The 57,671-nt window shown below is 32.2% G+C and carries 51 protein-coding genes and 2 riboswitches (2 of these 53 cut by a window edge); of the genes, 5 read left to right on the top strand and 46 right to left on the bottom strand.

What is annotated here, in order from left to right; all coding sequences use genetic code 11:
* Window positions 1–912, top strand: the 3' portion of a protein-coding gene (locus tag ACREV6_RS12500) for a L,D-transpeptidase family protein (RefSeq protein WP_431578362.1). The gene continues 510 nt to the left of window position 1, outside the view; 912 of the gene's 1,422 nt are visible here — the last part of the coding sequence; the start codon falls outside the window, past its left edge; it ends in the stop codon at window positions 910–912.
* A 136-nt stretch (window positions 913–1,048) separates the two neighbouring features.
* Here ACREV6_RS12500 and thiT read toward each other — a convergent pair whose 3' ends face one another.
* Window positions 1,049–1,693 (bottom strand): energy-coupled thiamine transporter ThiT, encoded by a 645-nt coding sequence (gene thiT, locus ACREV6_RS12495; RefSeq protein WP_431578361.1) that lies wholly within the window; start codon window positions 1,691–1,693, stop codon window positions 1,049–1,051.
* A gap of 87 nt (window positions 1,694–1,780) precedes the next feature.
* Window positions 1,781–1,885: riboswitch (TPP riboswitch) on the bottom strand.
* Window positions 1,886–2,023: 138 nt separating this feature from the next.
* Here thiT and ACREV6_RS12490 point away from each other — a divergent pair.
* Both ACREV6_RS12490 and ACREV6_RS12485 read left to right on the top strand, forming a co-directional pair.
* Window positions 2,024–2,653 (top strand): ABC transporter ATP-binding protein, encoded by a 630-nt coding sequence (locus ACREV6_RS12490; protein ID WP_431578360.1) that lies wholly within the window; start codon window positions 2,024–2,026, stop codon window positions 2,651–2,653.
* 2 nt (window positions 2,654–2,655) lie between these two features.
* Window positions 2,656–3,426 carry an ABC transporter permease gene (locus tag ACREV6_RS12485; RefSeq protein ID WP_431578359.1) on the top strand — a complete coding sequence of 257 codons (771 nt, stop codon included), beginning with the start codon at window positions 2,656–2,658 and terminating at the stop codon, window positions 3,424–3,426.
* A 108-nt stretch (window positions 3,427–3,534) separates the two neighbouring features.
* Here ACREV6_RS12485 and ACREV6_RS12480 read toward each other — a convergent pair whose 3' ends face one another.
* The 33 genes from ACREV6_RS12480 to ACREV6_RS12320 all read right to left on the bottom strand — a co-directional run bounded on the left by ACREV6_RS12480 (window position 3,535) and on the right by ACREV6_RS12320 (window position 43,923).
* The gene (locus ACREV6_RS12480) at window positions 3,535–4,617 is read right to left on the bottom strand and encodes a DUF871 domain-containing protein (RefSeq protein ID WP_431578358.1); all 1,083 of its coding nucleotides are present in this window, start codon (window positions 4,615–4,617) and stop codon (window positions 3,535–3,537) included.
* Between the two features lie 51 nt (window positions 4,618–4,668).
* Window positions 4,669–6,006 carry a PTS cellobiose transporter subunit IIC gene (gene celB / locus ACREV6_RS12475; RefSeq protein ID WP_431578357.1) on the bottom strand — a complete coding sequence of 446 codons (1,338 nt, stop codon included), beginning with the start codon at window positions 6,004–6,006 and terminating at the stop codon, window positions 4,669–4,671.
* A 21-nt stretch (window positions 6,007–6,027) separates the two neighbouring features.
* Entirely contained in the window at window positions 6,028–6,333 is a 306-nt protein-coding gene (locus ACREV6_RS12470) for a PTS sugar transporter subunit IIB (RefSeq protein ID WP_431578356.1), read from the bottom strand.
* Between the two features lie 48 nt (window positions 6,334–6,381).
* Entirely contained in the window at window positions 6,382–6,912 is a 531-nt protein-coding gene (locus tag ACREV6_RS12465) for a glycine/betaine/sarcosine/D-proline family reductase selenoprotein B (protein WP_431578355.1), read from the bottom strand.
* A gap of 17 nt (window positions 6,913–6,929) precedes the next feature.
* Window positions 6,930–7,280, bottom strand: a complete 351-nt coding sequence (locus tag ACREV6_RS12460; protein ID WP_431578354.1) for a PTS lactose/cellobiose transporter subunit IIA — start codon at window positions 7,278–7,280, stop codon at window positions 6,930–6,932.
* A gap of 297 nt (window positions 7,281–7,577) precedes the next feature.
* Window positions 7,578–10,301, bottom strand: coding sequence for a sigma-54-dependent transcriptional regulator (locus tag ACREV6_RS12455; RefSeq protein ID WP_431578353.1), 2,724 nt, complete (start codon window positions 10,299–10,301; stop codon window positions 7,578–7,580).
* Window positions 10,302–10,615: 314 nt separating this feature from the next.
* The gene (locus tag ACREV6_RS12450; RefSeq protein ID WP_431578352.1) at window positions 10,616–11,008 is read right to left on the bottom strand and encodes a nucleotidyltransferase substrate binding protein; all 393 of its coding nucleotides are present in this window, start codon (window positions 11,006–11,008) and stop codon (window positions 10,616–10,618) included.
* Entirely contained in the window at window positions 11,001–11,294 is a 294-nt protein-coding gene (locus ACREV6_RS12445) for a nucleotidyltransferase domain-containing protein (RefSeq protein WP_431578351.1), read from the bottom strand. The genes ACREV6_RS12450 and ACREV6_RS12445 overlap by 8 nt, the downstream gene beginning before the upstream one ends.
* 142 nt (window positions 11,295–11,436) lie before the next feature.
* Complete coding sequence (locus tag ACREV6_RS12440) at window positions 11,437–12,807, bottom strand: DUF6179 domain-containing protein (RefSeq protein ID WP_431578350.1); 1,371 nt, start codon at window positions 12,805–12,807, stop codon at window positions 11,437–11,439.
* Window positions 12,797–13,324 (bottom strand): DUF6323 family protein, encoded by a 528-nt coding sequence (locus tag ACREV6_RS12435; protein WP_431578349.1) that lies wholly within the window; start codon window positions 13,322–13,324, stop codon window positions 12,797–12,799. Before ACREV6_RS12435 ends, ACREV6_RS12440 begins: the two co-directional genes overlap by 11 nt.
* A 297-nt stretch (window positions 13,325–13,621) precedes the next feature.
* The gene (gene gnd, locus ACREV6_RS12430; protein WP_431578348.1) at window positions 13,622–15,037 is read right to left on the bottom strand and encodes an NADP-dependent phosphogluconate dehydrogenase; all 1,416 of its coding nucleotides are present in this window, start codon (window positions 15,035–15,037) and stop codon (window positions 13,622–13,624) included.
* 64 nt (window positions 15,038–15,101) lie between these two features.
* The gene (locus tag ACREV6_RS12425) at window positions 15,102–16,421 is read right to left on the bottom strand and encodes a gluconate:H+ symporter (RefSeq protein WP_431578347.1); all 1,320 of its coding nucleotides are present in this window, start codon (window positions 16,419–16,421) and stop codon (window positions 15,102–15,104) included.
* A 15-nt stretch (window positions 16,422–16,436) separates the two neighbouring features.
* Window positions 16,437–17,960 carry a gluconokinase gene (gntK, locus tag ACREV6_RS12420; protein ID WP_431578346.1) on the bottom strand — a complete coding sequence of 508 codons (1,524 nt, stop codon included), beginning with the start codon at window positions 17,958–17,960 and terminating at the stop codon, window positions 16,437–16,439.
* A 185-nt stretch (window positions 17,961–18,145) separates the two neighbouring features.
* The gene (locus ACREV6_RS12415) at window positions 18,146–18,994 is read right to left on the bottom strand and encodes a MurR/RpiR family transcriptional regulator (protein WP_431578345.1); all 849 of its coding nucleotides are present in this window, start codon (window positions 18,992–18,994) and stop codon (window positions 18,146–18,148) included.
* A gap of 150 nt (window positions 18,995–19,144) precedes the next feature.
* Window positions 19,145–19,804 (bottom strand): phosphoribosyltransferase, encoded by a 660-nt coding sequence (locus tag ACREV6_RS12410; RefSeq protein ID WP_431578344.1) that lies wholly within the window; start codon window positions 19,802–19,804, stop codon window positions 19,145–19,147.
* Window positions 19,805–19,929: 125 nt separating this feature from the next.
* Complete coding sequence (locus ACREV6_RS12405) at window positions 19,930–23,103, bottom strand: ABC transporter permease (protein WP_431578343.1); 3,174 nt, start codon at window positions 23,101–23,103, stop codon at window positions 19,930–19,932.
* Between the two features lie 2 nt (window positions 23,104–23,105).
* Complete coding sequence (locus ACREV6_RS12400) at window positions 23,106–23,810, bottom strand: ABC transporter ATP-binding protein (protein ID WP_431578342.1); 705 nt, start codon at window positions 23,808–23,810, stop codon at window positions 23,106–23,108.
* An 11-nt stretch (window positions 23,811–23,821) separates the two neighbouring features.
* Complete coding sequence (locus ACREV6_RS12395; RefSeq protein ID WP_431578341.1) at window positions 23,822–24,505, bottom strand: TetR/AcrR family transcriptional regulator; 684 nt, start codon at window positions 24,503–24,505, stop codon at window positions 23,822–23,824.
* A 54-nt stretch (window positions 24,506–24,559) separates the two neighbouring features.
* Window positions 24,560–25,975, bottom strand: coding sequence for a [FeFe] hydrogenase H-cluster radical SAM maturase HydG (gene hydG, locus ACREV6_RS12390; protein ID WP_431578340.1), 1,416 nt, complete (start codon window positions 25,973–25,975; stop codon window positions 24,560–24,562).
* 372 nt (window positions 25,976–26,347) lie between these two features.
* A complete protein-coding gene (locus ACREV6_RS12385; protein ID WP_431578339.1) occupies window positions 26,348–27,460 on the bottom strand; it encodes an ABC transporter permease subunit in 1,113 nt (370 codons plus the stop codon).
* A 3-nt stretch (window positions 27,461–27,463) separates the two neighbouring features.
* Window positions 27,464–28,498 carry an ABC transporter permease subunit gene (locus tag ACREV6_RS12380; protein WP_431578338.1) on the bottom strand — a complete coding sequence of 345 codons (1,035 nt, stop codon included), beginning with the start codon at window positions 28,496–28,498 and terminating at the stop codon, window positions 27,464–27,466.
* A complete protein-coding gene (locus ACREV6_RS12375) occupies window positions 28,486–30,111 on the bottom strand; it encodes a sugar ABC transporter ATP-binding protein (RefSeq protein ID WP_431578337.1) in 1,626 nt (541 codons plus the stop codon). The genes ACREV6_RS12380 and ACREV6_RS12375 overlap by 13 nt, the downstream gene beginning before the upstream one ends.
* A gap of 141 nt (window positions 30,112–30,252) precedes the next feature.
* Window positions 30,253–31,452 (bottom strand): DUF3798 domain-containing protein, encoded by a 1,200-nt coding sequence (locus tag ACREV6_RS12370; protein WP_431578336.1) that lies wholly within the window; start codon window positions 31,450–31,452, stop codon window positions 30,253–30,255.
* Window positions 31,453–32,111: 659 nt separating this feature from the next.
* A complete protein-coding gene (gene bioA / locus ACREV6_RS12365; protein ID WP_431578335.1) occupies window positions 32,112–33,479 on the bottom strand; it encodes an adenosylmethionine--8-amino-7-oxononanoate transaminase in 1,368 nt (455 codons plus the stop codon).
* Between the two features lie 21 nt (window positions 33,480–33,500).
* Entirely contained in the window at window positions 33,501–34,226 is a 726-nt protein-coding gene (gene bioD / locus ACREV6_RS12360; RefSeq protein WP_431578334.1) for a dethiobiotin synthase, read from the bottom strand.
* Window positions 34,219–35,202, bottom strand: a complete 984-nt coding sequence (gene bioB, locus ACREV6_RS12355; RefSeq protein WP_431578333.1) for a biotin synthase BioB — start codon at window positions 35,200–35,202, stop codon at window positions 34,219–34,221. The genes bioD and bioB overlap by 8 nt, the downstream gene beginning before the upstream one ends.
* Before the next feature lie 23 nt (window positions 35,203–35,225).
* On the bottom strand, window positions 35,226–35,780 hold the full coding sequence (locus ACREV6_RS12350) for a biotin transporter BioY (RefSeq protein WP_431578332.1): 555 nt from the start codon (window positions 35,778–35,780) through the stop codon (window positions 35,226–35,228).
* 250 nt (window positions 35,781–36,030) lie between these two features.
* Window positions 36,031–37,365, bottom strand: a complete 1,335-nt coding sequence (locus ACREV6_RS12345; protein WP_431578331.1) for a ferredoxin reductase family protein — start codon at window positions 37,363–37,365, stop codon at window positions 36,031–36,033.
* Window positions 37,366–37,546: 181 nt separating this feature from the next.
* On the bottom strand, window positions 37,547–38,347 hold the full coding sequence (locus ACREV6_RS12340) for a metalloprotease family protein (RefSeq protein ID WP_431578330.1): 801 nt from the start codon (window positions 38,345–38,347) through the stop codon (window positions 37,547–37,549).
* A gap of 153 nt (window positions 38,348–38,500) precedes the next feature.
* A complete protein-coding gene (locus tag ACREV6_RS12335) occupies window positions 38,501–39,493 on the bottom strand; it encodes an NADH:flavin oxidoreductase (protein WP_431578329.1) in 993 nt (330 codons plus the stop codon).
* A gap of 199 nt (window positions 39,494–39,692) precedes the next feature.
* Window positions 39,693–42,293: an ATP-dependent chaperone ClpB gene (clpB, locus tag ACREV6_RS12330; RefSeq protein ID WP_431578328.1), complete on the bottom strand. Its 2,601-nt coding sequence runs from the start codon at window positions 42,291–42,293 to the stop codon at window positions 39,693–39,695.
* A 587-nt stretch (window positions 42,294–42,880) separates the two neighbouring features.
* Complete coding sequence (locus ACREV6_RS12325; protein WP_124999787.1) at window positions 42,881–43,183, bottom strand: hypothetical protein; 303 nt, start codon at window positions 43,181–43,183, stop codon at window positions 42,881–42,883.
* A gap of 263 nt (window positions 43,184–43,446) precedes the next feature.
* A complete protein-coding gene (locus ACREV6_RS12320; RefSeq protein ID WP_431578327.1) occupies window positions 43,447–43,923 on the bottom strand; it encodes a YbaK/EbsC family protein in 477 nt (158 codons plus the stop codon).
* Window positions 43,924–44,199: 276 nt separating this feature from the next.
* Between ACREV6_RS12320 and ACREV6_RS12315 the strand changes: the two genes are divergently transcribed.
* Entirely contained in the window at window positions 44,200–44,550 is a 351-nt protein-coding gene (locus tag ACREV6_RS12315) for a helix-turn-helix domain-containing protein (RefSeq protein ID WP_431578326.1), read from the top strand.
* Between the two features lie 33 nt (window positions 44,551–44,583).
* The gene (locus ACREV6_RS12310; RefSeq protein ID WP_431578325.1) at window positions 44,584–46,092 is read left to right on the top strand and encodes a DUF1538 domain-containing protein; all 1,509 of its coding nucleotides are present in this window, start codon (window positions 44,584–44,586) and stop codon (window positions 46,090–46,092) included.
* Window positions 46,093–46,170: 78 nt separating this feature from the next.
* Here the strand turns inward: ACREV6_RS12310 and ACREV6_RS12305 are convergent, their stop codons facing one another.
* The 12 genes from ACREV6_RS12305 to ACREV6_RS12250 form a co-directional block, all read right to left on the bottom strand.
* Complete coding sequence (locus ACREV6_RS12305) at window positions 46,171–47,202, bottom strand: aldose 1-epimerase (RefSeq protein ID WP_431578324.1); 1,032 nt, start codon at window positions 47,200–47,202, stop codon at window positions 46,171–46,173.
* Between the two features lie 41 nt (window positions 47,203–47,243).
* Window positions 47,244–47,810, bottom strand: a complete 567-nt coding sequence (locus ACREV6_RS12300) for an HD domain-containing protein (protein WP_431578323.1) — start codon at window positions 47,808–47,810, stop codon at window positions 47,244–47,246.
* Window positions 47,811–48,015: 205 nt separating this feature from the next.
* Window positions 48,016–48,720, bottom strand: coding sequence for an MIP/aquaporin family protein (locus tag ACREV6_RS12295; RefSeq protein WP_431578322.1), 705 nt, complete (start codon window positions 48,718–48,720; stop codon window positions 48,016–48,018).
* A gap of 45 nt (window positions 48,721–48,765) precedes the next feature.
* Entirely contained in the window at window positions 48,766–50,256 is a 1,491-nt protein-coding gene (gene glpK, locus ACREV6_RS12290) for a glycerol kinase GlpK (RefSeq protein WP_431578321.1), read from the bottom strand.
* A 360-nt stretch (window positions 50,257–50,616) separates the two neighbouring features.
* Window positions 50,617–51,177, bottom strand: coding sequence for a rhomboid family intramembrane serine protease (locus tag ACREV6_RS12285; protein ID WP_431578320.1), 561 nt, complete (start codon window positions 51,175–51,177; stop codon window positions 50,617–50,619).
* A 225-nt stretch (window positions 51,178–51,402) separates the two neighbouring features.
* The gene (locus ACREV6_RS12280; RefSeq protein ID WP_431578319.1) at window positions 51,403–51,570 is read right to left on the bottom strand and encodes a hypothetical protein; all 168 of its coding nucleotides are present in this window, start codon (window positions 51,568–51,570) and stop codon (window positions 51,403–51,405) included.
* A 95-nt stretch (window positions 51,571–51,665) separates the two neighbouring features.
* The gene (locus ACREV6_RS12275) at window positions 51,666–52,250 is read right to left on the bottom strand and encodes a CDP-alcohol phosphatidyltransferase family protein (protein ID WP_431578404.1); all 585 of its coding nucleotides are present in this window, start codon (window positions 52,248–52,250) and stop codon (window positions 51,666–51,668) included.
* Between the two features lie 94 nt (window positions 52,251–52,344).
* Window positions 52,345–53,481, bottom strand: a complete 1,137-nt coding sequence (locus tag ACREV6_RS12270) for a (Fe-S)-binding protein (protein WP_431578318.1) — start codon at window positions 53,479–53,481, stop codon at window positions 52,345–52,347.
* Window positions 53,482–53,598: 117 nt separating this feature from the next.
* Window positions 53,599–54,267, bottom strand: coding sequence for a TVP38/TMEM64 family protein (locus ACREV6_RS12265; RefSeq protein ID WP_431578317.1), 669 nt, complete (start codon window positions 54,265–54,267; stop codon window positions 53,599–53,601).
* Between the two features lie 30 nt (window positions 54,268–54,297).
* Complete coding sequence (locus tag ACREV6_RS12260; RefSeq protein WP_431578316.1) at window positions 54,298–55,266, bottom strand: sulfurtransferase; 969 nt, start codon at window positions 55,264–55,266, stop codon at window positions 54,298–54,300.
* A gap of 209 nt (window positions 55,267–55,475) precedes the next feature.
* The gene (gene add, locus ACREV6_RS12255) at window positions 55,476–56,468 is read right to left on the bottom strand and encodes an adenosine deaminase (protein ID WP_431578315.1); all 993 of its coding nucleotides are present in this window, start codon (window positions 56,466–56,468) and stop codon (window positions 55,476–55,478) included.
* A gap of 77 nt (window positions 56,469–56,545) precedes the next feature.
* Window positions 56,546–56,645: riboswitch (purine riboswitch) on the bottom strand.
* Between the two features lie 179 nt (window positions 56,646–56,824).
* Window positions 56,825–57,671: the 3' portion of a CPBP family intramembrane glutamic endopeptidase gene (locus ACREV6_RS12250; RefSeq protein ID WP_431578314.1), read on the bottom strand. Its footprint extends 185 nt past the window's final position; the window shows 847 of its 1,032 coding nt (coding positions 186–1,032); the start codon falls outside the window, past its right edge; its stop codon occupies window positions 56,825–56,827.

Raw genomic sequence — 57,671 nt, 5'->3', positions numbered from 1 at the left:
AAGAACTATGTGATTGTAAATGAAGTCATGGGTAATAAAGTAGATAGCAAGACTTTATATTCAAATATAGCAGATGCAATTCTCAAAGGAGATGCAATAGTAAATTTGGAGAGGTCAAATAACTACGTTAATCCCAAATATACTTTAAGTTCCAAAGAAATTATAGCCACTAAATCTTTGCTAAATAAATATTTAGCTTCAAAAATCACTTATACCTTTAATGGTGGCAATGAAGTTTTAGATGGTTCTACAATACATAAATGGCTTACAGTAAACGAAAACCTTGAAATTTTATTTGCTGAAAATGAAATGAAAGATTATCTAAATAAACTAGACAATAATTATGAAACATTTGGTAAGCAAAGAGAATTTGTTACATCGCTGAGAACAACCATAAAAGTCAATGGTGGAAATTATGGATGGTTAGTTGACCGTAAAGGGGAAGTTAAAGATTTAATTATGGCTATAAAAGGGGGACGATCCATAGCAAAGGAACCACGCTATCTCCAAACCGCTATATCTCATAATATTAATGATATTGGGAATACCTATGTGGAAATTAATATGACAAAACAGCATTTATGGTTTTATAAGAACAGTTCTCTTATTATTGAAGGAGATGTGGTTACTGGTGATGTAAGCAAAAAAAATTCTACACCAACAGGTGTTTATAAACTAAAATACAAAGAAAAAAATTACATGTTAAATGGAGAAGGATACAGTGTGCCTGTAAATGTTTTTATGCCCTTTAATAATGGAATCGGAATACATGATTCAGGGAGAACTGCGTTTGGCGGAAGTATATATTTGACAAATGGTTCTCATGGTTGTATAAATGCACCTAGCAAATTAGCAACTACGATATTTAATAATATTGATGTGGGCACTCCAATTATTTGTTATTTGCAGTGATTTAATCATGCCGTTTGAATCTCGTAGCGCTTTACCCCTATTTTTAATTTTTGTTGCTGATTATCAAAATACGTAAAAAATTGGCTTGTGGATTTACCACAGGCCAATTTCACTTTCTACAATTAAATTATATTTATTACATTTCATAGCTGTTATTTAGCACCAACTTTGACAAACGTTTCAAAGGTAGAATTCCAATAATCACACAGGTAATAATGGTTTCTACACTCATGTATGAAGCGTTATATCCAAAGGAGTATACATAAGCAGAAACTCCTTCCGGAGCATAACTTCCGAAAAACACCATCCCAGATATAAAATGGCATGCAAATCTTGCAAACATTGCTATTACTACTCCACCAAGTATTCCTTTAATATTAAATTCTTTAAAATATCCAACTATTCCAATAGCCATAAACGGAAGTGGATAGTCAAATAGTACTTGCACAGGATGGACTGCAATGGGGCTAACCATAAAGTTAATGATTCCAAATAAAAATCCTGTTAAAAATCCAACTTCAGGACCATAAAAAAAAGCTATAAGTATTATAGGAATCATACTTCCTGCGGTAACGCTACCTCCTTGAGGCATTTTTAAAATGGTGATAAATTGTAATACAGTAGCTAGCGCAATAGACATACCAATTAAAGTTATCACTCTTGTAGTTAATTTAATTTTTCTAATTTTAAGTAGTGCAATAATTAATAAAAGCACCCCTAATAGTGCAAAAATAGCAGTAGGACTTTTGGTAAGTTCAGTAATTATTTTGTTGAAATTCATTTAAATAGCCTCCTCAGTTTGTGCTACAGAGGTATTAAGGCAAAAACAAAAAAACTATATTCACAAAAGGAATATAGTTAATGTAATTACACATCATAACCGCTTTCCTCCGCTGGTATTATCCAGATCAGGTATAAGGGTTAATGAATTAAATATTCATATCTCAGCCATAAGGCACCCCTAGCACATATTTTATTATTTCTCTTTGATTATATACCTTAATATTACATTTTACAACTATTTTCATTAATTCGCGGTTTTAGGTACAGGGCAATATTCGTTATATTGAGTTTCATGTTATACTTAATATAAAGGTCAGGTGAAAATAAAATGAATGAACTATTATTTAAAGCCAGTAATCTCATTTACAAAGCCAATTTAACTTATGATAACATAAAAATTAAGCAAGGCGTAATTAATTTTATTGTTGGGGAAAGTGGGTGTGGTAAAAGCACTTTTTTAAAGTTATTAAATGCATCCATAAATCCCATTTCCGGTGATTTATTATATAAAGGAATAAGTCTTAACGAATATGAACCTATTGCTCTAAGACGTGAGGTCAGCCTAGTTTCTGCGGAACCTTTCCTCTTTGATGAGAGCATAATGGACAATTTCAAAACTTTTTATTCACTAAGACAGTTACCTATGCCAAAGAGTGATTATATAAATTACATAATGGAGCTTTGCTCTGTAAATGTTCCATTAGACCAAAATGCATCTACTCTTTCTAGTGGAGAGCGCCAGAGAGTTTACATATCCATTTTTTTATCACTATGCCCCAAAGTTATACTACTAGATGAGCCTACTTCAGCCTTAGATGAAAAAAACAGCCACCAGGTAATGGAAAATATAATTAATTTCTGCAAGAAAAAAAATATTGACATTGTAATTGTAAGCCACGATAAAAGTATTGTTGAAGAGTTTTGTGAAAATAAAATTGAAATAATTAAGGAGTTTTAGATATGCAAGGAGCAGTTACACTGAATATTTTCAAGTTTTCACTTATTTATTTATTACTAATTATAGTTTTGCTAATAATGAAAAAATCAAAGGTTAATGGAACAAAGCTTCTTTTAGTTGCAAGTATAAGAATGACAGTTCAACTTGTGACTGTTGGTTATATCCTTCAATATGTCTTTAGTAATCCAAAACCAATATATACTGTGATTTTTTTAATTATTATGATAATATTTTCTGTACATAGGGTAATTACAAGTAGAAAAGATTTAAACTCCAATTTTAAAATTGCAATAGGAGCTTCTTTGTCATTTTCAGGACTATTTGTTCTAATTTTCTTTGTAACTGTGGTTGTGAATAAGTCCATATTCAACCCTCAATACACTATACCCTTAGCCGGTATGATTGTGGGGAACGCTATGACTGGTGTAAATATTGCAATAAAAACCTTTATGGATGATATAAGTAAAGAACAAATTAAAATTAATACACTACTTAATTTAGGAGTAGACCCTAAATATATTTTAAAACCTTTTGCTAATAATGCACTAGAAACAGCTTTAATTCCTACCATGAATTCCATGCTGGGAATGGGCATAATTTTTTTACCAGGAATGATGACCGGACAAATTTTATCAGGTACACTTCCTACTACAGCTATTATGTACCAAATAGCTATTATGATTGCAGTTTGTACTTCTGTTTGTATTACAGTTTTCTTATCCCTAAACTTAGGTTATAAATCACTATATAATGATAAAAAACAATTCCTATAAATCTTTTTTTTCAATTTCAATCTATTGTTTTAATTATAAAAGCTGTGAAATTAATTTCACAGCTTTTATAATTAAGTCTTTGTTTTTTACACTAGTTATAGCTTATGGCTACTCCTTAAGCATAAATTTTTGCAATGATTTTACACCATCTAGCAAGAAAATTTCATCTTCATCTATTCTTCCTACTACATTTGTATTTCCAGCATTTTTCATATCCTTTAATGCTATTTGCAATTCACCTGTATAATTTTTATAATTCACATTGTCTACCGTAATATCTCCTCTTTTAATATCTTTTGTGTTAAATGGTTTAAATGCATCTCCACCATTTTTCACTCTAGTTTTGGAAGACCTTATCATGTATTCAGATAGATCACCCCTATTAAAATGTAAGGGTTTAAGAATTATATCTCTCTGCGCATCTGATATCCCTTCTTCAATGTTCACTTTAAAAGTTAAAATATTAGGCTCTACTTCACTTAGTGCTTTAAGATCTTCTTCAGATGCAAATGCATTAGCAATTATTACATCATCAATTAAATTTGAAGCGAACAAATGCTTAGCTTGAACCTGTATTGGAAGATATCTATGCTCTTCTAATGTACATAGTCCTTCACTTACAGGCCAAGGACCATATTTCGCAGTGCTTGAAGAAACAAAGGCAGCAGTTCTAATATTATATTTTTTGTATTGCTCATTGCATTTAGTAAAATGCTCATATCCTATTCCAGAATATTTGTGTGGATAAAAATTATGACACCCTAAAAGATTTTCTGCATTAGGCTTATAACTAAATATGTTGTCTATGTATTTAGTTCCAGCACTCATATTAAATTCAATTTTTAAGTCATATTTATTAAAACTCATTATAGATTCTTCACTACCTGAAAACCCATTGTCGAGTCTTATTCCGTAAAGTCCCATGTCCTTGAAAATTCCAAGATCATCAAAACTTACCTCAAGATATTCAAACACTTCTGGATTAATATCTGCAATTACCTTCATTCCATAGTTATTAGCATGTGCTATAGTTTTTTTAAATTCATCTATTATTTTTTCTTTATCTCCTTCTACAGATAAAAGACATGTAAATACTCTTTTGTACCCATATTTATTAGCAAGATCAATATATTTTAGGTTATCTGCGAGTTTTACGTGCCCTGGATAAATTGAAAATCCTATGTTTCTCATAGTAAATTCCTCCGTTCTTATTAGCTATATTTAAAGTTCCATATAATGCTTTTATTCCTTTAAAGTTTCACCTAAATCTGCCTCTGCATAAGTTTTTTCTTGCTCACAGTATGTTCTATCTACAACAGTTATAAATGGAAGATAAATAAATACTGATATTACAATCTCTACGAGTTGTAGCATTGCACCTCTAATACCTGAGACTAGGTACCCACCTATTATAGGAGGTATAGTCCATGGAATTATCGCTCCATTAGGTCTTGGTACAATTCCTGTTGCCATAGATATATAAGTTAAAACTGCAAGGACTAATGGGACTATTATAAATGGTACAATCATAATAGGATTTAAAACTATAGGTAATCCAAATATTATAGGTTCATTTATACCAAATATTCCTGGAAGTATAGCAAGTTTACCAATCTTTTTACATTGCTGTGATTTGCATTTAAATAGCATTAAAAGACATAATCCTAGTGTTGCACCTCCACCACCAATCCATAAATATATTGAATTAAACTGCTGAGTAATGATATGAGGAAGCGCAAGTCCAGCTTGAAAGGCAGTAGCATTTGCACCAGACAAAGCGACCCATATCGGAGTCATAACAGATTGTACAACGTCTCCACCAGATATACCAAAGGACCAAAATAATCCTATAAAAAAATTAGAAATTAAAGTAGCACCTAGGCTATCTCCAAGAGACGTAAGTGGTAGTTGTAATATAGTAAAAATAAATTTATGAATAGTTTCGAAGTTTGTAAATGTAAACCCTAATCTTACAATATTAAATATAATCAAAGTAATAGCTGCCGGTATCAATGATGAAAATGACTTTGCAACAGTAGGTGGAACCCCTTCAGGCATTTTGATTACCCAGCCCTTATTTACAACGAACCTTACTATTTCGGTAGCAAATATAGCTGAAAGCATTCCAACAAATAATCCCTTAGAACCTAACCATTCCGTTGGAATAACTTCTCCAACTTTAAAAGCTAATTTTGCTCCTTCTGGTGTAAACATAGTAAAAAACGGTGTTAATATAAGGAATGCTGCAAGAGAAATAACAGCCGTGCTCATTCCTTCTATTTTGTAATGCTTTGATAAACTATTGGACATGCCCATTATTACAAATATCGTCATTAGGGTCATAGTTGCATGATAGGGTACCGTGAAAAACTCAGTCCAATTACTTCCAAATAACTTAGCCATAAAAGGTTCATACCCTTTTATAGGTAAATTCGCAAATAATAAAGACATTGCACCAATGATAATTAGTGGCATAGCTAACATAAAACCATCACGTATAGCAAGCAAATATCTATTAGTAGCTAATTTCTCTGCTACTGGCATCAGTTTTTCTTCAATTGTATCCATCATTTTACTCATAATAATACCCCCTTATTTATATTACTCCATCATCTTTAAAGCTTGATTTAATACCTTTTCGCCATCCATCATTCCATAATCCATAGTATTTATTACACCTATTGGCACACCTTTTTCGTCACATATTTTCTTAAGTTTTTTAAGTAAATATTTAATTTGTGGTCCTATAAGTACTGCATCAATATTATCCAATTGTTTTTCCATAGTAGCTTCAGGATAAGCATCTATAGATACCTCTATCCCTTTAGCCTCTGCTGATTTTTGCATCTTTGTAACTAAAAGACTTGTAGACATTCCAGCGGAACAAAACAGTGCAATTTTTTTCATTTTTTTCCTCCTTGTTTATTTGAAAATTATTTATTGTACTTAGCTTAATTATTCTCTTAAAAAGTATCCTTCTTCTTTTGAAGTACCTATTGCTTCACCTTTAGCTAGTTTAATAGCAAAACCTGAAATTTTTCTTAAAGAACTGTTGAGCCCTACACCACCTCTATTAGGTGTTTCTATAATATGAATTTTCTTTCTAAACATCTCAGTACCTGTACTATCTTTTGACATAGCTGCAAAAGATGGAATCTTAAGTTTATCCTGAATACACAGTGTAAGATGACCACAACATTCTCCATATCTTTTATAATTTAATGCAGGTCCACATATTACTACATCAGCATTGAATTTTTTAATCATATCTATAATCTCTTCTATAGCACTTTCCTTATTTTGCATAAAATAGTTATCTCCACAAGTTACTGTACCAACAATATCTGCACCATTTTTCATAGATATAGTTTTTAGTAACATTCCCATACCTACTGCTCCATTTTGTGATTGTGGTTTTATATCCATTTGCTCATCGCCACCCAGACCCGCTTGTACTTGGTTCAAGAATTGTACTATTCGTATCATAAATCTTCAGATCCTTTCTATTTATTTAATTTTTCTTTCAATTCATTTATTTCCTTTTGCATGTGTATCATATTTTCAATCAAATCTTTTGATAGGAGTGTACTCATTAAATGATCTTGAGCATGAACCATTAAAAGAGTAATATCCGTATGATTTCCTTGCGCTTCTTTTTGAATAAGAGTTGTTTGTACACTATGAGCTTCAAGAATAGTTTTATCTGCTTGTTTTAAAGTTTCCTCAGCTTTTTCATATTCTTTATTCATAACTAACTCAAAAGCTTCATATATATTACTTCTTGCCTCCCCTGAAAAACTTATTAATTTCGATATTACTTGTTCATTCATTTCTTCTGTATTTTTGTCTGTCATAATAATCATTCCTTTCGTTATCTTTAAATTATTAAAATTTATAAGAATACTTTTTCTTCACTTATATTTATAATAAGCAAAACTCATGCCAACTCTCTATAAAAGAACTAATCCTAGCAATATCAATAGTTTAAGTTTATAAAAGCATTACTATATATACAGATCTTATACAGATTATATACACATGCTTAACTTGAACATAACTTTTATACATATGTTTTTTACCCCTTCGCACTATATTTTACAATAATAAAAACGCTATCAACTTAAACATCGATAGCGTCTTTACTAATTTTTTTATAACTTTATTATATTTTGTAGAATAAAAGCTATTTCGTCATCATTAAAAGTAATTCCATAGAATTTTTCAATATTAGAAAGGCCTTCTTTTATATAATTAAATTCACATTTGAATTTTTCTTTTAAAATTTCCTTAGAACTGCATGCTGGAATTCTCTCTTTTGCTATCATTTTACTTATATTGCATATCATATGAACCATCAGACTAATTGAATCTTCATATCCTATATTCACATTCATGTTGTTATTAATTATACAAATAAATTCACTATATATTTCTTCAAATTTTGATAAATCTACATTAGTAATATCCTTTTGAAGAGATTCAATAAATGTACCATAACCTTGATGTCCCTGAATATTTTTAGATTCTTTCATATTAGTATCCAATATGTGTTTAACTTTATTGCAATCCTTATCCATAAACACTTCATAGGTTGATATAAAGGGCACTCCGTAAATTTTAGGATTAATTGTACCTACAATGGCCAGTATATTCTTTTTCTTTGACAGATCCCCTAAGACATTATACACATGTTGTTTGTTATTCCATGCCATAGCAAAAACTTCAACTTTATAATCACTTGTATTTATCTTACTTTCTATAAAGTTCTTTAATTTTATAGCACTTCCTTCACCGGTTGTACATAGTGTTACAATTATATTATTATCCTTTGGTATAAAACTCTCCGAAACTTTTAATTCAGAAGAGGAGTACTTGAAAATATCATGTTTTACTGCTTTATAAATTACATCTATATCTGCTTCTATTACTGCTCTCCTTGAACATTCAATTGCCACAAGAGTAGATGCCATATCTAAAGTTCTTATACCAATACCCGTATCTTTATTAATAAGTTCCCCATATATATTAAGTGATCCCATATCAACAAGAAGCATTACACCAGCGCCTTGATTTTCGTTTACAATAATAGCTTTTAATTTTTCATAAGCAACTTCCGAACATATATCCAAGGCCATATCATAAGCATAAACATTATTTGCTTTTACTAATTTATTAACCACATCAGCCATAGAAGATGCTGTAGACTTTCCATGCATGGCTATAACTACTATAGGTTTATCATCTAGGCTTTCGTTTTCCATCTCATCTACCGTAAGAAACATAGTTATAAACCCAACTTCATCTTCAGGTATTTTTATATCGTACTTTTTCTCTATGATGCTTGCAATCTCTTTTGATATTTCAAATTCTTTAGAGTAATCTTTTTTTATATTTGCAAGATTATAGTTAATAATTGTTTTATTATTTTTAATTCTAGATATACTGCTATTTAAGTGTAGACATAACCCATAGAAAATTTTTACACGGAATATTTTCTGAAGAACTTTTTCAGCTTTTTTCAAGAATTTTTCTACTAAACTTATAATTTCCTTATCTACTATCTTAGAAAGTTCATCTTTATTTATTTCTTGTTCAAAATTCCGAATATAGTTTTTGAAATAATTTTCTATTTCCATTCCCATAATAGTTTTTATTTCACTATCTTCGGTGCCTCGGCGTTGAAGTTCTTGCACTCTTTGTTCTATGTTTTTATAAAAATTATAATTAACAGAATAATCGTCATTACTTCTAAAATTCTCCTTACCTTTTGAAGTAAAACAGAGTACCTCTCCTTCTTTTATAAGCTTATCTATTTTTTTAGAATAATCTTTATAAATAAATAAACCTTGATTTACATTAGAGTTAAAGTCTGTACAGTGAACTTCTACATTTTTCATTCCTTTTGACACCGAATTTAAAAAAGCATTTGCGCAGCCTAATTGCACATCACTTTTTAGTTGACCAACATTTGCAGGACATTCGTATAGAAGTAGCTGTCTTATAGTATTTGTAGAAACCGTAATTTCTCTTTTTATTCTAATTGCTTCAATTCTAAAAAATTCACAAACCATTTCAAATCTCTCTTCAAGAGTTCGCTCAGCTAGAGAAGGTATTCTTATATTCATTGGTATTCTTCTCGTAAATGTGCTTAATAGTGTCTCATCAATATTTTCTGTAGTGGCACATATAATAAGAAGTTCACTTTTCTTATTGATTTCTTCACCTAGTGGTGTATACAAATTTTTATCAATTAAATAAAAAAGCATTTCTTGACCATCAGGTGGTAATCTATGAACTTCATCAAGAAAAAGGATTCCTCCATCCGCTTTGGAAACCAGGCCCTGTCTGTCTTTATCTGCTCCTGTAAATGCACCTTTTTTACATCCAAAAAGATGGGCTAACAAAAGTTGAGGATTATTTGCATAATCTGCGCAATTAAAAACTTCGAAAGGAGCACTTGCATCAAATGCTTTGCTTTCTATTGCGAACTTGTACATTAATTCTGCAAACATTGTTTTACCCGCTCCGCTTGGACCTACTATAATAGTGTGCAAACCATTAGGCGGATATAATATAGCAGCTTTTGCTTGCTGAACACATTTTTTTAAAGTTCTACCACTTCCAAAAATAGTATCAAGGCTTGTTTTTTGAACATCTACATCACTATTGTCTCTTCTACCTTCATTTAGCATATATAAAACTGGTTTATGTTTTATTTTAAGCAATATGCCTTCTTTATATAAATCATTTAAAATTAAACTTACGTTACTTCTTTGTATATTTAATTTTTGTGAAATTTCTTCAGTATAAACGCCTTTGGTACTTTTTTGAGTCTTTTGTTTAATTAATTCTAATATTTGTTCTCTATTATTCATATTAATCATCATTCCAACTTTTTTCTAGCGACATATTATCCACCTACTTATAATTTTATTATATCATACAAACCATTATATTGAGAATTCTTACATTTTAAACTCCCTTTAAAAAACCAGTTTAGCTTATTATGCCATGTCTTTGTGAATTTTAATATTGACATCATTTTCATAAGCAACGCTAATCTTGTTAAGGAATTGAATGTATGTGTTACCATTAGTTATCCAGTTATAGTGCAGTTGAGCTAAAAAAGGGTAATAGGCGATGATTTTAAATCATCGCCTATTACCCTGACAAAATTTTTAATTGTTTCTCAAAATCTTGATTGAATTTTTTCTTTTAACTCACTCAAAGCCATAACGTATTTTCCCTTAATATTGTTGCATATTTCTGTAGCTACTTGTTCACTATAAATATGAGAAGTTGAATTTCTGTCATTCAACATTTTAAGCCATAACTCATCATCGCTTATAATTCCTGCTGAATAAGCTTCTCTTAATACTGATTTAGGAGAATTAAGTCCTATAAGCCCTTCATCTTCAAAATAAGCCTTTAGTGTTTTCCATGCAAGTTCAAATGTGAATTCAAACCGTTGTATTAATCCATCTCTTAATAAATCATTTTCTTCATCCAACTTTAAAATTCCTTCTTTTAATCTATTAAGAGCATTTTTAAAATTTTCATATTTTCGTCTAAAATTATTCATATATTACTGCACCGTCCTTTTTGATGTTCTCCATTAGTTCCAAATCAGTTTTTTCATTAATAAATACAATATCTATTTTAAGAAGTGTTTCAAGATCATCAATATCACTTGAAAACCTACCTTGATTTTCAAACTCAGTTAATGTAAATATTGCAAGGTCAATATCACTATTTCTTCTGCTAGTTCCCCTAGCTCTTGAACCAAAAAGGATAATTTTCTCTATTGGATATTTTGCTCCTATTTTCTGTATGTTCTGAATTAACTTTTCACTTAAATCGATACTCATTTAAATCCTCCCAATAATATATTACCGTCCTCTATTCTATTTATAATTTTCTTAGTTAAATTATAGCATCTACACACTATTATTCAAACCCCTTGAAATTATATTCCACAGCTTTTATTCTTTGCACTTAGTTATTTGCATTTTAATTTAAATTTAAGTTGATATTTTCAGATAACTCTCTAATATTTTCACTTCTAGTTAAATCAATTTCTTTTAAAAAGCAATTAAATTTTTTATGCCATTCCTTTTCGTCTTCTACAAAGAGATAGTTGGAACCTATCATATATGATAGTACATCCTTTAAAAGCAGCGCAAGTTCCATATCTCCAAATGATTGAAATACCCCATATAATTCATCATCAAATATACAATCACCCTCTAAAATGTCAATCAAATCAATAATGCTATGAACTTCTCTTTTAATTATTGTTATTTTATCCCTCACAAATCTACATACTCTAATTTCACTGGCAATACTTCTGAATAATTCATCATTCATCTTCACACCATCTTCAAATTGAAGGCTTGGCTGTGTGTAATTTCCTTTTAAGCTAATAAAAATTTTTTCCAATTGGTTATTCTCTAAAGCATTTTTTAATCGCTCTGATAAATCCATTAAAGTATCTGCGACGTATTTTTGTAGTATTCTCTCTGAAATATTAAACTCTTTGCAGAGTTGTATTGAAAGGCTCTGTAGCATTGTGTCCAAATTTTCTTTTGAGACATTCGCTAATTTTTGTTGCAAATATACTCTGTCTGATGGTTCAATATTAAGCTTAAGAGTATTTTTATCTGCTAATAGTGAACCTGCTAAGTTTGTTAACACAAGTCCGAAAATGTTTATAAGTAAGTCTTTATAGTGTTCATCATACCCCAGTAACAAACAATGAATGTCGTGATCTGTAAAGTTTTTACAAAATTCATTTTCAAAAGACAGTTTTTCTAAATAACTATTCATGTACTCTATACCTACCAGCTCCATTTTATCGTTACTTAAAGGATAATCAATGGATGCCGGGGTATCCTGAGCCGCAAATTCAACATCATAGGTGGAGAAGAAAATTTCTATTCCCTTCTTTATTGTATCGTTATAAGCAATATTATCTGTGATGATGATATTATTTTGTATTTCATAAAGCATTTCTTTAGTACTACTTAATGATGCTTCTATTAATCTCTTTCCATGCTGGAAGAATTCAATTAAAGGTTCTTGTTTAAGTACCTCTAAACTCCTGTCTGTATCTTGAAAACTTTTTAGATAAATTCCAATACTATAAAAGATTGATTGCAAAATACTCTCAGCGGTTTCTGCCTTTACGGAACTGCTATCTCCACTTGTATAACGCTCTGTCTGCTTGGCTAAAAGCTTTATGCACTGCATTTGGATATTCTCAAGTTCAGAGTCAGTTAATAGCTTAAGGCTATAGGCTTCCTGCAAAATCGACTGTAAATAGCATTCTTGATTAAGCTTTTCTTTTTTAATTAAATTTTGTTTTTCAATACTATTCATCATAATCCTCCTCAGAATAATAATTTTTCATATCTTCATATTCGTTTTCATATTCATACTCATCTTCATATACATCTTCATAATAATTAATTCCATACCTTATATTGTGTGCCAAAGTTTCTAACTCTCGGTTTTGTAATAGTTCAATGGAGCCCTTACAATTTCCATCAAAATACTTCTTCATCAATAAAACAAGGTCATCATCACTAATTTCATCAAGTGTCTCATTTTTAAAATAATAGAAGGTTTCTATCAACTCATTTAAAGTGGTAGCATAGTTAAATTGAGAAATAAAAGGGGAGTCACAAAACTCCATAATGAGTTTATTTATAATCCCGCCTGAGAATTCAATACGTCCATTGCTACTTAATGATTCTGCTCGGGTTGCAACAAGCTCTTTTGCCTCTAGCCCAGAAAGCACCAGCCCATAACGGGATGTTGTTTCATTACAATTTATGATTTCTGTAATTGCCAGTTTGTTAATCATTCCAGTTGGAATCAGCATAAATTTATTTTTCATTTTTTACTTCCTTTCAATTATTTTAATTATTTTTTAAAACTATTGACAAATAGATTTCGTTGTAGTATGATATAGTTAAGAGTATGATTAAGTAAATGTTATTTTTTATAAGTATGCTAACTTTTAGTATACCATTGACTATTATAAAGGTCAATGGCGTTTTTAATTTATAAACCTTTCAAAACCCTTGTAAAATAGTTTATTGTAATAATAGACTTTAAACCTTTAAATAAATATCCTATTATAAAACAAACCTGCAGTTCAGATATAAACTGCAGGTTTTAATATTGCCTATTTTTATTTAATTTCAGTTACCCATTCGTGATGGAAGACCCCTTCTTTATCCGTTCTTTCAAAAGTATGAGCACCAAAATAATCTCTCTGTGCCTGTAGTAGGTTAGCTGGAAGCTTTGCACTTCTATAACTGTCATAATAGGTTAGTGCACTTGAAAATCCAGGTACTGGAATGCCTAAATTTATAGCTGTAGATACTACCAGGCGTAAGTCCTTTTGATAGTTATTAAGAATATCTTTGAAATATGAATCTAACATCAGATTTTTAATATTAGCATCATTTTCATATGCAACGCTAATCTTGTTAAGAAATTGAGCGCGAATAATACAGCCACCTCTGAATATTTTAGCGATCTTTCCATATTCAAGTTCCCAATTATATTCCACGGCTGCAGCTTTCATAAGAGCAAATCCCTGGGCATATGCACATATTTTGCTTGTATAAAGGGCTCTTCTTATAGATTCTATAAACTTGTTTATATCCCCTTCAAATTTCACCTCTGGTCCTTTTAAAACATCACTTGCCAGAACTCTTTCATCTTTTATGGCAGAAATACAACGAGCGAAAACAGACTCCGTTATGGTAGGTATTGGTACTGCCAAATCCAGCGCACTTTGACTAGTCCATTTCCCTGTTCCCTTTTGGCCTGCGCTATCTAAAATAATATCAACCATATACTCTCCAGTGCCCTTATCCACTTGTGCAAATATTTCACTGGTTATTTCCATTAGATAGCTATCAAGCTCACCACTATTCCACTCTGCAAAAACCTCATGAATCTTATCATTGGATAGCCCTAAAGCTCCCTTTAAAAGTGTATAAGCTTCACAAATAAGTTGCATGTCTGCATACTCAATACCATTATGAACCATCTTTACGTAATGTCCCGCTCCGTTTCCGCCAATATAAGTACAACAAGGTTCTCCATCTACTTTTGCAGCTATGGCTGTAAAAATTGGTTCTGTTATTTTATAAGCCTCAATATCCCCACCAGGCATAAGTGCGGGACCTTTTAAAGCTCCCTCTTCCCCTCCAGAAACACCTGTACCTATGAATTTAAAGCCCAGTTCCTGGAGCTTTTTGCTTCTACGTATCGTATCCATAAAAAATGAATTACCGCCATCAATTAATATGTCACCCTTTGAGATATATGGTACTAATTCCTCTATAACATCATCAACAGATTTTCCTGCCTTAATCATAATAAGTATTTTTCTTGGAGTTTCAAGAGAATTTACAAACTCTTCTATAGTATATGCTCCCTCAATATTTTTTTCTTTTGTCCCTAATAATAGCTCTGCTATGGCAATCTTGTCTCTATCATAAACCGAAACAGATATTCCTCTGCTTTCAACGTTTATCGCAAGATTTTTACCCATTACACCAATGCCTATAACTCCAAATTGTTGTTTATCCATAATACAAATTCCTCCTTTTAAAAAATCTTATACAGGAGAAGCAAAGCTTCGCCTGTATGAAATTTTAATGTACAATCATATTTAGTAATAGAACCATAACCAACCCAACCACAGAAATTATAGTTTCGAGTACTGTCCAGGATTTTAACGTTTCTGGTATTGATAGATTGAAATATTCTTTAAACATCCAAAAACCAGGATCATTAACATGTGAGAATATTAAGCTTCCTGCACCTGTTGCGAGTACCATAAGTTCTGGACTAGCACCTGTCGCTACAATTAATGGTCCTACAATACCTGCTGCTGTAAGGCCCGCCACTGTTGCAGATCCTAATGCTACTCTAAGTATTGCTGCAATTAGCCATGCAAGTACTAATGGTGACATGCTTGATCCTTTCATAATTAGTGCAACATAATCTGCAACTCCGCTATCTACTAAAACCTGTTTGAAGGCTCCGCCTCCACCTATTATTAATAGTATCATAGCTATTGCTGCTATAGACTCAGTTACAGTTTTCATAACTTCAGGCATCTTTTTGCCCCTGTTTAGCCCAAAAGTGAATATAGCTAAAAGTACAGCTAGAAGTAATGCTATTACTGGATCTCCTAAGAAAGTAGTATAATTTAATATGGGAGAAGTTTTTGGTAATACAATAGTAGCAATAGCTCTTACTGCCATAAGTATTACTGGCACTAAAGCCGTAAACACACTTATTCCAAAACCAGGCATTTCTTTATCCGTAAATATCTTAGGGTTAAATAAATCTTTTGGTATATCGTGCTCCATATGCTTTAAGAACTTTGTGAGTACAGGCCCCGCAAGAATTACTGCAGGTATTGCAACTACAATACCATAAAGTAATGTCTTACCTAAATCTGCTTTATAAATAGCAGCTATAGCTGTAGGACCTGGATGTGGTGGTAAGAATCCATGAGTGGCTGAAAGTGCTGCTGCCATTGGAACCCCTATATATAGAAGCGGAATATCGGCTGCTGCTGCTATTGTAAATACTAGTGGTATTAAAAGTACAAATCCTATTTCATAAAATAGTGCCATACCAACTATGAAACCTGTTATTACAACTGCTAATTGTATCCTCTTTTTTCCAAACTTATCAATTAACGTAAGAGCTATTCTTTGTGCCCCACCGCTATCTGCCATGAGCTTACCAAGCATAGCACCAAACCCAAGTACCAATGCAAGTGTACCTAATGTACCACCAACGCCTTTTGTAATAGAAGCTACAACAGTAGGCAATGGCATACCTTCCAGAATACCAACTGATAGTGCCACGATAATTAATGACAAGAAACCATTTAATTTAAAAGCTATCATAAGAACTAATAATAGCACAACTCCTAAAGCAACAATTAATAATGGCATAATAAAATCACCCCTTTATTTTTGTAATAAACTAATACTTACAAACTCATCCTTTAATTTTAAGTACAATCTTTCGTAAATTTCAAAAGTTTTCATATAAACTTCATGGTTTTTTATATTTGGCTTAAAGGTTTGAGAAATAGGAACTAATTTTTCTACTTCTTCAATGTTATCTATAAGTCCTATTGCCTTCATACCCAGCACTACAGCCCCTAAACAGGAACTTTCGTAGCTTTCTGCTATTACTACCTTTTTATTAAATACATCGGCTAGCATTTGAACCCAAAGCTCAGATCTAACAAAACCTCCAGTAGCATAGATTGTATCAATATTACCAGTTGTCTCCTCTAAAGCTTTTCCCACGCTATAAACACCAAATATCACTCCCTCTAACAGTGCTCTTAGGAAATGTTCCCTCTTATGTGTAATATTTATTCCAAAGAAAACGCCCTTGGAGTTTGCATCCCAATGTGGAGCTCGCTCTCCAAGTAGATACGGCAAAAATATCAAACCATTTGATCCTGCGGGTACCTTTGAGGCTTCCTTTGTCAATAATTCATAAGTATCAATACCTAAAGTCTCAGCTCGCGTAAGTTCTAACTGCGAAAAATTATCCCTGAACCATCTAAAAATTATTCCCCCATTATTAACAGGTCCTCCAAGAACAAAATGATCTTCTGTAAGAATATAACTAAAAATCCTTTCACTCTCATCATTTTTTGGTTTATCTGCTATTATTCTTATAGCTCCACTAGTTCCAATTGTAACTGCAGCATCTCCAGGTTTTATAGCATTAGCGCCAAGGTTTGCAAGGCAACCATCGCTTCCTCCAATTATAAAGGGAGTTTCTAGGTCAATTCCCATTAAATCTGCATATTTTTTATCCATGCCTTTAAAAACCTGGGTTGGGGATACTGGTGTAGATAGTTTGTCCTCACTTATTCCTGCAACTTGTAATGAATTTTTATTCCATTGAAGATCATAAATATCAAACAAGCCTGTAGCAGATGCAATTGAATAATCCACAACGTATTTCCCAAACAGTTTAAAGAAAACATATTCTTTAATTGAAATAAATTTATATGTTTTTTTGAATATTAGGTCCATATTATCCTTCATCCATGCAAGCTTGCATAGTGGGGACATTGGATGTATTGGTGTGCCCGTTCTCATATAAATCTCATGACCTATTTTGCTATTTTTTATCCTCTCTGAATATTCCACACTTCTACTATCTGCCCAAATAATACAATCTGTTAATTTATCTCCATTTTCATTTACAGCCATTATACCGTGCATAGCAGAACTGAAACTCACGCCAAGAAGCTTATTTCCTCTTTTATCATTTTCACTTGCTACACTTTTTATAGAATTAACAACTGCCTCAAACATCTCGCCTGGATCTTGCTCACTCCAAGAAGATTTAGGATTTAATATAGGATATCCTATATTGCACTTTGAAATTACATTTCCCAATAAATCAAAGGCAATTGCTTTAGTGCTACTTGTTCCAATATCTAGTCCAATTAAATATTCCATAACTTCCCCCTCTTTGAAATAAATTTTCTTTTCCTTCTTAAATATTAGCATAATTGCTATTTTGTGAAAATTATTCTCTTTTTTATTATTATATTATAGTGTAAAGGTTTAATCAAGGGATTTTTGAAAATAATTTTCATTTCAGCATAAAAAAATACACTCTTACCGAGTGTATGAAAATTATTTTAATATCTCTTATTTGCTATAGCTTCCCTTATTTGTCCTAAAGCCTTATAATAATTCTCTTTATCCTTTAAACAAGTACCTACAAACAAACAGTCTATAAGTGATAATGCACTGATTCTTGCATCCATTGCCTCACTTTTTGATAGATTTTCTTTACCATAGGATAGGAGCACCACATCTGATACATTTGATATAGGAGATTTGTAATTTGAAGTTACGGAAATAATTTTCACTCCTTTTTCCTTGGCAATGCTCAAACTCTCTACTAATTCCTTATTACTTCCAGTATTTGAAATAGCTAGAATGCAGTCATGTTCATCATACATAGAGCTTATCATAGCTTGAAAATGAGAATCCTCATGAAATATGCAGTACTTACCTGTTCTCATAAACTTATGATATGCATCAAGGGCTATTGCGGCCGATCCACCCATACCAAAAAAAGCTGTTCTTTTCGCACTATGAATATAGCCTATAGCCTTATCTAACTCCGCACTGTCGTTTATTCTTAAAGTCTCATTAAGAGAACTTATTGTAGAATTAAATATCTTTTGCATTATAACCAAGGTATCATCATTCTCTTTTATTTCTTCATGAATATTTACAAGAGGCTTTACAATTTCACTAGCTATGCTTATCTTTAAATCTTGATATCCTTTAAACCCTAGTTTTTTACTAAGTCTAAACACCGTGGCTTCACCACATTTACAGTTATCAGCAAGTTCTGTAATAGATGAGTGGATAATATCCTTAGGGTTTTTAAGGATGTATTCCCCAACTCTTTTTTCCGCTCCTTTAAGTTCTGAATATATATTTCTTAATCTTTCTATACCGCCTACGTCATTCATTATTTTATCTCCTAACAGTATTTTGGTCTTTACTTACGATTTTATAGCACAAACTCTTCCATAGTTTCTATTATACTATATATTATTTAATTACATAAGTAAAAAACGCTATTGTGCTATTTAAAGCACAATGCGTTTACAGCTAACTGTTTATTTTAGTATAAATTTTTCTAGAACATGCCTCAATTCCTTCATAATTTTGAATACTTGTTCATCTGTAACTTGCTGAAAATTTTCATAGTATGATCCCACCGCATAAAACTCCTCTGGTATATATAAGCATATCACCTCGTCAACAAGCTCTTTAAATTCCTCAATAATTTCCCTAGGACCTACTGGAATAGCTAGGATAATCTTTTTAGCACCTTGCACTTTAACAGCCTTTATTACGGCCAAGATAGTAAACCCTGTAGCAATACCATCATCAATTATTATAACCGTTTTACCTTTAACATCAGGAAATGTATCCACTCCACGGTACTCTTGCATTCTTCTCTTAATCTCCACTGTTTGCTCCGAAACTTCTTTCTCGATATAATCTTGTGATATACCTAGCATTTTTACATAATCATTGTTTATAAAATAGCTACCATCCACAGATACTGCACCTATTGCAAACTCCTTGTTATGTGGTGCACCTATTTTTCTTGGAATAATCAAATCCCATTTAAACCCAAACCTTTTTACTGTATCATAAGCTATTGAGAGTCCGCCTCTTGGCACCGCAAGTACAATTACATCTTCATCTTTAAATTTGTAAAGACTGCCAGCTAACTTTTCCCCTGCATCCATTCTGTCTAAAAACATCATTTTACCTCACCACTTTTTAAGTTGATTTTTACATATAAGACCCCTGTATCTTTTAGGAATACCTCTATATCTATACTTCCAAAGGATGAGCTAAATTATGCTGTTTTTTTATGTTTGCATTATTATTATTCTGCATTTTTAAGTGATTCGATCATATCTATATTAGCAAATTCTCTGTACATAGCTAAGTTTACAATTATAGAAAAAGAAATTGTAATCAGTACTGAGTACAGAAAATAAATAGGCTGTATTGTTCTTATAAACATCATTACATTAGTTTCTGAAGTATTGATTACAAAATTATTTAAAAGTATCCCTACAGCTATTCCAGTTAAGCTTCCTATAACCGTTAATATGATATTTTCACGATATATATATAATGCCAGTTCATTATCATAAAAACCTAAAAGCTTTATTGTAGACAATTCTCTTTTTCGTTCATTGATATTTATATTTGTAAGATTATATATTACAACAAAAGCAAGAACTCCTGCGGACACTATTAACACTAGCACCACTGAATTTATACTTTTTGTAGTTTCTTTAAAATCAAAGTGTATGTTATTCTTGTAACTTACAGATCCTACATCTTTGATTGAGGTTAATAACTTTGAGGTACTAATTTCAGAACTTTCTGAGGTGGATTTCAAAAGTCCATAAAACCCATTAAATTCAAGGTTCCCAGCAGTTATTTTTTTGTAATAATCAGCACTCATATAAATATAATGTTGCACATAATGCTGTGTTATAGCTGAAATTTTAGCTTTTATCACTTTATCATTTAAAGTTATTTCAAAGGTGTCTCCAATCTTTTTATTCATAAGTTTGGCTAGTTTTTCAGTAATAATTACACCCTCATTACTAAGGCTCAGCTCCTTACCCTTCATTGTAAGATTAATATAATTATTAAGCTGCTCCTTATGGTCTGTAACTACCACGTATGAATCTTCTTTACCAGATTTATCAACATTCACTGTACCATTTTTTGTGTAGGTAAATAAAACTGATTTTACATTGGTATCTTCCATTATTTTATTTTCTGTAGTGGCCTTCTGATTATAATCTATGTTTTTCTTAAGTGTTGACTGCATATCATATCTATATATATTAGTAAATTGGCTTTCTACAGCACCTGTTATTCCTGACTTAAGGCCAAAACCTGTTATCATAAGGCCTGTGCAGGTGGCTATTCCTATTACTGTCATGAAAAGTCTTTGTTTGTATCTAAATATATTTCTTGCAGTAACTTTTTTTGTAAAACTTAATCTTTTCCATATAAAAGTTATTCTTTCCAGTAATATAGTTTTCCCAGCCTTTGGTGGCTTTGGTCTCATTAATGATGCTGGGGCTTCCCTTAATTCTTCAAGAGTTGCCGCAACTGCTGCTACCGTAGTAAACAATATAGCGATTAATGAAGCCTGAAGCGCTAGTTCCATGTTAAAAGGAGTTAATGAATTTGGAATAGAATAAAGTGAACCGTAAGCTTTCATAATAAGTGGCGGAAAAAGCCTAAATCCAAAAGAGACACCTACTATGCTTCCTGTTATGCTGGCGGACAAGGCATATATTAAATAGTGTGAAACTATAGCTCCTCTTGAATATCCTAGGGCTTTAAAAGTTCCTATTTCAATTCTATTTTCTCCAACCATTCTTGTCATAGTTGTAAGACTAACTAAGGCTGCCACAAGGAAAAATATGAGTGGAAACGCCTTGCCTATATTGTCTATTCTGTCACTATCTTGTCTATAGGTTTCATATCCCAGATTAGCAGTTCTTCCAAGAAGATACCACTCTGGAGATTTAATCTCAGCTATTTTATCCTTATTTTTTTTAATTTCTAATGCACCATCATTTATTTTAGAATTGGCTTTTTCTTCTTCAGCCTTCAATTTTTGTGTGTTTGTAGCAATTTCTTTTTCAGCGTCTTCAAGTTTTTTACTTCCTGCTGCTAAATCTTGCTTGCCTTGCTGCAGTAATTTTTCCTGCTGAATTAATCCATCTGTTCCCCTATCAATTTGTGATTGCGATTTATCAAAATTGCTCTTTGTAAGTTCCATATCAAAATAAGGCTTAATCCGCTCTAGTGCACCATTATTTTTTAATGAATTGTACATGCTATCAAAATCTTTTCCCTGGATGTTTTTTGCATAAATCAGATTTGTTGCATTAAACTGAGCAATATATGTGGCATTATTAGGATCCGCATCTAATTGTTTTTTCGCATCAGCAACTTTTAATGCCATAGAGGATGAAATACCATTTGCAGCTTGCTTCTTTCCTAAATTAAGCTCCCTCTGACTTTTAAGAAGTTTCTTTTTACCCTCTGCAATTTGGGTTTCACCTTGTGCTTTTTTTTCATCAAAAACCTTTTCATCTTTTGCAAGTTCTACTTTGCCATGCTCCATTTTAATTTTTGCATCACTTAACTTTTTATAACCTTCTAAAAATTTATTTCCTGCTTCCTTTTTCGAAACATTTAATTTTTCTTCTGCTATATTTATTTTACTTTGTGCAGCCTCTGCTACCTCCGAGTACCTTACTTTACTTCTAACAACTCCCAGTTCTTTAAGATTTTTTTCTATATTACTAGTTGCATTTTTATATTCTTTACTTAATAAAAGACTATCCTTTGACTGGGTCCTATTAGTCTTTACATATATTTCAGTATAAACCGAACTTTTAAACACCTCAGGTTTAATGTAAATAAATCCACGAGTTGAACCATTTCCGATAGAACTTAGCTGTCTTTGAGCTGATAAATATAGAGGTGATAGTGAAGTTCCTACTATTTTAAATTTGCTTAATTTTAAGTCATCCCCTATTAAAGCATCTTTACCGGATTTAAGTTCTATAACGTCCCCTATTTTAAATTTATTTTCACTTAAAAATCTTTCTTCCACTACAGCTTCATTATTATTTTCTGCTAATCTTCCTGAAACGATTCTCATCTTATTTATTCCATCTTTAGAGGTCATTGAATTAACATTAAGCACCAGTGAGTGTTTATCTTTTTCAACTACTGCATCTATTGAGAATGATCCCTCTACCTTTTTTACACCCTCTAGTTTTTGAACCTCAGATAAATCATCCGCTGTAAGTCCAAGTGTAGAAATCAATTTGAAATCCATAAACTCTGTTTCACTCAAATACGAATCTGCTGACTCTTTCATATCTGGACTAGTAGCGCGAACACCAGCATAAAAAGCTACTCCCATTGCAATAATTATCACTATAGATAAAAATCTTGAAAGTGTGTGTAATACATCCCTAAATAAGTTTTTAAAAAAAGTTTTTCCCATCTTTACCACTCCAATTTTTCTATGGACATTGGATTACTATTTTTCTCTACGCTTGCAACTTTCCCATTTCTTAATGTTATTATTTTATCTGCAATAGGCGTTATAGCAGAATTATGTGTAATAACTATAACAGTCATACCCTGTTTTTTTGATGTCTCAGATAATAGTGTGAGTATTGATTTACCCGTTTCATAATCTAATGCCCCTGTAGGCTCATCGCAAAGAAGTAATTTAGGATTCTTTGCAAGAGCTCTTGCTATGGAAACTCTTTGTTGTTCTCCTCCTGAAAGCTGGGAAGGAAAATTCTGCATTCTATTTTCAAGACCAACATTTTTAAGAACTTCTACAGGATTCATTGGGTTTTTACATATTTCAACTGCAAGCTCTACATTTTCAATTGCATTTAAATTTTGTACTAAATTATAAAACTGAAATACAAATCCTATTTCGTCACGTCTGTACTTTGTAAGCATTTTTTTGTTATATTCACTTATCTCATTACCATCCACAAAAATATTTCCGCTAGTAACTTGATCCATACCTCCCAAAAGATTAAGTATTGTAGTTTTTCCTGCACCACTAGCTCCAATAACTACAACAAATTCACCCTTTTCTATGGAAAATGAAACATCATCTACTGCTTTAATTATTACTTCTCCCATGTGATAAGTCTTTTTGACATTTTTGAGTTCTATAAAATTCTTCATTTTTTTATCTCCTAATCTATATTTTCACAATCTAACTTGCCTATAATATCACTATAAAATATATCTATTATAACAAGAATAAGCTTTCTCACTTCTTCCCCGTCCTCTTTTTCTCTCAAAATGATGGAAATACTCTCCACAAGATTATAGGACAAAAGATAAATAATAAAATTATTATTTAGTTTTTTGCCTCCCTGTAATAGTTCATATTTCATTTTTTCAGTGACTATTCTCGTTATAAAATCAACAAAGCTTTTTTTACAATTCTCATACTTAGATCCTTCACTTTTATTAAGTAATATTGTAAGCTCTATGCTACTTACTTTAAATATTTCCATTATCTTTTCCATTAATTCATAAAAGATTTCATCCGCCTTTTCATTTATTTCAACTTTATTAAATTGATTAATATAATCCATTAATTTATCATATACAGGGCCAATTAATTTTTCATACAAATCATCTTTACTTTGAAAATATTTATAAAAATTCCCCACTGATGTTTGAGAATTCTTAGCTATGTTCCTTATTGATGTCCCTTTGTAGCCCAATTGTTTAAACTCCTTTAGGGATTCTTCTACTATGTTTTTTCTAACTTCATATTTCAAATATTGCATTAGAAAACCTCCGTTCTCTTTTGTAGTATACTCTATTCCAAATAAAACTTCAATACCAGTAAGGAAAAAATAAGTCATAGAGCTAGAAGTATACTTCTCACTCTATGACTCATTTAAATCATAACATATTCCTTAAAATCTCAAATCTCTTTCCCCAGCTTCAATTTTCTTAAGTTTTTCTATAGCTGCTTTCCTTGCTACATCCTTCGGAATATCCTTAAGGCCTTGCTCTATAACTTTTTCTCCTATTTCTTTTAGTTCATCATCAGCATAATCTATAAGAAATTCTTTGAAGGTTAAAAGAGCATTAGGTTGACAAGTGTTATGGATTTGTCCAGATTTCGCAAGGGCCATGAACCTATCCCCTGTTCTTCCTTCTCTATAACAAGCTGTACAATAGCTTGGAACATATCCACTCTCACATAACTCTTTTACTACTTCCATAGGTGACCGGTGATCCCCTACCTCAAACTGTGGTTTCTCATCTGATTTATTTACACCATATTCCTGCGCATATCCACCAACTCCAGTACATGAACCAGCACTTATTTGTGAAATTCCAAGTGCAAGTACTTCTTCTCTATATCCAGGTTCTTCTCTAGTTGATAACATCATTCCTGTATATGGCACTGCCATTCTTAAAACTGCAACTAACTTTTTAAATTGTTCATCATTTACAAGGTATGGGAAATTCTTAAAATTCACACCTTCCGCAGGTCTAAGCCTAGGCACTGAAATTGTGTGTGGTCCAACACCGAAAGTCTCTTCTAAATGCTCTGCATGCATGAGCATACCTATAGTTTCGTATTGATAATCATATAGCCCGTACAATACACCTATTCCTACGTCTCCAATACCAGCTTCCATTGCTCTATCCATTGCTGTAGTGTGATAATTATAATTATGTTTTGGCCCCTTTGGATGATATCCTTCATAAATTTCTTTATTATAACTCTCTTGAAATAAAACATATGTGCCGATGTCAGCATCCTTTAATCTTTTATAATTTTCTACTGTTGTAGCTGCAATATTTATATTGATTCTTCTTATACTTCCATTATCAAATTTTACAGAATAAATCTTCTTTAGAACTTCAATTATATAATCTAGAGAGCAATTAACTATATCTTCTCCAGCTTCTATTACTATTCTTTTATGCCCCATGCCTTCTAAAACTTTTATTTCTTCTTCAACTTCATCCATAGTTAATTTTTTTCTTGTAAAGGAATTATTAGAACATTTGTAACCACAATAAGTACATCCATTTACGCAATAACTACTTATATAAAGTGGTGCAAATAGAACAATTCTCTTGCCATAAATAGTTTCTTTTATTGTTTTTGCAGTTGCATACATTTCCTCAAGAATGTCTTTATCCTCAATATTTAATAGTATTGCGGCTTCTCTATGGGTTAATCCCGCGCAAGTTTTAGCCTTCTCCAAAATTCTTCTTACGTTTGACTTATCCTTTACCTTCTCAAGACCTTCCGCCATGGATGCTCTTATTTCATCCTCTACTATAAATTCACTTGCTAAATATTCTTTCACTTAAACCCCTCCTATTTTTTGTTATAAAATAAAAAAACTTCCACTAAAAGCAGAAGGGAATAAATACTAAAATATCCTCCTTCTCCTCTTGCTTAGAAATACTCCTTACAATCGGGTAGCGACTTTAATCTTTTTAGTCCTCTAAGACAGAAAATCCAACTTATTAGACACTTATAATTTTAAGACTTTGTAGAAATATTGTCAATTCTTTTTTAGGTCAAAATGTGAATTAAACTTTCCTTAACATAGTTAATCTTGTAGTATTATATTTAATTAACCCAAGATTAAAAATAAACCCCAGATTTAGAAGCGTACTCCTAACTCTAGGGCTTATGGCTTCATATTGTTTACACTAATATATTTCTAGCATATTTATGATTTTCCAGACTGTTTTTCCATGTCCAGCTGAAAACTGTGACGCTCCATATCTTTATCCTTTTGACGTTTCCAAGCATGGAGGACTAGCGCTATTGTAATAACTCCATAGGATATAAACATACGCAAGTATTCCCCAATCATAGCCGACCCAGTAATGTTTTTACCTGCCATAGGCATAACTATAAACATTAAATGAAACAGCGCAGTACCTACAATGGCATTTGGGATAGAAGCTTTAGTAACCGTTGCACCACCAATCAATAGTGCCGCCGCTGCGAAAAGTGCTGCTTGATCCGCTCCATTATAGGTGTTCATAGTTCCTATATTTTGCAGATAAATTATTTGTCCAAAGCAAGCAAGGACTGTTGAAATTACAATGGACTGAATACGGGTCTTATCAACAGCAATTCCCGCGGTACTAGATACACTATTACTAAGTCCAACAGCTTTCATATCATGTCCCAGTTTTGTTTTTCTAAACCAAACAGTGAAGACACAAATCAACCCTATAATCAGAAAAGTTCCAACCGGAATATTTATACCACTTATATTTATTAAAATTAGATTATCAAATCCTTTAGCTACTTTCAAGTTCAAGGCATTACGTACACCATATCCTTTAGAAAGTATCATTGAACTTGTCTTAAATGGAATTATAGAGCCACACAGATATAAAAGAAAGAATTGATAGATTCCTGAAATAAAAAGACCTAGAATCATGGACGTAATCATCTCACGACCTTTTGCCCTATTTAGTACCACTCCACAAAAATATCCCAGGCCTATAGCTATAGGCAATGCAACAAGTGCCGCAAGTAGTAGACCAGGAGCTCCTACAATACCCCAGTCAGTGATGAATATCAATCCAATTTGACCAGCCATAGCTCCTAAAATCATTCCAAAGTTGATACCCATTCCCGCCATAATAGGAAGTAGTAGTGATAATACTAGGAAAGAGTTTCTTGCCAGCCTGGTTATAATCTGATCCACCAAAAAATTTCCAGAATACCCTGAAAGCGGTATCGCTATTATACTTATGGTTAAAAACATTAAAGGCACAACGCTGCCCGTAAGTAATGGACCTAATTTTTTCTTATCAAATTTCATGTCCTACCTCCCTTTCCGCGTCAGTGCATATACAATCAATCCGTTAGAAACTATTATTCGGATGGTTTCAGACATATCAATATTAATAGCACTGTTTATAACTGACGGCGTCATTGTCAAAATACCTTGAAATAAAAATGTTCCAATAATAACATTGGTAATTGTTGCTTTGTTAACGCAGGCGCCTCCCAGGAGAACAGCTGCCACCGATGGAAATGCAAACGCCAAGGGTGAATTGTACATTTGAACAAAACCAAATCCTTGCTGAAAAACAATCATACCAACTGCTGCTAGCATTGTTGACAGCATTACTGATACTACTCTCATTTTATTAATGTTAATTCCTGAAGCTCTTGCATAATCCGGGTTAGAGCCCACCGCTGTAATAGCAGTGCCAAGCTTTGTTTTAAAAAATCCCCAAACTATCAAACACATAAGTATAAAAAATAAAATCATTCCTGTAGGGATAATTAGATATTTTGAAACAGGAATTTTTAAGATATCACTAAGTACATGTATCCAGTACTCTTCAATACTAATTATGGTTCTGAGCCCCTCACCTTTGAAACCCATAACACTTGCTGGATTTTCAAATGGAAGTTTGAGCCACATTATGTTCATTAAAAACACAAATGAGAAACCCACATATGTGGCTATAATCATTTCATCGCCTTTAACACGATTTAAGAGCAATCCATAAAGAAAGCCCAAAACTGCGGCCATAGCAAGGCCAACTAGAAAGGCTACTCCAATTCCTTCCATGCCTGTAAGATTAAATTCTAGGCTCACCACAGCTCCCATCATTCCTGATACAAGTCCAACTGGAACACCAAAGTTCAGACCGCATCCTGATTGAATCATAGGCACCATAGAAAGTACCATGATACCACTCATACCAAAACGCACAATAACATCATTTAAAGATGTATCAACCCTTACCCCAAAAATAGGAGCCACAATAAATAATGCTAAAAGGAAAATGGCAATGATGAGGCGAGCCCATCCAAAGTTTTTGATGAATTTATTTATCTGAGCCATATTTTTTCACCCTCTTCGTTTATCTTAAATTCTCCTGCCATTAATAACCCAAAATCAACTACTGGAGCATCTGGTGGCAGAATACCAAATATTTCTCCTTCACAAACAATAGCTATCCTATCACTAATAGCTCTAAGTTCTTCCAGTTCTGAGGATATTATAACTATAGTTGTGTTGTTTTCTTCATTATATTTTCTTAATGCATCTAAAACCAATTTTTTTGCTCCAACATCAATACCACGGGTGGGCTCAGACACAAACAATAGCTTTGGATTCATTGCGAATGCCTTTGCCAGGCAAACTTTTTGTTGATTCCCACCGGAGAGATTTCTTGCCTTTTGACGCTGGCTAGTGCACCGAATTTCTAGTGATTTTATATATTCCAGGGCACATGCTTTCATAGCTTTCTCGTCACGCCACTTAATCGCCCCCCCTAAATAACTTTTAAGGAATTTATTTTGAACTTGCATGGCATTAAAAGCAATATTCCAGTCAATAGGTTCATCTAAAAGTAGTCCAACACCTCTACGATCCTCAGATACAAAGGCTATGCCACTTTGTAGCGCATTTAGTGTATTGTTTAACTTGAGTGGTTTACCCTCAAAGAAAATCTCCCCACCGCTGGCAAAAAGCCCCATAATTCCGTTAGGAATTCCAAGCTTACCTTGCCCTGCAAGACCACCAATACCTAAGATTTCTCCTCTACGAACCTTTAATGACACATTTTTAATTGTTTCACCGGGCATGTCCACCCAAAGATTTCGAGCTTCAAAAATAATATCTTTTTCATTAATTTTAGTTAAGAGCTTAATATGCTTGGCCTCTGCATCAACATCCCTACCTACCATCCATTCAGCAATTTGCCTTACATCTACACCCTCTGAAGGTGTTTCCATTACAACTAAACCATCCCTAAGTACAACAATAGTATCGCAAATGGCTGTTATTTCATGAAGTCTGTGAGATATAAACACAATAGAAATACCAATATCTGCAAGGAGTCTCATCGATTTCAGTAGAACCTCAGCTTCGGACTCTGTAAGTACTGCAGTTGGCTCATCCAAAACAATAAGCTTAACCTGACTTCTGTCAATTTCACGTGCTATTTCTATAAACTGCTTATGTCCGACTGGCATGTCGGATACCAGTGTTTCTGTATCTAGCTGAACTCCTAATGTATCTATGGCCTTTTGAGCACTCTTTCGAATTTCTGGTAAATCTATGGTTTCCACCCGTTTCCCTAGAACCTTTGAAATCAAGCTGTTTTTCGTCTTTTCCATATTAAGAAGTACATTCTCTCCTACCGTAAACCCAGGAATTAGCGAAAATTCTTGATGTACCATTCCTATCCCTGCTTTTAAAGCATCCACAGGGCTTTTGAATTTAATTTTTTCTCCATTTAAATAAACAGAACCTTCGTAACCACCAGTTTCAGAAATCACCTTCATACCAAATAAGATATTCATCAGTGTAGATTTACCTGCTCCATTCTCTCCAACAAGTCCCAATATCTTTCCTTTTTCAAGTGTGAAACTTATATCTTTAAGCACCCTGTTTCCGTCATATTCTTTGCTAACACCTTCTACTTTAAGTAGTACATTTTCTATAGACAATAAATTCACCTCTTATATTCCAACATAAGAAAAATTGCTTTGCACACATATGCAGGCAAAGCAATTCACACTTATTTGGTTATAATAATACACTCTGGACAGTCAATAAGACCGCTTCCTAGTGTTCAATGATATTTTAGCTTATTTAATTTGCTTATACTTTTCCGGAACTTTTTCTTTACTGTTTCCTATATATCCTTTACCAAATACATAAGTGTCTTGATAAACCATTACGTGGTTCTTAATTTCTTTAGCACCAACTCGGTCTGTATACAAGGATCCATTCCACTCAGCTCCTGGTGTATATACACCAAATGCCTTTAGTACATCACTAAGAGAGTCTTTTTTCATTGTACCTTCTACCACATTCTTACCATATTCTACTAAACCTTCAGAAGCTGTGTAGCCATAGGAGAATGCCCATGTACCCATTCTTCCAGATCCACCTTTAGCAACTACAGTTTCTTCAACCTTTTTAAGGATTTCAGGCCAGTTTCCAGCTTGTGCTTTTAAATCTATGCCGAACGCACCAGGATATCCCATTACTGGTGAAGGAAGATCTGGCTCAACAAATATTGCACCTAATTCTGCAACACGTTTTAGAAGTGGTTCTGTTTGAGCATCGTTTGTGCAGAAAAACGCTGTATCTTTTCCATATTTTTCAACCCATGCAGGCATTTTTTCAAGAATAAATTGTTGTGCTCCTGGAATTCCAACGTCACTTGTTGGGTCTGGAGCTGTTTCAAATACGAATTTAACTCCTAAGTCTTTACAAGCTTGTTCCATAATATTTTTTCTAAGTGAAAGAAGTTCTATGCTCATATGTCTAGGGAAAGAAATGTGCACGAAAGTTTTTGCGCCCATCTTTTGCGCAGCTAGTATCATGAGATATCCACGGTTTACATTATCAGGATCCACAACTAAATCCGCAGCTTCTTCAATCATAGCAGTATCTTCTTGAGAAGAATTAGCTAATAGTAATATATCAGGTCTTTTTTCACGAATCTGTTTAAATGCTGCAACAGTACCTGGGACTGCTTGATTTACAACGATTACTTTCATGTCAGCATCATCTGCAAGACCAGTAATTGTTCCAATAGTAGTTTCTAATTCTTGCGTAAAATTATCTGGATAAGTAACATGCTTTATCATTCCTCCAGAAGCAGCATCGCCATACTTTTTAATCATTGCTTCAGCACCACGCAGATCATCCTCACCTTGTGATACCGTTCCAGTAACAATACCAATGTGCATCTTTTTAGTCTCAGTTTTTTTTGCACACCCTACCATGCCAAATGTTAGAATTAAACTTAAACCAATTGCTAATGATCTTTTCAACATCTAGAATCCCCCTTTTTATTTTTCAGAGCAAAGCTCATTTATAATACAAAAATTCTAAGTCTAATAGCTCCCCCTTAGAAGGAATTAGTTTTACAAAGAATTTAGCATTTAAGTTATAAATTATAATATTAAGCTAATTCAGGAGAAATTTAGTGCTCTTTATAGTGAATATTTTTTCATTAATTGTAAAAACGCTTTTCAGCAGATATTATGTTTATATTTTTCGTTTAATTGAAATTATACTATTTAAGTCATTCTATTGTTACAATATTTGTTATTTTTGTATTATTATTACTTGTAATAATACAAGGTTTAATATTCTTTGTCAAGATATAAATAAATTATGAACTTAGAACTATTTAAAAGCTGCGTATCCATGCCTATATGTCAAAAAATATATGAGCTTTTTAATTTTTATATTTTGACCTTCTAATAAGTATATGAAAGTCCACTGTTATAATATGCAAACTTTGCCTTTCATCACTTAAACAAAATCTTTAACTAACGAACGCTACAGTCATCAGAAAATTAATTGTTGATACATCTAATCCTTCTATAAATAAAAAAACACCCAACCACAAGGATTGAATGCTCTTTATTATGCTTACCCAACTATTTGATCTACTTACCGCAGTTCCCGCACCATATCTCCTGCCCTTTTAAACCATCGCCTGCGCAGCTGAAATGTCGTTAAAATATTCTTCTACACTTTCAAAGCAAGTATTTACCATAAATACTATTTCCTCTTCGTTAATAATGTATGGAGGAATAAAATATAGTACATTTCCTATAGGTCTAAGTACTAAACCTTTTTTAAGAGCAATTTTGTAAATCTCGTATCCTACTCTCATATCAAAAGGATAACTTTCCTTTGTCTTTTTATCTTTTACTATTTCTATAGCTGTTATCATACCTATACTTCTTACTTCGCCTACATGCTCTGAATCCGCTGCCTTTTCTAGTGTGCGCTTTTTTATAAGCCTACCTTTTTCTTTATTGTTTTCTATAATATTATCTTCTTCAAATATCTTTAGGTTTTCGAGTGCTATGGCGCATCCCATAGCATTACCTGCATAAGTATGGCTATGTATAAATGCTTTCCTTTCTTTATAGTCCCCATAGAAGCAATCATATATTTCATTCGTAGTCATAACTACGGACATAGGCATATATCCAGCAGAAATTCCTTTTGAAAGGCACATAAAATTTGAACTTATTCCAGCATGATTACAAGCAAACATCTCTCCAGTCCTACCAAAGCCCATGGCAATCTCATCTGCAATAAGGTGAGTGTCATATTTATCACAAAGCTGTCGAAGTTTTTTTAGATAAATTGGAGAATATATCTTCATTCCTGCAGCGCCTTGAACCATAGGTTCAACTATTACTGCGCTTATCTCATCATGATTTTCCATTAAACATTTTTTCATATTCTCAAAACACTCTGCATTGCAACTCTCTCTATTAAAACCGTATTTACACCTATAGCAATCTGGTCCTTCTACTCTTAAGGTATCCAAAAGGAGGGGCTTGTATACCATATTAAACTCATCTATATCACATACAGACAATGCACCTAATGTTTCTCCATGGTATGCATCACTTAGGGCTACGAACCGTTTCTTTTTAGTATTTCCCTTTTGCATATTATAATGAAAACTCATCTTTAAGGCTATTTCTACCGCCGAGGAACCATTATCAGAGAAAAACACCTTTGTAAGCTTTTCTGGTGTTATTTCTACAAGCTTTTCCGCCAGCTCTATAGCCGGTTTATTAGAGAAGTTTGCAAATATAACATGTTCAATACTGTCTATTTGTTTTTTTATAGCCTCATTGATTCTCTTATTACTATGTCCTAGAGTATTAGTCCACCAAGATGATATACAGTCTAAATATCTATTACCCTCAATATCATAAAGCCAAACTCCTTCACCTTTTTCAATAACAATAGGATTAAGCTCCTCATAGTCCTTCATTTGTGAACAAGGATGCCATATATATTTCAAATCCTTTTCTACATAATTCATATAAACACCTCCACTTTCATTTTATAATTTATCCATGCATTCCTCTATAGTCTTAATACTAAAGGTCACCTCTGCATTTATCCTTATAGCTTGTACCATATTATCCTCTAAATTTCCAATGTGCTTAAGCTTGCCTATGATTGGCACTTTAGTAAGTTTTTCTATCATCATAATATTATCATTGCAAATCACATTTTCTATATAATTGTTTATTATAATTCCTTTTATCCTAATCCCTAGAGATTCTATATATTTAACAGTTAGTACTGTATGATTAATTGTTCCTACCTCAGCTCTTGCCACAATAATAACGCTCATATTTAAATCCACAATAAGATTTTCAAGGGTATATAATCCTCTTTCATCATCTATCAATGGACATATTATTCCACCGCTACCCTCCGCAATTATATAATCATATTTTTTCTTTAAATAATCGTATTTTTCTCTTATTACCTCTATTTCAATAGGCTTGTTCTCAATTTTTGCGGCAAGATGAGGAGATACCGCGTTCTTATAAACATAAGGTGTTATATTAACATAGGCTTCTTCTAATTTGCTCACATCACAAGCAAGCTTAGTATCACCTGGAATAAGCTCATTGCCTACTTCAAGTGCCCCACTAAGTGCCGCCTTAAAATACGTAGCATTATAACCATTGCTCCTAAGTACATGAATAATCCCTGCAGTTACAACAGTTTTACCCACAGCAGTATCCGTTCCAACTATAAATACTCCCTTAGCCATTTTTTCTAACCTCCATCAATAAATCACTTATCATTTTCTTATCATCACATATTTTATTACCTGATGTCGTTAAATAGTTTCCTGTAATTGTAGCATTTGCCCCTGCATTAAAACAATTTTTACCAAACTCGTCTATGCGATTCCTTCCTCCAGCAAGCCTTATAAGCGCTTTAGGATTCACTAATCTAAATATTGAAATAGTTTTTAGTATTTCCTCCTGAGTTAAGCTTTCTGCATTTTCTAAAGGTGTTCCCACAATTGGATTTAATATATTTATAGGAATAGATTTAACACCTAAATCCTTTAAGGTCAAGGCTAACTTAATTCTATCCTCAAAGCTTTCCCCAAGACCAATAATCCCTCCTGAGCAGATATTCATTCCAGCCCTTGCTGCCGCATTTATAGTACCTAGCCTTTCATCATAACTATGAGTTGTACATACATTTCCATAGTACTCTCTGCTAGTTTCTAAGTTATGATGATACATTATTATGCCCTTGTCTCTTAGCTTTCTCAGTTGCTCATATCCAAGTATCCCAAGGGAAGCACATAAATCAATTTTTATTTCCTTATTTAACTCTTCATATATGTCTAATATGTTTTTAAAATCACTGCCAGTAGCTCCTCTGCCACTTGTCACTAAGGAAAATCTATTTACTCCCTCATTTTGATTTTCCCTTGCAAGATTTATTACATCTTCCTTTGAAACTAAACCATACTCTTCTACATTAGTCTTATAATGAGCAGATTGCGCACAGAACTTGCAGTCCTCAGTGCAGCTTCCTGATTTTGCATTCATTATGCTACAAAGGTCGACTTCCCTACCACAAAAATATTTTCGTACTCTATTCGCACTATTGCATAGTGATACTATATCTTCTTTTTCTTTCGCACCCGCTAATTTCATTGCCTCTTCAAAACTTATAACTTTACCTGCTAAAACCATTTTTTCTATGCTCTTAATAAACTCTTTCATATCATTCTCCTTTTCTATTGTTTTTATTTTATATATCCACTTTTTTTTAATACAGGTAATAATTTCATTGAAATATAGGCTGCAAATATTGTTAGTACCAAATCTCCAGCTATACAAACCACAAAGCCATAAAAAAATGCAAAATAAAAAGAAATGTTTTTTCCTAAGTATAAATTATAACTAATATATAAATATGCAACTCCAAATAAATATATAAAAAACAGACCAAAAAGCAGTGTAAATATAGTCTTAAAAAAAGTTAATTCCACAACATTCTCTCTTATTTTACCTATGACATAGGCCGCTACTATGAATCCAATAAGATACCCAAAAGTAGGTCTAAATATGTAGCTAATACCTCCCCCTTCAGTAAATACAGGCACCCCGCAAAGTCCAATGACCACATAAACTATTTGTGATAATGCACCTAATTTTGAACCTAAAATTATGCCAGCTAACGCACAAAACAAATATTGTAGGGTAAAAGGTACGTATGGTATTGGAACCTTAATAAAAGCTCCAATTGCTGTTAAAGCTGCAAACATAGCTACTAAAATTAATTTTCTTGTATTTTTCATAAATATTTCTCCTTAATAACATGGTATATACTATATAATAATGGAATCGCCTCCAATTGTAAACCATAAATTATTTTTAAGTTTACAATTGGAGGCTATTCGGTATTTTGAACTATGATTACAGTAATCTTACCTAAAGATAACTAATAGGTCACTCTACTGCACCTAAGGATGGCGTGGCATAAAATTTTTAACTATAAATAATTAAGAAAACACAGCCTAAAAAGGGCTGTGTTTTCTTAATTATTTATTAAATTGAAAATCTTTCAAAATGAATTCTATTAGGCTCAATATTATATGATTTTAAATCTGAAACAACCTTCTCCATCATAATTGGAGGTCCGCATAGGAAAAAGTCGTAATTAAGATCATTATTAAGTAATCTCTTAACTCTAGCACCATCAACATATCCTTGCTCTCCATTATAGTTTTTATCTGAAGACAGTACTGGTATAATCCTTAGATTTTTCATATTACCTGCTATTGAGTTTAGTTCTTCACTACAAATTAATTCACTAGTATTCCTAACGCCCCAAATTAAAATAACTTCTCTTTGTGTCTCTCTTATATTTAAATACCTTAACATGCTTAAATATGGTGTTATTCCAATCCCTCCAGCAATAAAGCAAATCTTATTAGATTTTGGTAAATCCAAATGTGTAAATCTTCCAAAACCACCATCAATATATGCCTTATCGCCAACCTTAGCTTTTACAAGGCTATTTGTAAAGTCGCCGAGTTGCTTAACTGTTACTGAGATATACTCCTCTTGCGTAGGGCTTGAAGATATAGTAAATGGATGCTCATCTTTTGGAATTTCACTATTATAAAGTTTAACATATAAAAATTGTCCTGGTTTATAATTGAGTATTTTATGATTTTTAGGTTTGAATTTCAAAGTAATTATGTTATCACATTCCACTATAATATCTGATATAGTATATTCCTTACTCTTTGCAATATTTCTTTTTAATACTTTATGGTAAAAATACAATGATAATGATATTACAAAATAAGATATAAGGTTTATTTCTAATGGAATATTCGTCTTTACAGAATTACTTAAGAGTATATGTACTAGTAAAACACAAACTCCCAGTACAGTAATATTGTGAACTGTAACAAGAAATTCATGTTTTAGTTTTAAAAATTTCTTTAATAAATTTCTTACATCATCCACTATTTTAACTTTTAAAAATAGCTTGTTAACCATTAATAAAATACCAATTACAATTAGTGCACCAAATATTATAAGAGTTGCACTTCCTAATGTGGTTTGAAAAGAATCACCAAAGTAACTTTCTTTAATTTGATTATGGATAAGTCCTAAAATAAATGCAACTAGGGGCATAACCATATGGAATCTATACATTTTATCCATGCCAAAGTTTTTTTCAATAAACTTTGGCCTAGCCATAATTATAAATTGATTTACAAAAAATACGTAGGAACATATTCCTAGTGATCCACCTAGTAAAAATATAAAATCATTATTGCCTTTTGATGCTTGGACTACATAGAAATATACAGGTAATACTGGTGCAAGAAAATACATTAAAAGCCAAAAGACTTTTTTTATTTTCATATAAACACTTCCTTATTTATATTAGTTTTAAAATTAAATTTTATTATACCATAAATTGCTATGGACGCCTAAGCTAAATGTTATTGCGGTGTATATATACAATGCTATTGCATTTAACATATGCAATACAATCTCCTTCACTTTTATTACAGCAAGTCAACTCCTGTGCTTTTATATTAAATTAACTCTTTATTATTGAAAGAAGTAAACTTACCAGGTAAGTTATACTCGAAAATATCAAGGATACTATGAGAAACCCTATTAGTATAATGTTGTATTTTAATATACTTTCAGCCATAAAAAATCTTGAAATCCCAAGGACATTAACAACTAATATTAAAGAGAATATTATAATTAATCCTTTAGATGCACCTTTAATATCCGCAGAGCTTAAAGAAATATGAGATGAAATACATATAGCTAAAAATAAGAATAGTATAAAGTACGGATTTGCAAAGTTATTCATTGAAAAAATTGTTTTTATTAAATCAATATAAGAATTTAGTATGACCTTTATTGTTTCCGGGCTTATACTAGTTATGTTTATATTATTTAAAGATATATTTATAAATTCGTTGTATGTCTTCGGAATCATTATGTACATTAATGCAATTATAACGGAAATTCCTCCAAATATAGGAGCAATTCCTATAAAAAAATTACCTGCTTGTTGATATACACTATTAGGATTATACGCATGACTTACATACCCAAGTACCCCCTTTTCATCTCTCCTTTGCAAAAGCACCACTTTTTTAATTTTGTGTCCAAAGAGAACACAAAAGATAGCATGGGACATTTCATGTATAGGAACCCCTATAACACCTGTAATAGCCACTGCCTTCCAGCCAAAACTCCTTTGAAAATTTCCCATCGAATGGTCCCTCAAAAATCCAAGAATAAATCCTACTAGAATTATCATTCCTGTCAAATATAAGGTATCAACTATTGTCTTTATTATTGTATTTATTAAGAAGTCCATCTAATCATCCTTTCAAATTTTGCTAAGTATTTATTTCTAATTTCACTAACTCACATGAAGTTATAAAATCATTTTAGATTCATAATATGAACGCCACCGACTTTTATAAATCGATGGCTTATTACTTTAAGTAATTCTATCTTTTCAAAATACTTATTTAAGCATTTCAATAGCATTTTTGGCCCACTTAGAGTCTTTGTATATAGCTCTGGCTACACCAATAAGATCAGCTTTTCCTTCTAAAAGAAGTTTTTCAGCTGCATGAGCCTGCGTAATTCCACCAGTGAGTATTACTGGAATGGACACAACTTCCTTAATAGCTTCAGTTAAGGGTGAAAAATATCCTTGACTAGTATTGCCGGTCACAGTATATCCACAAAACCCTCCAGAAATATCAAGAACATCTACTCCTGCCCTTTCAAATTCTAAGGCTGCAGCTTTACTATCTTCAATTGTACTTCCACCTTCCATATAATCAGAAGCTCCTAATCTAAGAAGAATTGGAAAATCATTACCAACAGCATCTTTTACTGCTTTAATAATTTCTAAATGAATTTTAATTCTTCCGAGTATTTCCCCACCATATTCATCATTTCGTTTATTAGAAAGCGGAGAAAAAAATTGATTTAGAAGATATCCATGAGCAGAATGAATCTCTACCCCATCAAACCCAGCTGCTTTTGTACGCTTTGCCGCCTTCGCAAATTCTTCGATTATAATTTTAATTTCACTTTTAGTAAGTTCCTTTGGAACACTACCTGTGCGAGGATTCGCTATAGCTGAAGGTCCCACAGACTCATATCCTGTGACATCTATTTTTGCTGCACTTCCAGCATGATTAATTTGCATTACTGTTTTAGACCCATTTTTGTGAATAATATTTGCCAGTTTTTTTAGGTCCTCCAAAACATTATCCTCTGCTATAGAAAGCATCCTTTCACTAGCCTTTCCCTTTTGCGCTATAAAGCTATGTTCTATAATAATCAATGAAATATATCCACCCTGTGATTTTTCATCATAATAATCTAATATATCTTTACTGACCCTTCCATCCTTTTCAGCTTTTGAAGTAGCCATGGGCGGCATAACCAATCTATTGTTAAAAGTTAACTTACATTGTTCAAGCGGTTTAAGCAAATATGACATTTTTTAATCTCCTCTTTCAAAATAATTTTTATTTTATCTAGACGCATGTCCAGCCCTATTATGTTAAATAACTGTTTGGTTGTCAATTATTATTAATATCTGCAAAGGGATAAAACAAAACATAACCTAATACAAAAAATCGAGGACTAAATTGCATCTCTACAACCTAGTTCTCAATTTTTGCTGAAACTAAACACAATTATTGAATCTTTTCTATTATAATTTGCTGCTCTTTTGCATCTACCCCAATGATAGAGCCCTCACTAATATCTCCCCTGATAATCTTCTTAGCTATAGATGTTTCTAAGACATTTTCAATATATCTCTTTAGTGGACGTGCACCATAAATTGGATCATAGCCTTCCGCTGCCATAAGCTCTTTAGCACTATCAGTCACTTTCATTGATATATTTTTGTCTTTAAGCCTGTTTTTAATTTCTTGAAGGAATATATCTACTATACCTTTTATTTCTTTTGTATCTAGTGGTTTAAATAGTATAATATCATCCAATCTATTTAAAAATTCCGGTTTAAATTTTGACTTAAGTTCGCTCATAACTCTATCACGAATATATTGCTCTAAACCTCCACTTTCTTTGTTTTCCAAGAGATAATTACTTCCAATATTTGAAGTCATAATTATTATGCAGTTTTTAAAATTAACAATCTTACCTTGATTATCTGTAAGCCTTCCATCGTCTAGTATCTGGAGGAAAATGTTAAACACATCTTCATGTGCCTTTTCTATTTCATCAAATAAAATAACACTATAAGGTTTTCGCCTAACCGCTTCTGTAAGTTGACCACCCTCTTCATAACCTACATAACCTGGTGGAGCTCCTATAAGTCTTGATACAGAATATTTTTCCATATATTCTGACATGTCTATTCTTATTATACTTTCTTTGCTATCAAATAGTGTTCTAGCTAAGGTTTTTGCAAGTTCAGTTTTTCCAACACCGGTTGGTCCAAGGAATATAAATGAACCAATAGGTCTTCTTGGGTCCTTCATGCCTGCTCTTGCGCGGATAACCGCATTTGAAACCGCAGTTACCGCATCCTTTTGCCCAATTACTCTTTCTGATAACACTTCTTCAAGCCTTAGGAGTTTTTTTCTTTCTCCTTCTACTAGATTTGCTACAGGTATCCCAGTCCATTTTGATACTATTTGTGAAATTTCACTTTCTGTTACCTCTTCTTTAAGCATAGCTGTTTCATTGTTTTCATGTATACCTTCTTCTTTTTCTTTTATCTGAGCTTCTAATTTTGGAATTACTCCATATTTAAGCTCTGCTACTCTGCTTAAATCATATTCTCTTTCTGATTTTTCTATATCCCCGCGAGAGGCATCTAGCTCTGCTTTTAAATTTCTAATTTCAACTATCTTAGATTTTTCTTTTTCATATTTTGCTGTCATTTCATTATCTTTGTCTTTTAAATTACTTAATTCTTTCTCCAAGACCTCCAGCCTTTTCTTTGAAGCCTCATCTTTTTCTTTTGATAGTGCATTCTTTTCAATTTCTAGTTGAAATATTTTACGTTTAGTCATGTCCATCTCGGTAGGCATACTATCTATTTCAGTCCTAATCATAGCACAAGCTTCATCTATAAGATCTATTGCCTTATCTGGGAGAAACCTTGCAGTTATATATCTATCCGAAAGTTTTGCTGCAGCTACTATTGCTGAATCATGAATTCGTATCCCATGATATATTTCAAACTTTTCTTTGAGACCTCTAAGTATAGATACCGCATCTTCAACAGTTGGCTCCTCAACAGTTACTGGTTGAAACCTTCGCTCTAATGCCTTATCTTTTTCTAGGTATTTTCTATATTCATCAAAAGTAGTCGCACCAATACAATGAAGACTTCCTCTGGCAAGCAGTGGCTTTATCATGTTTCCTGCATCCATAGAACCCTCTGATTTTCCTGCTCCCACTATATTATGAATTTCATCTATAAATAAAATTATTTTACCTTCACTATTTTCTACCTCTTTAAGCACTGCTTTAAGTCTTTCTTCAAACTCACCTTTAAATTTTGCCCCTGCAATAAGAGCTCCCATATCTAAAGAAAATACTATTTTATTTTTAAGACCTTCTGGTACATCGCCCTTTACAATCCTTTGGGCAAGTCCTTCCACTATAGCAGTTTTACCTACTCCAGGCTCTCCTATAAGTACAGGATTATTTTTAGTCCTTCTAGATAGTATCCTTATAACCCGCCTAATTTCTTCATCACGTCCTATGACAGGATCTAATTTATGCTTTTTAGCTTGCTCCACAAGGTTTGAACCATATTTTACTAGAGCCTCATAAGTACCTTCTGGATCAGGATTCTCCACTCTTTGATTTCCGCGAACGGTTGAAAGTGCATTCAAAAATTCTTCTTTAGTTATATTAAATTTCTTTAAAATATCTCCTATTTCTTTAGTTTTTACATCCATAAGCCCAAGCATTACATGTTCCACACTTATAAACGAATCTTTGAATTTTTTAGCTTCATCTTCTGCACGAACAAAAACTTCTTCAAACCTTCTAGTAGCATAAACAGATGCAGTATCTGCACCACTTCCTGTAACTCTAGGCATTCGGTTTACTTCTTTGTTAATATCCTCATTAAGCTGCCTTATATTCACTCCCATTTTACTGAATATGTTAGGAATGAGCCCATCCTCTTGAGCAATAAGTGCTGCAAATAAATGTATTGTATCTATTTGCTGATGATTATTTTTTACTGCTATTAATTGAGCCTCATTTAATGATTGTTGAACCTTTACCGTTAGCTTTTCTACATCCATAAAATAACCCTCCCTTTTGTTAAAATATTTATACTATTATTATATCACTAACTAATCTATTAATGCTAGATGCTATCACCGCTACTCCTTAGCCTGGACACGCAATATTTAGTGATTTTATGTAAAAACAACAATAAAAAGCACTTACCTAAGTAAATGCTTTTTATTGTTATTTTTTAGGTTTTCTTGCTTTTACCGTCACTGTGGGAAGCTCTACAGTACTTTTTTCAACTACCTTCTTCTTTTTTTTCAACTTGTTTGGATTTTTATCCCCCATTTAGTTTCACCCCTTATCTCTTATCCATTTTTAGGGATATATATAAATTATGGATATATTTGTGTTAATCGCCTATCAAAAAAGCCACTTCATAAAAAAGCGACCTTTAATAGTTCTATTAACTTATTTTTTTAACACTTCATGGTAATGAGTGCCAATTATTCCACTATATCACATAATTACTACTATGTCTAGCTTAACTGCCAATTGCTATTAACTTTAGTTTAACTAATTGGAATACTCAGAATAATCTCCTTACAATAATAATAGCCAAATTTTATTTATGTACATTTATAATTGTTTTTGTATATTATTTAAGCATTGCCTGTGCTATTTGTATAAGTTGCTCTTTGCTTAATGCTTCAAGATACCTTTGACGTTCCGTAAATGTGCACTCTTCTAAAAGCCTTTTTTCTTTACTGGTTTTTATATAAATACCAGAAAGTGTTGAATCTTGACTACTGCAATCCATGTAATGCCTTTTCCAAATATTATAATATTTTGTTGCAATAATCTCACTGTAACCTTTCTCCATTAGTTTCATAATACCTGTTTTTCTATCTTGTTTTTCACAGCATTCACAAAGCTTATATATTTCTTCCAGCTTAATCATTTTTCTTTCCCCTCTTCCTTACCTGCAAGGAACCATAAAAATAAGGTTTCCTGTTTATTTTATCCATCTATACAGAATTTCTAAGTTTATTATTAATTTCTCCCAAAAGTAAAAAGGCCCAGAACATAAATCTGAAACCTTATTTTTCCAATTGAGAACCTAAAAGAGTTTTATCTCTTAATATTATTATTGTTTATTTACACATGTCTACAGTTTACATTATAGCATATATTTCACTTAAATATAAGAGGGCTAATTCTATATTATTTATCTTCCCAACCTTTACCAACATCTATCCACTTTTTATTTTGTGAATATTTATGGAGTTCCTCACAGGTAAGTTTAATAGCTGAGTTGCTACTTCCACAAGCAGGATAAACGGTAACAAATCGCTTAAGAGATTCATCTAAAAATACAGGTATGTCATTTTCTAAACCAAAGGGGCATACTCCGCCTACTGCATGTCCTGTATATTCAAGGGTTTCATCTGGGGTTAACATCTTTGCTTTAAAACCAAATTCATCCTTGAATTTTCTATTATCTGTTTTTGTATCACCTGCTGTAACTATTAGCATAGCTCCTTCTCCATTTTTAAAACAAATAGTCTTAGCAATTCTTGCAGGTTCTACACCTACCGCCTCTGCTGCGAGTTCAACCGTAGCACTGGATGTTACAAACTCTAAAATATCTTTGTCCTTGCCCCATTTTTTAAAATACTCCTGAACACTATCTATAGCCATAATTTATCATCCTTTCACTTTATTGCGTGGTTTTAAATTCAACCTATATTACTCTTTAATCATATTATAGTCTATATTCATTAATATTACTGGACAATTAGCTATAATCACTCTTTACACCTTTCAATAAACCAAATATAACAAGCATTTAAGTATTTGTTTTCTTAATTTTTCCATATAATCTGTAACCTATTGGAACCAAATTATATCAGTATTGTTGCCTTAAGGTTCCAATTATGTTATACTGTAAACATATATTATATAAATGGAGGTATTATGGTGAGCGATATTGGAAATTTTATTCTTGAGCATCGAACTGCAAGAAATTTATCTACTCGTAAACTAGCTGCACTGGCAGACATAAGTCATACAGAAATCCATCGACTTGAAAATGGAGAAAGAAAGAATCCATCACCACTGGTATTAAAATGCATAGCTAACGCGCTAGATTTGCCCTATGAAGATATTATGAGAGCTGCGGGTTATATGGATATTGCCTCTCCTTCTTCCGCTACTACTACACGCCTTTCTGGTATTAATGATTTAACAGACCAAGAGATAGAAGAAGTAAATAATTTTATTGAATTTTTACATAACAAACGAAATAAGCAAAACTCTAAATTTTAGTTTTTAAACTCTATGAATGGACGTGATATATATTTGAATATCCTTATTAAAAAATTTAAAGAAGTGTTATTTTCCGTACTCCCTATTACTTTAATAGTACTACTATTGAATTTTACAATCATTCCTCTTGAAACACATCTAATACTTAGATTTCTATTAGGTACTATTTTTATAGTATTTGGATTATCTATATTTTTATTTGGTGTAGATATTGGAGTTACTCCCATAGGTACACTAATGGGAAACTCTCTTGCTAAAACCAATAAAATAATGGTCTTGTGTATTTCCGGATTAATACTTGGTTTTTTTATTACAATTGCTGAACCTGATTTGCATATTCTTGCTGGTCAAGTTAGTGCTGTTACATCAGGGGTAATAACTAAACTTTCGATTTTAGTTATTGTCTCCATAGGAATTGCGATTATGTTATCTGTAGGTTTATTACGAATAGTTTATAATAAATCATTATATAAAATGTTAGCTATAATATATTTGGTTGTTTTTGTACTATCTTTATTCACATCTTCCGAATTTTTAGCAATATCATTCGATGCCTCTGGTGCTACTACCGGCGCAATGACCGTTCCATTTATATTAGCTCTTGCCTTAGGAGTATCTTCGTTGAAAAAAGATGGAATAGCCTCTGAAGAAGATAGTTTTGGTCTAGTAGCCATCGCATCTACAGGCGCTATTTTATCCGTTATTATTATGAGCATTATATCAACCTCTGATAAAGTTACTGGTTCCCTAACAAATAGTGCTTTAGACTCAACCTCTATTATAAATCCATTTATTGAAATATTACCAACCAAGATAGTTGAAGTTTTTTTCACTTTACTTCCATTACTATTATTGTTTTTTATATTCAATAAAATATCATTTAAGCTTTCAAAAAAATCATTTTCAAAGATATTAAAAGGTCTTTTATATTCTTATATTGGATTAGTCTTATTTTTAACAGGAGTAAATGCTGGTTTTATAGAAATTGGAAGGGTAGTAGGATACAGTGTTGCTTCCTTAAATAGTAATTGGATTCTTATCCTTGTTGGTTTTGTACTTGGGTTAGTAGTAATATTAGCCGAGCCAGCTGTTCATGTACTCACTAATCAAATAGAAGCTGTAACCCATGGACATATAAAAAAGAATATAGTAATTTTAACTCTTTCTATAGGAGTTGCCTTTGCAGTAGCATTATCAATGCTAAGAATAATTATACCTGAAATCCAATTGTGGCATTTTCTTTTACCAGGATACACGATTTCAGTTATTATGTCATACTTTGTACCGAAGCTATTCGTAGGAATAGCATTTGACTCTGGAGGTGTTGCTTCTGGACCAATGACAGCCACTTTCATTTTAGCTTTTGCACAAGGCGCTGCTGACTCCATTGAAGGAGCCAACGTATTAATTGATGGGTTTGGTATAATTGCCATGGTGGCTTTAACTCCATTAATTGCTTTGCAAATTTTAGGTTTAATCTTTAAAATCAAAGCTAAAAAAGCAAGTACAAATGCAAAACAATCAAAAATCAAGACCAATTAGCACATAAATCACCCTTTGCTATGATTTTGCTTGAATTTAAAAATGCACAGATAATATCTGTGCATTTTTAAATTTAACTTATAAGTCCTCTATATATATCATGCATTCCGCGCTCCAAGTCTCATTAGGGCGTAAGGTTTTAAATCCAGTTACACTATCTTCCAAATTAATGTTTGGAGCATTTATTGCACAAGTTTGAGGCTCTACACAAACATAATTACTGCCCCCCAAATCATTCCAGATAACCATATGCTTGTAATCATTACCCATTTCATAAATTAGTCTTATTCCTTTAGAAGTATCCTCAATTATCGCCCCGTGGAATTCTTTCCCATTTATATTAATGTTTTTCATTATATAATGAGATTCTAGTTCCTTCTCTAGTGGGTTTATACCCTTATTTACATATTGCTTCTCGTCTTCAGTTAGGTTTAAAATTTTTCCTGTAGGTAAGTTTCGAGTATCTTGTTCCCATCTCTTATCTAATGATGCTATTAGTCTATAATCTTTCTCCACACTTTCTGGGTGAAAAGGTATGTTAAAAGCTGTGTGAAATCCTATTCCCATTGGCATTTTCTCATTACTTAAATTAATAATACTTGTTGTTTGTTTTAACCCACTACTGGAAAGATTATAAACTAATTTAAATTGAAACGCGTGAGGAAAGTACTTATAAAATTCATGCTCTTCATTAAAATCAAAAACGGCCTCTATTTCTACTTTTTCTCCTTCAATAATTTCACTTCTAGCTATTTCCCATTTTTCATTTTTAATAAAACCATGGATATAATTATTAAGTTTAGGCTCATTTATTGGAAATTTATATACTTTGTCTTCCCTTTTAAATGTACCATCTTCTATTCTATTTGGTGGGAACAATACTGGCAAACCGTAAACTTGAGGCGCTGCCTTAAAGACTTCAAAATCTAAATTATTCATAGGAGTTCTAAGTAAGCTTAAGCCTCTTATAGAGTCCTTTAATTCTATGATATTAGCTCCAACATCTGTTATCATTAATGCTTCGTAACCACCTGCTGAAAAACGTATGGATTTATAACCTTTCCATAGTTCTTCTTTTATTGTTGCAACTTCATTTTTCTTATTTACCATAATTGTTAATCCCCCAGTCTAATACAGGTGTATTTATGACTTTACAAACCAAGCTTATCAGAAATCTTCAACATGGCATTTAAAGAAAGTTCTGCAAATTCTTCAAAGGGAATTCCTAAATTCACAATGGAGTACATGGCTTCTCTATTAGCACTAGCAGCAAATCTTGTGTCTTTCATTCTTTTTACTATGGATTTCACTTTTACATTTGAAAGTTTTTTATCTGGATAGGCAAGAGCAATAGCCGTAATAAATCCAGTTATAGGGTCGCCAGCATAAGCCGCTGCATCCATTTTGCTTACTATTTTTGTTCCATTTAACTGGTTATGTGCACATATCGAATGGTATATGCGTTCATTTCCAAAGCCTTCTGTTTTTAATATCTCTACTGCAGTGGGGCCATGTAATTCTGGATTTTTAAGCCAATCTATAGTTGTTTCATCTAAGTCATGCAATAAACCAGTTATCCCCCACTCTTTTTCATTTTCAGGTTCTAATTTTTCAGCTAAAGCCCTCATTACAGCTTCAACAGCATAACAATGAAGGACTAATTTATCATTCTTCAAATGTTTAAGTAAAAGTTCTTCTGCCTTATCTCTGTCACTCATGTTTATCATCCTTTCTTCTATGATTTTTTAGTACATTATATCACTAAATTTACCGTTTTTCATTGTTTATACTATATTCTTCTTATTTTAAAAAGAGAGCCTTAATTTAAGGTACACTTATACCTCAAATTAAGGCTCTTTTAAACTCTGCCTCGTATTCCCTATCTAACTATCTTTTGTTTATTTTATGCTAAATTACTATTATTTAAAATATAGCTGCAAATGCCAATGCTGCTACTATACCTCCACAAATTGGAGCTACTACTGGTATCCAAGCATATTTCCAATCCGAATCTCCCTTACCTGCTATAGGTAAAATAGCATGCGCTATACGTGGTCCTAAATCTCTTGCAGGATTAATTGCATAACCAGTGGTTCCCCCTAATGAAAGGCCTATAACTAAAATAAGAAGAGCTACTACGAGTGGTGCAAAACCATCTGCCATCTTTGTATTACCTACTCCTAAAATACCAAATACTAATATAAATGTCCCAATAAATTCAGATATAAAGTTTGCTGGCGTGTTACGAATTGCTGGTGCTGTACAAAATACTGCAAGTTTTAGCCCCTTGTCTTGAGTTGCTACCCAGTGTGGCAAATAATGTAACCAAACTAGCGTTGCTCCGAGTATCGCTCCAATCATCTGTGCAATGATATACATTGGAACATCTACCCATGCAAATTTTCCAATTGCAGCTAATCCTAAAGTAACAGCTGGATTGAAATGGCCTCCACTTATTGGTCCAAAAATATAAACAGATATACCAACAGCTAAAGCCCATCCCCATACAATAACGATGTGTCCTGAATTTTGAGCTTTACTTTTGCTTAATAAAACACCTGCTACAACTCCATCTCCTAAAAGAATCAAAAGTGCAGTACCTAGAAGTTCTGCCATAAAATGCGACATTATATATACCCCCTATTCATATTTTTTAGTATTTACTATTTCTCACTATTCAATATTTCCAACTGATCTCTTAACAGCTGTATGCCAACCCTTTAGTAATTCCGACCTCTTTTCTACTGTCATATCTGGAGTAAATGTTCTTGATATAGCCCAGTTTTCTGCTACCTCTTCTTTATTCTTCCAATATCCTACTGCAAGTCCTGCAAGGTAAGCTGCACCAAGTGCTGTAGTTTCAATAACTTCTGGTCTATCTACTTGAACGCCTAAAATGTCAGATTGGAACTGCATTAAGAAATTGTTTGCGCAAGCTCCACCATCTACTTTTAACGCTTTAAGTGTAATTCCAGAATCTTCTTGCATTGCTTTTAAAACATCATTTGTTTGGTATGCAAGAGCTTCGAGAGTCGCTCTTATCAAATGTTCTTTCTTTGCCCCTCTTGTAATACCTACTATTGTTCCTCTTGCATAAGGATCCCAATATGGTGCGCCAAGTCCAACAAAAGCAGGAACTACATATACTCCATTTGTATCTTCTACTGCCTTAGCATATTCTTCAGAATCAGCAGCATTGTTAATCATCTTGAGCTCATCTCTTAACCATTGTATTGCAGCTCCTGCTATGAATACACTGCCTTCAAGTGCATATTCTACTTTGCCATCTATTCCCCAAGCAATAGTAGTAAGTAATCCCTTTGTGGATTCAATTGCTTTTTCTCCTGTATTCATAAGCATAAAGCATCCTGTACCATAAGTGTTTTTAGCTGTTCCTGGTGCATAACAAGTTTGTCCAAATAATGCCGCTTGTTGATCTCCAGCAGCTCCTGCAATAGGAATTTCTCCTCCAAATATAGAGCTATCTGTATGCCCATATACACAACTTGAAGGTTTAACTTCTGGAAGCATTGATTTTGGTATGTTCAATGTTTCTAAAATTTCTTCATCCCATGTAAGTTCATGAATGTTAAAAAGTAATGTTCTTGAAGCATTAGAATAGTCTGTTACATAGGTTTTTCCTTTTGTTAAATTCCAAATTAGCCATGTATCTATGTTACCAAATAATAAATTGCCTGCCTGGGCTTCTGCTCTAGCTCCCTCTACATTGTCTAATATCCATTTTACTTTTGTTCCAGAAAAATAAGCATCTAAAATAAGTCCTGTTTTAGCTCTAACAACTTTATCAAAGCCTTTTTCTCTTAATTCATCACAAGTACCAGCGGTTCTTCTGCATTGCCATACAATTGCGTTATATACTGGAATTCCCGTTCGCCTGTCCCAAACCACAGTTGTTTCTCTTTGATTTGTAATACCTATTGCTGCTATGTCAGATGCCGTAGCATTGATTTTGGCCATTGCTTCTGTTGCAACACTAATTTGACTCCTCAAAATTTCCATTGGATCATGTTCTACCCAACCTGCTTTTGGATAAATCTGAGTAAATTCCTTTTGAGCGGATGTTACGATAAGTCCTTTTTTATCAAATAATATACATCTTGAACTGGTTGTCCCCTGATCTAGAGCCATTACATACTTAGCCATTAACAACACCCCTTTTTTAAATTAGTCCCTTAAATCGTTTACATTGTATATATAAAGCCGCATAAAAATAAAGCATAACACTTTATAATAATGCGGCTCATTTTCTCTGCCATTTACTATATATCACTGTATTTAGTTGTATATTATTGGAATCTTCTCATATTATTTTATAATTGCTCTATCTTCGCCATGCACTTTTCTCCACCTGTTCATACATTTAACTTTACAATATTTATATGTATGAAATAATTCCATTATTCTTATTTACTTAAAATTTATTTTAGACAAAACTTTTTCAACAAAAAAAAATAGCAAAACCTTATTACAAGGTTTGCTATCATATCTGTATATATTTTCTTATTATTTGATCTTAAAAGCAAATAGAGCCCCACAACATCCACCAATAATATGTGCAAGTTGAGAGATATTATCTTGAGCAAAAGCACCTCCAAAAATTTCCCTTCCAACGAATACAAAAAACACAATTATTAAAGTAAGTGGAATTTTCCCCTTTTCAGCATTTGTAAAGGAGCTTAGAATAATAAACATATAAACAATACCACTGGCACCCAAAAGAGCATTACCAGAGAAAATTATATGTATTATGCCAGTAACGAAAGCTGTTACTAATATTAACCTTACTAAAACTTTTGAACCATATTTTTCTTCTAGCATAGGCCCTGTTATTAAGATTATTATGAAATTCCCTGAAAAATGAGCCCAATTAGCATGACCTAATATATAAGAAAAAAGTCTTACGTATTGAAGTGGATCCAAAAAAGAGGTTCTATAATTTGAAAAAAGAAAGGAAGTCAAAGTACCATTTGTTAAATAACCTAGCAAATAGCTAGCAAGAGCTAAAAAAGTAAAAGTTAATATCACTGGTGAATTGTATTGTATTTTCTTTAATTTTGTAATCATTATATTTTCCCCCATTTGAATTCATAATAAAACAGTAATTTAAATTACTCTTTTATTATGAATATAATATTTAAATAAGTCAATAAGTAAGCTAAGTCATTGTTACATAGTATTTCCAATTTTGCATGTATTCTTAATACAATTAATACCCTAGAAGCTCAAACTCTCCTAGGGTATTTTATACGTAAATTTATTTTGCTATATCTATAAAATATAAATTAATCACTAATCATTTATATAATCCGAAATATTTAAATTATATTTCTTTGCCAATTTAAGAAGGTCCGTCTCACTTGTACTCTCTACAGTCACAACTGGTGACTTAATTCCTAATGTACCTATTTTATCCAATAAATCTTTTTTTAATTTTTTATAATCTATTTTATTCACCATCCTTCCCATTTACCTTTATTATTAATAATATTCAATTACCTTAAATAATATATTCTATACTAAATGTTCAATTCCTTTATTTTTCGACAAATATTTCACTTGAAAATTCTTCTAGCCTCCATCAACCTTTGAAGTGCAGTTACTGCAATTAATATTGAGAATATGCTCGTTATTAGTTGGAGATGCGTTGGTATCAAAATCATTAGAGTAAAAAATATAAATCCTTCTGTTCTCTCTGCCACTCCCGCTTGGTAATAGAAAGATTTACTTCCCTTATTTCGAGAAAGTGCACCTACTGTTAAAAAAATAGTCATGGATAATATTATTGCAGCTGTTAAAAATAATAACTGCATCCTAGACTGTGGCTCTTTCAAGGCCATTGCTAAAATAACTCCCAGTTCAACTAACCTATCAAAAGTTATATCCATAAGTGTTCCCCAAGGGGTTGAATTATTACTAATTCTTGCCATTTCACCATCTACAGCATCAAACAAACCTGAAACCCATAAGAGTGTCACTGCAATTAAAGGTTTATCCGCGTATATAAATACAAAAGGTAATAATCCTATTATAAACCCCATAATAGTTATGTTGTTAGGTGTCATATTTAAATTTAAAAATATATTAGCTACAGCTTTAAGAAGTGGGCTTATATATTTTCTACCATGAGTGTCTATCATCTTTATCAAACCTTTCTAGTCTATAAATACTCTTAAATCATCACCTTGGGTGCTGAAATGTGGTTAAAAATTGTTAACCATCCCTCCCTTTACTTTAAAGTTTTTCAATTTTTCTTTTACCAATACGCCTATTAACCCACTTTTTAGCAGTACTACTCTTTTTCTGCTGAAAAATAAACCTTGAAAACATCTCTTCATTAAACATCAAATCCAATAAATGCACAGCATCTTTTTCTCCTGTTGACAAAGATTCAACGCAAGTTTGGCAGTAAGTTACTATATGGTCTGAGGGAGCCTGCGCTGCTCTTTTGCTCATATGCTCTGTTGCAAGCTTTTCATTAGTTACTCCTACCATGGCACCTGCCCCACAACATAATGTTTGCCTTTTAGAAAATTTAAATTCTTCCATTTTGATGCCCATTTTTTTTATTATTTCTCTAACTGCTTTATGCGTGTTGTCTTCATATCTTGTTGGGCAAGGATCATGAAGACTAAATTTAATATCTACATTGCCATATTTATTTAACAAACCGTCTGGGATAGTACTTTCATTAATTTTCTCCCAAACCGTAGTAATTTTCAAATTAGGACTATTCTTTTTTATACTTATAAAACAATTGGGACAAGTTGTAATTATTTCAGTTACTTTTAATTTTTGTATCTCATGGTCAAGCTGAGAGTAATATTGTTTAAACCCCTGCTCATCTCCCATAGTATGAGTTGGATTTCCACAACATTTTAAAATAATTTTTATTCCTGGTATAATATTTTGAAGATATTTATAAGTTTTCATAACAATTTCAGGACTATAAGACATAAGACTACATCCTGGAATAAATGCAGTTGAACTAAACTCTTCTACCGCTTTTGAACTGGCTGAAAATAATCTTGAAAAACTATTTTTCTGATGAAATTTTATTACCTTATACCCTAATGGCATTATAGCTTTTTTATCAGTTGTAAAAGCATATCTTCGTAATTCTAAATAAAGCTCCCTTTGATTGATATCCCTGGGACATACCTCCCTGCATAAATTACATAAGTTGCAAGAATAGGGTACTTTTATATCTATTTGACCTTCCCTTATTATTTCACTAAAAAGTTCTTTAGGCGACGAGCAGTATTTATCTAACATTATACAGTTTTTCATACACTTATTGCAACCAATACATTCCTTTGTCATTATATCTACTCGCTCTAAGATATCATCACTTAAACTAATTTTTCTCATAGATAATCATCCTTTGTTTTGTTTTTTTAGATATAAATTAAATTATAAACCATAATCATGAAGGTAAAAGCATCCTACATGCCAAGCCTTCATGTTTGCAGCTTATAACTTAACTTATTATTTGTTTTTTTCCTTATATATCTTTTTAATTAGCAACATTAATATGCTTACAGCAAATAAAGTTAGAAGCCCAAAAACCATCATCTTTGTTCCACCCACTAGCATTCCACCAACATAAGAGTAAATAATTGTTGCTGGAAGTTGCCCAATACCCGTAGCTACAAAGAAAGACCAAAAACTCATGGATGTAAGCCCTGCTGCATAGCTTACAATATCAAAGGATATGAAAGGAAGTAATCTAGCAATTAATATTGCATATTTACCATGTTTGTCAAAAAAGTCATCAATACTTTTCAGAGCAAATTTACTTGTTAATTTTTCTACGGTATCTCTACCGAGTAACCTTGCTATGAAAAAGCATAATACTGCACCCACCATTGCGCTACTCCAAGATAATAGTGCTCCACTCACCCAGCCAAATAACCCTGCATTAGCAAAGGTTATTATAAAAGCTGGTAATGGTGCAATAATGGATTGAAGTATCATTAGAATGAAAGATATAACAGGAGCCCAAACGCCGAAGGATAGAATATATCCTTTTATAGCATCAACATTTATCATACTTAGCATAAAAACCATTTCTTTTACAGGTTTCGTAAAAAATAAAATTGTAATTGCTATAATTATAGCAATTTTTATGTAAGTTGATTTTTTAAATTGTTTCACTAGTTTTTCGCCCCCTTTGAATATTATATATTATTTTTCTACCTTTAAATCTACATCTTTAGCCCAAGTATAATAAGATTCATCATAGTTTTTAACATTATTATATCCCATCATTTTTAAAGCTAAAGCTAAGTGTGCTGATCTTATTCCTGCTGTACAATATGTTACTATTTCGTCTTCTTTATTTAAGCCAGCAGCTTTAAATATAGCTTGTATTTCCTCTGCACTTTTAAATGTTTTATCTTCTTTGAAAAGCGAATTAAAAGTTAAATTTATAGCACCTGGAAGATGTCCACCTCTTGCTTCAACAAATTTAACTGCACCGGCGTATTCGTCTTTTTCTCTACTATCTAAAATTTTAACCTTGCCAAGTTTAGCTTTTAACTCTTCAGTATTAATAGTCATAGCCTTATTGGGATTTTCAATTTTAAAACTGCTTGCTACTGGAGCTGTTACCTCTTTTGAAACCTCATATTTGCTGCTTTCCCAGAAATTAAATCCACCATTTAACATTTTTGCATTTTCAATACCAGCCATTTTAAGCATCCATACAAATCTTCCGTCTTCACCCCAACCATTTTTATTATCACAATAAATAACTACGGTTTTAGTTTTATCTACCCCTATAGCTGATAGTTTTTCTGAAAGTTTATCATCAGAAAGAACAACTCCCCATCCTTTGTCTCCAGGCTTTCCTTTCATATTTGAAAATCCTTGCCAACCAACATTTATTGCACCAGGAATATGTCCTTTTGCATAATCTTTATCTGATCTAGCATCTAGAACCAAAACCTCTTTGCTTTTCAAATTCTTAGATAACCATTTTGCATCAGCTATATAGCTACCATCAACATAAGGCGTTTCTGCCTTTTCAGTTTGAGTAACCGTTGTATTTTCTTTTTTTTCAACAGTTTTATTGGCGGTGCAACCCACCATTAATGAACCCATTAACAATGTTGATAGGAATAGCGCTAAGAATTTTTTTGATCTTTTGTGCATAATTTATTTCCCCCTATACTTTATTGATATATTTCCAATTTCACGAAAAATCAATTATTCTGTACTAACTATTGATTTTTTTAAAATCGTTATATAAATTCATTAATAATTATATAACATATACTTATCTTTTAAAAATAGATGGTATCTATAGATATGTTTTCATCTATAGATATCATCTATTGTTTTTCTCTAACCACCAAATATTATTAAATATATTTCCTTAACCTTTCCTTTGTTTCTAAATCAGTAAATGCCGCATCAACACTAGTAAAGTAAATTTGTTTATACTCCTCAAATGTAATGTTAAATTTTCTTGATAAAATATCACATTCCATAGTCATGTTCGTGTCCGATACAGTTCTGTTATCAGTATTAACTGTCACCTTTATCCCATCATTATAAAAATTATAAAAGGGGTGGTCAATAAATGAATCAACTGCTTTAGTCTGGATATTACTTGTTGGACACATTTCAAGAGTAATTCCTTTATCTTTTACAATGTTATAGGCTTCCATGCAGTCTTTAATAAATACTCCATGCCCAATTCTTTCTGCGCCTAAAAGTTCCACTGCTTCCAAAACATTTTTACCTATTCCTGTTTCACCTGCATGAATAGTTACTCTATATCCGTATTCTCTAGCAAGGGTTATAGGCTCTATGAATTTTTCACAAAAGCCTTCGCCTTCAGACCCACATAAGTCTATTGCAACTACACCTTTTGAAAGATACTTCCTGCCAGTTTCCACAACCTCAAAAGCTCTATCAATAGACATAAATCTCATACATGAAAGTATTAAATTTCCTTTTATATCATATATCTCTTCCGCATCTTTAATCCCAGATATTACGCTCTCTATTACTTCGTCAACGGTTAATCCCTTATTTATATGAAGTAGTGGTGCAAATCTAATTTCAATGTATTTTACATTTTCTTTTGCGCAGTCGTAAAGAAGTTCAAATGTAATTCTTCTTAAACTCTCCTTTGATTGCATTACTAAATTGGGAATTTCGAACCTTTTTAAATACTCATCAAGAGACTCACACTCTGCTGGGGCAGTAACTTCTTTTTTAATATTTTCAATATCATAGTAGGGAATACTTATACCCTCCTTCTTTGCTATATCAATTATTGTTGCAGGTCTTACGCTCCCATCTAAATGGCAATGCAATTCAATTTTTGGTAAACTTTCAACTTTCATATTGTCCTCCTTTTAAACTCTTTTAGCTTTTACTCTATTTTTCAAAAAACAAAAAATCCTGACTACAAAGAAAATACATACACTTGTATCTTCTTCGTAATCAGGAATTATAGGCTCCTGGTAGAAACCCCCAAACCATATTATTGGGGTTATACGAATATAAATTAACTTTTTATTATTATATTTAATTGCATCATTTGTTAATATATCCCTCTTAATATCAAAACTAGTGTCTTTGATATTTTATCATAAATAAAAAAATAGTCAAGCTATGATTTTGTACTATAAACCCTCACTATTGACTTAATATAATGTAAAATAAAAACTCATCTAACTAATTACTTTCTAGAAGATCATTAATACCTTAAAACAACTAATACCGTCATGCAAATAAAATATATAGCTAATGGAATATATTTCTTTTTATCTGTATTAATAGTTTTTTCCTCTCTTACTGTATATTTTTCTACTTCATTGTATTCTATACCTTGAGAATACTCTTCTTTCTCTTCTTCAATGTATTCTAATCCTTCTTTTTCTTCTTTATATTCTTTCAATTTCCTTAGATTTATAAATAATATAGCACCACCAATTAAAAAACATACGCAAGCTCCAAATAAAGCTGCACTCAAGCTAACAGTGTTTGGATTAGCTGCGTTGGCTGCTTTTGCTGGATCAATTGCGCCACTTTCTATTCCAGTATTCACAATCTTCATATAACTCATAGCCACTTTACTTAGAATAAAAGATATTGCATTATTTGCTGCATGAAGCGTCATACTTCCTAATAATGAACCTGTATATTCCCTTACCTTTAAAAGAATTAAACCTAAAAACATTACGTATATAATTTGCATTATGTTACCATGAAAGGTAGCAAAAATTGCAGTTATTATAAAATACTTTATTTTTTTATTCCTTCCTTCATAAGCATCTAAAAAGATTCCTCTAAAAAATACTTCCTCAAAAAATGCTGGTACCAAAACTACCACAACAAGTCCTAATAATAGAGAACTACTATTTAGTAAATTAGTTATTGCACTACTATCCTTTATTACAATTGGAAATAACTTCATGCTTAAAGCATTAACACCTACTGCAAAAATATAGGTACCAATGGAAACAAGCATTGTTAACATAACTTGTTTTATAGAAATTTTCTTTATTACCATTACTTTGGTAAATTTTCTTTTAGTAATTCTG

Source organism: Clostridium sp. (genome assembly GCF_050717515.1).
Classification (GTDB): Bacteria; Bacillota; Clostridia; order Clostridiales; family Clostridiaceae; genus Clostridium_AD.
Note: the sequence above shows the minus strand (reverse complement) of the source record. Positions and strands in the feature narration are given on the sequence as shown.

Bases quoted from the DNA above. Each gene is read 5' to 3' on its own strand.
- ACREV6_RS12425 (WP_431578347.1), bottom strand. From the start codon at position 16,421: ATGCCATTATTAATTGTTGCTTTAGGAGTTGTGCTATTATTAGTTCTT.
- ACREV6_RS12335 (WP_431578329.1), bottom strand. From the start codon at position 39,493: ATGTCATATTTGCTTAAACCGCTTGAACAATGTAAGTTAACTTTTAAC.
- ACREV6_RS12340 (WP_431578330.1), bottom strand. From the start codon at position 38,347: ATGGACTTCTTAATAAATACAATAATAAAGACAATAGTTGATACCTTA.
- ACREV6_RS12275 (WP_431578404.1), bottom strand. From the start codon at position 52,250: ATGATAGACACTCATGGTAGAAAATATATAAGCCCACTTCTTAAAGCT.
- ACREV6_RS12490 (WP_431578360.1), top strand. From the start codon at position 2,024: ATGAATGAACTATTATTTAAAGCCAGTAATCTCATTTACAAAGCCAAT.
- ACREV6_RS12300 (WP_431578323.1), bottom strand. From the start codon at position 47,810: ATGAGTGACAGAGATAAGGCAGAAGAACTTTTACTTAAACATTTGAAG.
- ACREV6_RS12460 (WP_431578354.1), bottom strand. From the start codon at position 7,280: ATGACAGACAAAAATACAGAAGAAATGAATGAACAAGTAATATCGAAA.
- ACREV6_RS12465 (WP_431578355.1), bottom strand. From the start codon at position 6,912: ATGATACGAATAGTACAATTCTTGAACCAAGTACAAGCGGGTCTGGGT.
- ACREV6_RS12370 (WP_431578336.1), bottom strand. From the start codon at position 31,452: ATGTTGAAAAGATCATTAGCAATTGGTTTAAGTTTAATTCTAACATTT.
- bioD (WP_431578334.1), bottom strand. From the start codon at position 34,226: ATGGCTAAGGGAGTATTTATAGTTGGAACGGATACTGCTGTGGGTAAA.
- ACREV6_RS12305 (WP_431578324.1), bottom strand. From the start codon at position 47,202: ATGGTAAATAAGAAAAATGAAGTTGCAACAATAAAAGAAGAACTATGG.
- thiT (WP_431578361.1), bottom strand. From the start codon at position 1,693: ATGAATTTCAACAAAATAATTACTGAACTTACCAAAAGTCCTACTGCT.
- ACREV6_RS12285 (WP_431578320.1), bottom strand. From the start codon at position 51,177: ATGATTACAAAATTAAAGAAAATACAATACAATTCACCAGTGATATTA.
- ACREV6_RS12345 (WP_431578331.1), bottom strand. From the start codon at position 37,365: ATGAAAATAAAAAAAGTCTTTTGGCTTTTAATGTATTTTCTTGCACCA.
- ACREV6_RS12385 (WP_431578339.1), bottom strand. From the start codon at position 27,460: ATGAAATTTGATAAGAAAAAATTAGGTCCATTACTTACGGGCAGCGTT.
- ACREV6_RS12440 (WP_431578350.1), bottom strand. From the start codon at position 12,807: ATGATGAATAGTATTGAAAAACAAAATTTAATTAAAAAAGAAAAGCTT.
- ACREV6_RS12325 (WP_124999787.1), bottom strand. From the start codon at position 43,183: ATGATTAAGCTGGAAGAAATATATAAGCTTTGTGAATGCTGTGAAAAA.
- gntK (WP_431578346.1), bottom strand. From the start codon at position 17,960: ATGGAATATTTAATTGGACTAGATATTGGAACAAGTAGCACTAAAGCA.
- ACREV6_RS12410 (WP_431578344.1), bottom strand. From the start codon at position 19,804: ATGATGTTTTTAGACAGAATGGATGCAGGGGAAAAGTTAGCTGGCAGT.
- ACREV6_RS12320 (WP_431578327.1), bottom strand. From the start codon at position 43,923: ATGGCTATAGATAGTGTTCAGGAGTATTTTAAAAAATGGGGCAAGGAC.
- ACREV6_RS12470 (WP_431578356.1), bottom strand. From the start codon at position 6,333: ATGAAAAAAATTGCACTGTTTTGTTCCGCTGGAATGTCTACAAGTCTT.
- ACREV6_RS12350 (WP_431578332.1), bottom strand. From the start codon at position 35,780: ATGAAAAATACAAGAAAATTAATTTTAGTAGCTATGTTTGCAGCTTTA.
- clpB (WP_431578328.1), bottom strand. From the start codon at position 42,293: ATGGATGTAGAAAAGCTAACGGTAAAGGTTCAACAATCATTAAATGAG.
- ACREV6_RS12295 (WP_431578322.1), bottom strand. From the start codon at position 48,720: ATGTCGCATTTTATGGCAGAACTTCTAGGTACTGCACTTTTGATTCTT.
- ACREV6_RS12435 (WP_431578349.1), bottom strand. From the start codon at position 13,324: ATGAAAAATAAATTTATGCTGATTCCAACTGGAATGATTAACAAACTG.
- celB (WP_431578357.1), bottom strand. From the start codon at position 6,006: ATGAGTAAAATGATGGATACAATTGAAGAAAAACTGATGCCAGTAGCA.
- ACREV6_RS12455 (WP_431578353.1), bottom strand. From the start codon at position 10,301: ATGAATAATAGAGAACAAATATTAGAATTAATTAAACAAAAGACTCAA.
- glpK (WP_431578321.1), bottom strand. From the start codon at position 50,256: ATGGCTAAGTATGTAATGGCTCTAGATCAGGGGACAACCAGTTCAAGA.
- ACREV6_RS12480 (WP_431578358.1), bottom strand. From the start codon at position 4,617: ATGAGAAACATAGGATTTTCAATTTATCCAGGGCACGTAAAACTCGCA.
- ACREV6_RS12415 (WP_431578345.1), bottom strand. From the start codon at position 18,994: ATGAATGACGTAGGCGGTATAGAAAGATTAAGAAATATATATTCAGAA.
- ACREV6_RS12280 (WP_431578319.1), bottom strand. From the start codon at position 51,570: ATGGTGAATAAAATAGATTATAAAAAATTAAAAAAAGATTTATTGGAT.
- ACREV6_RS12445 (WP_431578351.1), bottom strand. From the start codon at position 11,294: ATGAGTATCGATTTAAGTGAAAAGTTAATTCAGAACATACAGAAAATA.
- ACREV6_RS12485 (WP_431578359.1), top strand. From the start codon at position 2,656: ATGCAAGGAGCAGTTACACTGAATATTTTCAAGTTTTCACTTATTTAT.
- add (WP_431578315.1), bottom strand. From the start codon at position 56,468: ATGAAAGTTGAAAGTTTACCAAAAATTGAATTGCATTGCCATTTAGAT.
- ACREV6_RS12450 (WP_431578352.1), bottom strand. From the start codon at position 11,008: ATGAATAATTTTAGACGAAAATATGAAAATTTTAAAAATGCTCTTAAT.
- bioA (WP_431578335.1), bottom strand. From the start codon at position 33,479: ATGAATTATGTAGAAAAGGATTTGAAATATATATGGCATCCTTGTTCA.
- ACREV6_RS12270 (WP_431578318.1), bottom strand. From the start codon at position 53,481: ATGAGAAAAATTAGTTTAAGTGATGATATCTTAGAGCGAGTAGATATA.
- gnd (WP_431578348.1), bottom strand. From the start codon at position 15,037: ATGGATAAACAACAATTTGGAGTTATAGGCATTGGTGTAATGGGTAAA.
- bioB (WP_431578333.1), bottom strand. From the start codon at position 35,202: ATGAAAGAGTTTATTAAGAGCATAGAAAAAATGGTTTTAGCAGGTAAA.
- ACREV6_RS12380 (WP_431578338.1), bottom strand. From the start codon at position 28,498: ATGGCTCAGATAAATAAATTCATCAAAAACTTTGGATGGGCTCGCCTC.
- ACREV6_RS12315 (WP_431578326.1), top strand. From the start codon at position 44,200: ATGGTGAGCGATATTGGAAATTTTATTCTTGAGCATCGAACTGCAAGA.
- ACREV6_RS12400 (WP_431578342.1), bottom strand. From the start codon at position 23,810: ATGAAGAATTTTATAGAACTCAAAAATGTCAAAAAGACTTATCACATG.
- ACREV6_RS12260 (WP_431578316.1), bottom strand. From the start codon at position 55,266: ATGCACAAAAGATCAAAAAAATTCTTAGCGCTATTCCTATCAACATTG.
- ACREV6_RS12405 (WP_431578343.1), bottom strand. From the start codon at position 23,103: ATGGGAAAAACTTTTTTTAAAAACTTATTTAGGGATGTATTACACACA.
- ACREV6_RS12395 (WP_431578341.1), bottom strand. From the start codon at position 24,505: ATGACTTATTTTTTCCTTACTGGTATTGAAGTTTTATTTGGAATAGAG.